Below are 55,595 nucleotides of genomic sequence, written 5' to 3' on the forward strand. Positions count from 1 at the left end.
AAAAGGACTTAGTCCTGTACAATACAGGACTAAATCCTTAACTTAAATTATTTGTCTAACTTTTTGGGGTCAGTACACTCGAGGGATTGTTTTTTTATAATGCAAAGAAGAGAAACTATTTGACAGCCTCCCATAATTGGCGAATGGGCTTTCTTTGAACAGGGTCCACAAAATGAGGAGCAATTTCATTCAAAGATTCTAGGACAAAGGCACGTTCTGCCACATAAGGATGCGGTAAGATCAAGCTCGGACTGTAACAAATGGTGTCCTCCATGTAGAGCAGATCTAGATCAATCACACGTGGCCCCCACTTGACCTCACGAACACGTCCCATTTCCTGCTCAATGGCAAGTAAGGTCTCTAATAAATCCTCTGGGGTCATCCAGGTTTCAACTTCTGCCACCTGATTCAAAAAGGTGTCCTGCTCCACTCCTCCCCAAGGTTCTGTTTCAATCCTTGTGGATGTCTGAAGAAGGCGAATGCCTCGATCCTTGAGTTTTTCTAGCGCCGTCTCTAGTTGCAGTTGTTTATCTCCCATATTGGTGCCAAGCCCAATAAAGGCCCGTTTTTTCTCCCGTTCAATTGTCACAGAACAAGTCTCTAATGGCAAGGGAACAGGAGCCCAGGGCTTTTTCAACTCCAGACGAACTTTTTCTACAAAGGCATAGCTTTCGAAAATCTTTTGCACCAATTGAAAGGCCACCGTTTCAATCAGATCGATTTTTTCTGCCTGCATCCACTCGGTCAATTGTTCCGCTAAGATCCCGTAATGGATCGAAGCTTCCAAATCACCTGTGCGGGCAGCACGGGTCATTTCATAATCCACCCATAGGTCTAGGACAAAGCGTTGTCCCAATTCTTTTTCTGCTGGAAAAACACCATGATAGGCGTATACCTCTAAGTCCTTGATCCGTAATTGATCCACTCTCTTCACCTCTTATAGCCAGCCATTAGTGGCCCATGAGTTTATAGGCTTCATTTTTCAAGTCTTTATCTGTCGCAAGCAATCCACGCGCAGCAGTTGTCACTGTAGCAGTCCCAGGTTTACGGACACCCCGCATGTTCATACACATATGTTCTGCTTCTACCCAGACAAGGGCACCTTGCGCTCCAAGATATTCCATCAAGGCATCTGCGATTTCTACCGTCAATCGTTCCTGAATCTGTGGTTTTTTAGCATAAACTTCGACCGTACGAGCCAGTTTTGAAAGCCCAGCAACACGGCCATTTGGAATGTAGGCAATGTGCACTTTTCCATAAAACGGCAAAAAGTGATGCTCACACATGGAATGGAAGAAAATATCCTTCTCAACCACCATATTGTTATCAATGATTTCAAATGATTTAGACAGGTGCTCTTCTGCCGTCTGTCCTAGTCCTGAAAAGATTTCTTGGTACATCTTTGCAATGCGGGTCGGCGTTTCCTGAAGTCCCTCACGGTTCTCATCTTCACCGACTGCCTCGATGATCATTTTCACTGCTTCTTCAATTTTCTTTGTATCCATATCATCTCCTAGTTGGATTTTTCTGTTTTTAATAAATAAGGTCGTACCTGGCTAAGAAAGTAGAGCGATCCCGTTACAATGAGGAGCTCATCGCCTTTTGCTTGCCAGTTTTGTAGAAACTCTTGCCAGTTGACTTCCTCAAGCTGATGGTTTTTCGCAGCAGCTCTTATCTCTTCTTGAGAATAGGCTCTTGGATCTTCAAAGGTCGTTAGGATCAAGCGACTATTTTCCAGTTCCTGCCACTGAATGAGCATCTCTTCTAAAGCTTTGGTCCGGATGCAGGTAAAAAGAATGGTCTTTTTTTGCCTTGGGAACAGTTCCCGAAGACTTGCGATCAAAGGCGCAACGGCATGGGGATTATGGGCCCCATCTAGCAAGACCATGGGATTTTGCGAGACCACTTCCATCCGGCCAGGCCAGACGACTTGATGCAAGGCTTCATCCACTAACTCTCTTGACAAGAGTTCACGCCCTTCTCTTTCAAAAAGTACATCACAGATACTGATAGCAAGAGCTGCATTTCTGGCCTGGTGATGACCTAAGAGCGCTACTTGATAAGAGGCTTTTTCTCTTTTGGAACTGTGATAAGAAAAGGATTGACCCGATAGACAAGAGGCTTCTAGCTCAACTTGGTAATCCTTATCATAGGCTGTTATCGGTGCCTGCTTCTGAATCGCAATACCTTCAATGACTTGGCTGGCTTCTGCTTCTAATTTCCCTAGAACCAGAGGAATTCCTGGCTTAATGATACCAGCCTTTTCACGGGCGATGGAAGCCAGATCTGGCCCAAGAAGGGCGACATGATCCAAGCCAATCGAAGTGATTGCGGTCAGAACGGGCTGGCAGACATTGGTACTATCTAGTCGTCCCCCCATACCGACTTCCATGATCACATAATCCAGCTCCTCATGAGCAAAATAATCATAGGCAATCGCCGTCATCACTTCAAATTCCGTCAACCCTTGAAAGACGGCCTTTGATTGTTCAGCTTGCAGGAGCTGCTGGTAACTATCCAGGTAGGTTTGCAGGTCTTGATCTGAAATGGCTTCGCCATTAATGGTGATTTGGTCATTGTAATAGATCAGATAAGGAGAGGTAAAGACTCCAACGCGTAAACCTGCCTGCCTCAAGAGTTGGGACAAGGTAGCAATGGTAGATCCTTTGCCATTGGTCCCCGCAACATGAATGACCCGACAGTCTAGGTGAGGATTTCCTCTCAAAGCCAAGAGAGCTTCCATGCGCTCCAAGCCGAAATGTGGATCTTGGGAACGATAGGCTTCTAGCCAACGAAGATCCAACTGATGTTCTTTTGTCTTCATTTACTTGTATTGTTTTAAATTGGTATCTGCTGCCTCTTGGGCTTGGAAAATGGCTTGGCCCAGACTGGCTGCCATCTTGTGAAGAGGAATATCATGCACCCGCACTACTTCGACTCCTTGACTGGCTGCAATACTCGTCAAATGGCTCGAAGCCAGGTCCCGATTCCAAAAACCAGTCTCCGTTGCAGGATCTGTCTCAAATCCAGCTTCCTCAATAATATTGACCACAAAGCGTTTCCGAGAGACTCCAAGAAAGATTGGATAGCCCTTTTGGTGAATCGTCTCTAGCTCTTGCAATAAGAGTAAGTTCTCGCGCTTGGTCAACCCAAATCCGATCCCAGGATCCAACATAATACGATCCATCTGGACACCGGCTGCTTTCGCTTCAGCAAGCGAGCGGTCAAAGAAACTCCACATCAAGTCTTGAATCGGTTCTTGAGCCATCTTTTGAAGTTCTTGCTCTGAAAAGACTGGTTCAAAACCAAAACGTGGAAAGATAGTGGAACTTGGATGATGCGGTCTTGCCATCACTGGATTAAACATGAGAATAGCGCTCGCTTCATGCTCCACAACCACAGCAGCCATCTGAGAATCTCCAAGAAAACCAGTAATATCGTTGACAATATCAGCCCCAGCTTCGAGCGCCGCCGCCGCCACCTGGGACTTCCAGGTATCCACTGAGATCAAGACATCACTTTCTTTCCGAATGGCTTCGATCACTGGAACCACACGGTCAATCTCTTCTTGGATCTCTACATAATGACTACCTGGTCTGGTTGATTCTCCCCCAATATCGAGGATCTGAGCTCCTTCTTGGATCAGTTTTCTCGCCTGCTGCAAGGCTGCATCCACACTCGTATACTTACCGCCATCAGAAAATGAATCCGGAGTGACATTTAAGATCCCACAAAGAAGGGTCCCTTGGCCACTCAGCCATTTTTTATCAATCATTTTCGTTCTCCTTTGATTCCCTTCCTACAGCATGATTGCGAACAAAAGAGGCTAGAACAAGTGTTCTAAACCTCTGAGTCTACTCTCCATACGGATTTCTGACCTTCTGTAGGATGGTTCTGCATCAAAACTCATTGGTACCTACCATTTTATCATAATTTATCATGGAAGAAAACTCTCCATACTGGCAATAAACAAAGGAGTATGACCACCGGATAATAATAAGCCAGCGCGTTCAAGGTCATATGAAGGCAAATACTGTACTCGATCCGCTTGTAGCGATAAGCCACCCAAGTTAAGATCAAGGACATGCCTCCGTAAGCTACCCATTCCCCTAGGGTACTAGGTCCATGCAAGTAAGTAAAAAAGAGAGCACCGGCTAGATAACCGATTGGTTCTGCCCCTCGAAAGATCAAACGAGGGATAATGGCCCGACAGAGCAGCTCTTCTAGAATCGGAGCGACAAGGATCACGACCATACCCATAGCAAGAAAAGGAGCATGAGATTGCAGTTCTTTTAGAGCTGCTTGATTTGCCGTCGTACCACCTGCCTCTTGTTTCAATAAGGGATAGGCGAGCAGGTTATTAGCCATCAATAAGAGAAGAAAAAGAAAATTTCTCCCCAGAGCCGGCCAGGTAATGACCCGAACATCTAAGTTCTCCAGAGGGCTCATCTTGATGACCTTATAAAAAACAAAGAGCACCACCACTGTCACCAAGAGAGTGAGGATAGTGACCCACCTTGCATCCACTCCTTCTTGAAGGGAATAAACCATGGCGATGAGGGGGAATTGTGAGAGAAAGAATAAGGGCACAAAGAGAAGGAGCCAGAGGGCATTCTTACATAATGGGTGCTCTCGAATAAAAGACTGTATGTTTTTCAATGGACAACCTCTTTCTTGTATAAAATAAGAAGACTGGGGCTTTCGCCTCCAGCCTTCTCACTTTATTTCAGTTTACTGATTTTTGAAACGTTCAACGTCACGCGCAATCACCAACTCTTCATCCGTTGGAATCACCAATACCTTCACACGGGAATCATCTGTAGAAATATCTCCGACAACTCCAAAGACGTTCTTTTCAGGGTCGACCTTGCAGCCAAACCAGCTGATTCCATTGATAATAGAAGAACGAACATTTACTGCATTTTCACCGATTCCTGCTGTAAAGATGATGGCATCTGCACCATTCAAGACTGCTAAGTATTGACCGATGTATTTTTGCAAACGATCGATAAAGATATCGTAAGCCAATTTAGCTTTTTCATCTCCATTGTGCATCGCTGTATGGATATCCCGCATGTCACTAGAAGATCCAGAAACACCCAGAAGACCTGATTCACGATTGAGGATACGGCTAATATCTTCAGGCTTATTGAAATCCTCTGTATGCTCCATCAAGTAAGGAATAATCGCTGGATCGAGATCCCCTGTACGGGTTCCCATCATGACTCCACCTAGAGGGGTGAAGCCCATTGAGGTATCCACAGAGATTCCCTTGTCAACCGCTGTAACAGATACACCATTTCCAACGTGGCAGGTGATCAATTTCAATTCTTCTAATGGTTTTCCAAGAAGTTTAGCAGCTTCACCAGCTACATACTGATGACTGGTTCCATGAGCGCCGTACTTACGGACCTTATTTTCTGTGTAATATTTAGTTGGAAGAGGGTAACGATAAGCTTTTTCCGGCATGGTTGTATGGAAAGAAGTATCAAATACCACAACACTGGTAATATTTGGACAAATCTCTCTAAAGGCACGAATTCCGGCTGCATTTGCAGGATTATGAAGAGGTGCTAACAAAGACAATTCTTCTACTTTTCGAAGGACTTCGTCATCTACCAAGGCAGAATCCTTGAAGTATTCTCCACCAGCAACGACACGGTGACCCACACCTGTAATCTCATCGTAGGATTTGATAATATCAAAGCGAATCAAATCATCCAACAAAATTTTTACAGCTTGTGTATGGTCCTGGATATCTAATACTTGTTTTTCAGAGCGTCCATCAAATTTAACGGTTGAAATAGAATCCTTCAAACCGATCCGTTCAATCAACCCTTTTGCAAGAACAGTTTCCTCTGGCATTTGGTACAATTGCCATTTCAAACTAGAGCTTCCTGCATTAATAGAAATTGTTTTCGACATATATTCACCTCATTAAGCGTTTTCACTTCCTCTATTATATCAGATCTTTGATCAAATTTCACTATCCTTTAACCAGTTTTGGAAACTTTCCATAAAGTGAACCACCTGGTCTTGATCCTGGAGATCGGTAAAAGGATAAACAAAGGGCTGAACAGACTCTTCTTCTTGTTTTCGTAGGACGAAAATCGTCTTAGCATAGGCTGGATTTGAAAAAAGAGATTCTGGCAAGGTCAGCATGGCAAGGATTTGGGCCTTGTCTGTTAGCCAAGCTTTCAACAGATCACTCTGAGGGCTCGTCAAGAGGTTATTTGGAGCTAAAAAGATGGCAACTCCTTGAGGTTTCAGATATTTCAGAGCCTGTTCCATCATGAGGTGATGGGCATAGGTATGGCCTTCGGAGCTCGCCACCTGATAGCGCTGTGCAATCGCATCATCTGGATAATAACCAATTGGTAAGTCGCTAACGATCAAGTCACTTTCTTTCAACACTTGCGGACGCACCGCATCGCCTTGTGCAAAGACAACACTGGATTCCATCACATCTGCGATACTAGCAGATAGATCAATCAAGAGATCATCTACCTCCAATCCTAAGTAATCAATCGTGAGACGGCTATTGTTGACAATAGTCTCAGCGAGATTTCCGGTTCCACTCCCCACTTCTAAGACATCCAGTTGGTCGCCTTTGGCCAACTGATCGATCAAAAATGTAATGATAAAACCAATCGCATCTGGTGTGAACTGGTGATTCGCTTGTAAAGGCTCTGTCTGAGTAGCTTTCATAAAAAGGAATTGGTAGGCTCTGCGCCATTCTTCCTTACTTAAACCTAGTTCTTTTAATTTTTTGCTATTGTTTTTAACAATGTCTAAATCCGTCTTGCCATCCAAATACATGGCATTTTGTTCAATCAAGGCGTCATAAAAGTTGGTCGACAATTCATTTTGAATACTTTGAGTGTTTTCTAATAGATAGGTATAAGCTTGTTCAATTTTTTCGAAATTCATGATTTCCTCCGCACCCTATCATACCAAAAATTAGTCTTTTTCGCTATTTTCTGATGGTTCCTTGGTCTCGTTTGGCGTCTCTTCAGAAGGCGTTTCGCTCCCTGCCTTCTCCTTATCTTTCTGTGTCTTCTTCTTTTCTTTTTGGCTCTTCTTGCTTTCTTTTTCTTCCCTTACTGGAAGGACAAACTCATAACTTTCGCCATTCATCTCAGCTTGGGCATGAAGAAAACCGTTGTCTTTCTTTAGCTGAACTGTTCCAGACTTTAAATGAATCTCTGATGTCTTCTCATCACTCTTTCTCTTTTCAAGAGCCAATTGCACCAAAGCATAGGCCCGAAGGCGATCTTGACTCGTCTTTAAGATTCGTCTTTCCGCAACCTGACGGTGCAGGTAAAACTGAAGCAAGAGACTAAAAATCGCTGCCATCAAGAGAGCGTAAAGCAAGACACCAGCCTTAACTTTTTTCATTTTGCATCGCTGGTACCACATGATAGACATACTCCCTTTCTAGACCTTCTTCAAAATTCAAACGCAGATGAAGGAACTCTCCCTCCTGCCAAATTTGGCTAGAGTGAACTCCTGAAATCATAGGCTGATAGCCCCTGCCCTTATCATCTGTTTTTCGGATATCATCTCCTTTAGATTGGCCAATGGCAATTGGTTTTTGATCCTGGATCAAGTAGATATGGTTGTCCGCCACTTTTTCAAAATGACTCCGATCCAATTCCACCTGCAATTGTTGCTGAAAAAGTATCCATTCTTCCTGCTTTTGATGCGCCTGGTAGTCCAATTCAGCATGCAGGAGCTTGGTCAAGCCTTGAAAGACCAACACTCCCCCACTAAGCACCAAGAGAGCGATCAAGGCTTCGAGCAGGGTAAAGGCCTTGACCTTTCCTTTATTCCACATGCAGTACCACCCTTCCTTGATGATAGACCGTGAGTTGATCGGCATCTTTTTCGACTTGAACCTGAATACCATTGGCCTCCAGATGATTTTGCCCTGTCTGAAGTGCCATTTGAGCGACAGATAAGACTTCTACCTCTTTGAAATCCTCTAGTCGCTCCTTGCGCGAACGCCGGATCTCCCCTAACAATAAGGTCGTAATCATGGCAAATAAACCCAAGGCAACTAAGGATTCTATGAGAATACTAGCGGGAACGGATGCTTTTTTTAATTTTCCCATTTCCAAGCGACAGTTGATAGGTCACCACTCCTCTCTGTGTCTGAAAGTGAACATTGGCCAGGGATGAATTGCCACCTGCACGGTCTAAACGAATAGTTTTAGGATCTTGCAAAATAACAGAATCAGGAATCTCCACCGTCTGGTAGGGCGTTTGAATCTTCCTTGCAGTCACTTCAACATCCAATTCCGTTTGCCTTGCCAAGGCTATCTTTTGGCTTTCTTGATAGAGGTGTTCAAACTCTGCAAAAAATACTTTTTCTTCCACCTGCTGAAAGCTCGTCTTGATCGATCCCGATAAGCCCAGATAAATAAAACTAACGATCATCAAGGTCAGAAGGGTCTCCACCAAGGTGAAGGCCTTAATCTGCAACCGCACGAGTTTCTCCACTATTTTTCGCATAATAGGCACGATAAGATTCTGCTTGTTTGTTGGTAATATTTCCATCAGCAATTAGCTTTGATAGAGTGGCTTGATCATTGGTATGATTGAGCTCATACAATTCAGCCTGGCTTTCGACCACCTTCACAACCGCTGCATTTCCTGTCTCTTTCACGGAGTCTTTTTGCTTGGTCAAATTCGGCACAAAGAGCAATAAGAGCACACTGATGATCAATAAGACCACCAACATTTCAATAAGTGTAAAGGCTTTAACCTTGTAGGTTTTTAATGTTTTCATAAATGAACCTCCATATTTTGATAAATCGGCAGCAACATGGCTGCATAGAGTAAGACAATCACAAGAGCCACAAAGACAAACACCAAGGGTTGTATCACATTCATGGCCTTGTGAACCCGACGAAAGAAATCTTCCCATGTTTTTTCAGCGTAGATCTCTAGTTCACTTCCGAGCTTTGATTTGACTTCACCATATTCAATCATAAGGGGCAATTCTTTTTTGAAAAAAGGATACCCCCTGACCGTCTCTGAAAAGGACTGGCCACGATCTAAAGAAAGAGCTAAGTCCCTTCCAATTTCTTGAAAAAGCTGGGATTTTTGCTCCTGCATCATGGAAAAAATCTGAGACAACTCCAATCCTTGCCCAATCAGATTGCCCCATTCTCTGGCATAATAGGCTGTCAAATAAGCTTGAATCATGCCTTTCCCGAAAGGCAGATGAGCCAAGGTTCTAAAAACCTTGATCTTGCCTGACTGGCGGTAATAGAGAAAGCCGAGTAAGAAGAAGGTCACCAGTCCCGCTCCTAAGGCCAAAAAGAGTTGGGGGAAGGAATTGATCAATTGCGTCCCAATATTTTGAGCATCCATTTGAGGAAGCAAGTAATTGCGCAAGCCTAGCATAATCAGAACTAAAAACCCAAGTAAGATGAGAGGATAGGTGCTCACCTCAATCAGCTTTTTCTTGACCTTGCGCATATTTTCTAGGTAAGCACTGATTTTCTCCAAGCTCAATGCAAGATTGCCATGAAGCTCAGCGAGAGACAGCTGTGTCGTGACCGCATCTGAAAAACCGATCCCTGCCATCATCTCTGAAAAACTCCGCCCCCGCGAGAGATCCTCTCGCATCTGGGAAACCAAACGACTCTCCACTAGGTGAGAGCGATCCAGAAAATCGACAATCTCAGACAGGTGAAAACCACTCGAATAAAGATTCAAAAACAATTCGATGATTTGCTTTTGTTTAGCGGTAGATAATTTTTTCGGCTTGGGCCTGAGCCAGCTGGATATATCCCGATTGAGCCAAGAGATCCATTTGTTGGTTCCAGCGGCTGGCTGAGTGCTCTTGGTAGTTTTCCGTCGCAAAATCGACCACACCTCCTCCTGCAATTAATCGTTGGTAGCAAATTCCTTGTAAAACAATCTTGAGCTCTTCCTCACTCACTCCAAGTTCTAAAAGTCGCTCATAAACACCTCGAACGCTTTTCGCATGAATCGTAGAGAAGACGGTGACTCCTGTCAAACTAGCCCGTACGACTGCACGAGCTGTTTCCTTATCTCGGATCTCTCCAATAATGAGAAGGTCCGGCCGATGGCGTAAGGAGAGTTTGATCAGGTTGTCATAGGTCATGCCAATCTGGTCATTCAGCTGAAGCTGAAGCATATTATCCTGCTTGATCTCGACAGGGTCTTCAATAGACATGACTTGCTGGTCCGCAAAGCGCTCTTGCGCTAAAGCATGCATGAGAGTGGTCTTTCCCGAGCCAACGGGACCCGCAAAAAGATAAAGCCCACGACCAGCCAATTTCTTCTTCAAGTCCGGTAATTGATCAAACCAAAACCGTAATTCGCGTTCCTCATCATGCAAGAGCCGAATAACCAAGCTTTCATAACCACGATAATCCCCCACCGTCGACAAGCGAATCGAGACCACTCCATCCTCTAATGGGTAATCACACGACCCTAGCTGGCTGCGCCTTTTTTCTCCCACATTCATCCCTGCCACGAACTTAAAGTGGCTAATCATAGCCGTCATGTCCTCAAAAGGGAAGGACTGCACAAAGCGCCTCTCGTCTCCCACCCTCATAAAAACCTGGTACTCCTCCTTCCGAGGAATGAAGTAAAGATCCTGAGCCTCTTCCTTCTTTCCCATACGGATCAGTTTTTTTGCAATTTCTTGAACCATAGTTCCTCCTCTCACTTATACTATTCGAAAAAGAAGACAAAAAAAGAAGACTTTCTAGATCGCTCTAAAAAATCTTCCGCATTTCTCTTATGACAGGGTCGTCCCCTTTTTTGAATCGAGTGTATATTGACAAGAACGGTGTTTGCGACTGCCTCTTTCCTTTTCGTAGCCTGGGCGGAGCTTGCTTTTAGGGATCTTATGCTCGTCTTCTAGGAGGACAATCGAATGGAAAAACTGCACATCTTCACTGCAGTCCTCACACCACTCTTGCTCCTTGGTATCCCAAAAGATCGTCATGAGGTCACTCCGACTCTTATAACTTGGAAAGTGCTCATTTAACTCCAACCACTTCTGCTTGTAGTATTTCAAAGCCTGGTAATAGTCTTCAAACTTCCGACTACTCACGATATCTTCTTCCCAACCTTCTAAAAACCACCAGGGTTCACAGTCCCCGTACATTTCAATCACTCGATACATAAACTCTTCCATCCTTTGTATCCTCTATTATATAGAAAATCCTTTGAGAATAAAAGTTTTCTGCTCAGAACATGATTTTTCAGGTAGTTTTCAGGTGATTTTCACAATTATTTTTCAAAAATAGACTGCCTAATTGCTATTGGTTCCTTTTTTCGAGAATCAAAAGAAGAGAGTCCCAACAAAATGGACAGACCATCCTGGGGAACTCTCTCTTCTCAAGTATTTAGAACAATTCAAGTGCAATCATGGTTGTCATGGTTGCATCGTAATAGTTGTTCAGAGGTAGATCTTGTGTAAAGATATACTTGTTCTGTTGCACCAACTTCAAATAGCCTTTTTCATGTTCAGAGGCATAGACAATCGGTGCCAAAAAGCTTGCTGCCTGATGATTGTTCAAGGCCTTCCCTTTCAAGTCATAACCTGCATACAGGTTTCGTTGACTCTTGAAAAAGTTAAGCATCTTTTTCACCAATTGTTGACTGGTTTTGTCCTTACTTTGAACAAGGTTGTATGGAAGGCGACAAGCATTATACGAGTAGGCACCATCATACTTGGATTCAATCGTCTTTGGATCCGCTACGCGCGTTCCTTGCTCATCTACCCAGATGAAATCAGGTAGTAAACCTGTTTTTGTTTGGGAGCTGATCGTTTGGAGTTGTTGCAACATCTTTTCTTTGATGTCCAACCACTTTGAATCTTTTGTCACTTCATAAAAGATCTGGAATTGCGCTGGCAGTGTATCAGACGTCCGCATCAAATGATAAAACTCCGAGTCCTGATTGGCCCAATTCCCCACCGTTAACACACCCGTTTCTTCATTGTAGTTGTGTGCGAGAATATCTTCTAAAATCGCTTTGGCTTGAGCCTGGTAGTCTTTGGCTTGCTTTGGCCATTTCTGAGCGGCTTTTAGAAGAGCATAGGCGATGTAGAGATCTCCATCTGTAGCGTTATGATCCTCATCCTTTGCTTTTCCATTGCTGATGGTTTGTTTCCAAGACATCAATTGGGTACCTTCCAAGCGATGATTTAGATAATAGTGATAGAGTCGGTCAAAGTCTGCTTGTTGGGCTTGTCCTTTTTCGGCAGCTGCAACAGTAATGAGCATTCCATAACTTTGTGCCTCGGATAACACTACTGTTTGATTGCTATCATTGGTGGTTCGAACATAGGATTCTTTCCCTTTTGAAACAACAAAATGCTCATTCCACTGATGATAAATTCGATTTCGCATCACCACTTTACTTCTCGTTCTCGCTAAAAACAAGGTCAAACAGAAAATGCAAAGGATGACTAGAAACCATACATATCTCATCTTTTTCGTTTTCATAATTTCTCCTATCCTGCGAATCGTTTTGTTTTAACCCATTTGGTTTCTTTCCGGTGCAATAGTTTATCCATCACAATCGAAGAGATGGCATCAATCGACACAATGATAAACAGTTGAGAATAGGTGAAATAGGCAGCCAAGGCCAACCAAATTTGCTTGGTAGTGGCTTGACCAAATTGTGAGGCAAGAGCCACATTAATCTGAAGCAGATAAAGCCCAATCATCAAGATCCAATTGAAGAGCATCAATTGCGCAATGTAGATATTTTCAGAATCAAAGGCAAATGGAATTTGCACACCTGGCACCACTGTATGGATACACATGGCCAGAATATTGGCAAAAAAGATCAAGTCCGATAAGACGATGGCCGCATTAAACCAGAAGAAGACACAGGAATAGTTGGTCACTTCCAACTTCACGCGCCAATTTCCCTTACCAAATAAATGCTTGAAGTTGGAAAGAACCACTTCATAATTCCCTTTGGCCCAACGTTTCCGTTGCATATAGTAACTCTTCAGAGTCTCTGGCTCTTGTTGGAAAGCTTCTGAATTATAGGCTAGCGCAATCAACTTCCCACTTTGCATAATCTTGAAGGAAATATCCGTATCCTCAGTCAAGGCACCGTTTTTCCATCCTCCAATACTCTTGACAAATTCGGTTTGAATAATGAAGTTAGTTCCTGGAATCCGTCCAATCTTAAAGAGATGCCACATGCCCACATGATGAACCCGTTGGGTGACAACAATCTCTTGGTTGATACAGCGGGTCAAAAAGTTTTGATTGGCATTCCGCGTTTTATTGCGGCCGAAAGAAGCCACATGACGTTCTGGATCTTTGAGGACTTCTTTCACAAGGAAATAAAGGGCGTTCTTTTCAGGCATGGCATCTGCATCATAAACACAGATATAGTCTCCGGTTGCCATCGCCAAAGCGTCATTTAGCACACCGGCTTTCCCACCTGTCCCACTTCGATTGATAATGGTCAAATCACGTCCTGCATACTCTGGCAATGCTTTAACCGTCAAACACTCCTCATAGGTGTGATCGGAACAATTATCCGCAAAGAGCAGTAATTCAACACGATCATGTGGGTAGTTCATATCAAGGATCGCTTTGGCTGTTTGTGCAATGACCACATCCTCATTATGGGCGGGCACAACGATCGTCACTTTTGGATAATAAGGAAGCGGATCCGTATTGACACGAAAATCACTGTGTTTAAACCAAAAATGAACGGCTGAAAAGAGGATTACTAAGCCCCAGGCTAAGGATAACCAAATCGAAATCAAGGCAATAATCATCACAATTTGACTAATCATGGTCCACCGCCTTAAAGTTTTTATTGACACGGCGGTAAATCACCGTATAAGCTACAAATAATACAATAAAGCACAAGGCAAAAAATACACTGATGCCTACAGCTATATTAAAAAATATATTTGTAAGAGACATGTTTTCCTCCTAATATTCCACAATAATATCTGTTTCAAGTTGACGTTTTAAGTAACGAATCATTTCTTTATAGCGATGGTATTTGGTTCGATTGGATTGATCCACTACAAGAAATCCTGACTGAAATTGGATGCCCTGAACCCCATCTTCTCCTTGGAAAACCAGTCCTTCCAACTGTGGTTTTAAGACCGTCATATAATCGCTCTTCAGATCCCGCTCGCTATCAGAAGATAAAATCAAGAAATTACCGTCTGATACATAATACAAGCTTTCATTTGGCTTCAGATGATGCGTTAACAAATAGTTGATTTGGTTCAAGGTCCGATTGTACTCTCTCGGTTGCAATTGGAAGAACAATTCCTCGTGCGACCAGTGAATGAGTAAGGCCTGAATCGTATCATTGGTTTCCCCACCATAAGAAGCAATGCGGTTGCGGTAATCTGCGTAAGCTTCTGGCTCTTGATCCTTCACTTTTGCAATCTCTTTAAAGAGGTGATAGCGAATTCGGGTCAAAATTCCAATCAAGATCGGAAAACTAAAGAGCAAGAGCAAGGCTTGATGAAATGGGATATAGACGACACCTGCCACCAAAAAGACAATCCCAAGGGCAAATGACAACAGGATGGTCCATGTCAACAATAAATCCGATAAAACAATAGCAGAAAATAATCCTAAAACAAAGAACAATCCTTCTTCAATCAGAATCTCTCTTGCAAAAAACAAGCAGTAAAGTAAAAGAAGTACTTCGAAAACAATCAAAATCAGCAACCATCTACTTAACTTTTCCGTTTTTTTCATTTATTCTTTCTCTCCCTCATGAAATTCTTCGGCAGCCTCTCCCTGGCCAAAGTAATGTTTAATGGCTTGTACGATTCGCTCAGAAGCTTTTCCATCCCCATAAGGATTCCGGGCATTTGCCATTTGAAGATACAGGCTTTCGTTGGTTAAGAGCTCTGTCATCGTGGATTTTACGACGGCAGGATCCGTACCAACTAATTTCAAAGTCCCCGCTTTAACCCCTTCTGGGCGTTCCGTTGTATCGCGCAATACCAATACCGGTTTTCCTAATGATGGCGCCTCCTCTTGCACCCCACCTGAATCCGACATGATAAAGTAACTTCTCGAAGCTAAGTTGTGGAAATCCAGCACATCTAGAGGCTCAATGAGGTGGATCCGATCATGTTCTCCTAATAGATCGTTTGCCGCCTCTTGGACCGCTGGACTAAGATGCACTGGGTAAACCACTTCAATAGTCGGTTCTTGATCCACCATTTCTCTCAGAGCCCCAAAGACCGCTCGCATGGGTTGGCCTTGATTTTCTCTTCGATGCATGGTGACCAGGATGACTTTTTTATCTGGATCCAATTGATCTAACACTTCGTGGTGATAGTCCTCTTGAACCGTGAGTTTCAGCGCATCAATGGCAGTATTTCCCGTCACTACAATAGAGGATTCCGGATGATTTTCTTTTAAGAGATTGGCCTTACTTTCGCCTGTCGGCGCAAAATACAGATCCGCTAAATCATCCGTCATTTGACGGTTCATCTCTTCTGGATACGGTGAATATTTATCAAAGGTTCTCAAACCAGCTTCGACGTGACCAATGCGGACTTGATTGTAAAAGGCAACCAGACTCGCCGCAAAGGTGGTTGTCGTATCTCCATGGACGAGCACCATATCCGGCTTTTCTTTTTTGATAACTGGATCTAATTGATTCAGAATTTTAGAGGTAATGTCCAATAAGGTCTGGCTTTTCCCCATAATATCCAAATCGTAATCAGGTACGATGTTAAAGGTTTCTAAGACTTGGTCCAGCATTTGACGGTGCTGGGCAGTGACCACCGTAATGGTCTCAATAACCTCCTTTTGTTTTTGCAACTCCAACACCAAAGGGGCCATTTTAATGGCCTCCGGTCGCGTCCCAAACACAACCATAATTTTCAATTTTCCCATAAACTTCCCCCGTCGACATGCATGTAATTCGACATTTTTTTAATTTGTGTACATCTTTTTTCATTCTACCGCCAATGACTTTAAATGTCAAACCGATTTTGGGTTTTATAAAGAAATTACTAATAGTTAGTCATTTTATTATTTTGGTGTTTAGAATACATATCCATATAATCACTAATTGTAAGTATTTACAGCACGACTTTTACCGGGCTAATATTTTTGGTAAAAAAACAATTCAATAATTATACAATTATTTTTCAAATAATAAATTTTTATTATTTTTGCAAAAAAAAGCCGGAACTTGTAGTTCCGACTTATTTTCTTATTCTTCTACGACTTCAGCTGTTTGAACTTCATCGACTGTTCCATCTGTTAATGGCACTTCTTCGATAATTTCAACTTCATTAACTGCTTGTGGTTCCAAGTTACGGTAACGAGCCATACCTGTACCTGCAGGAATAATCTTACCAATGATAACATTTTCCTTAAGTCCAAGGAGATGGTCTTTCTTACCGCGGATCGCTGCGTCAGTAAGGACACGAGTTGTTTCCTGGAAGGAAGCCGCTGACAAGAAACTGTTGGTTTCAAGAGAGGCTTTGGTAATTCCCATAAGGACTGGACGAGCAGTTGCAGGAACTCCACCAGAGATAAGGACATCCTTATTGGCATCTGTAAAGTCTGTAATGTCCATCAGAGTACCCATGAGAAGGTCTGTATCTCCTGGATCCATGACACGTACTTTACGGATCATTTGACGCACCATTACCTCGATGTGTTTGTCGCCGATTTCTACCCCTTGGCTACGGTATACTTTTTGTACTTCCGCAAGAAGGTATGTTTCAACTGACAAGACATCACGAACGGCAAGGAGACGTTTTGGTTGAATAGATCCTTCTGTCAGAGCATCACCACGAGAGACTTGATCTCCCACTTCGACTTTCATGCGGGCAGTGTAAGGGACAACGTATTCGCCCTCACCAGTTGCTCCGCTAACAAAGACTTTCTTGGTCCGTGTAGAAGCATCTTCTTCGATGGCTGTGACTTCCCCTTTGACCTCAGTGATGACCGCTTCCCCTTTTGGATTGCGGGCTTCAAAGATTTCTTGGACACGAGGAAGACCCTGAGTGATATCGGTATTTGAGGCAACCCCACCCGTGTGGAAGGTACGCATGGTCAACTGTGTACCAGGTTCCCCGATAGATTGGGCAGCGATAGTTCCGACTGCTTCACCCACTTCAACCGCATCACCAGTCGCCAAGTTGATACCATAACAGTGACGGCAGACACCATGGCGGGTGTTACATGTAAAGACAGAGCGGATAGTGACTTCTTCAACACCAGCTTTGACAATTTCACGTGCTAGGTCTTCTGAAATCAAGGTATCTGGACCAACGATGACTTCACCTGTTTCAGGATGTTTAACAGATTTCTTGGTATAACGACCAGTCAAGCGTTCTTCGAGTGGCTCGATCATTTCCTTACCATCAGTAATGGCACGGATCACAAGTCCACGGTCTGTTCCACAGTCATCTTCACGGATAATGACGTCTTGGGCCACGTCAACCAAACGACGAGTCAAGTAACCTGAGTCGGCTGTCTTGAGGGCCGTATCGGTCATCCCTTTACGGGCACCGTGAGTTGAGAAGAACATTTCGAGTACTGACAAACCTTCGCGGAAGTTTGACAGGATTGGCAATTCCATGATCCGTCCGTTTGGAGCGGCCATCAAACCACGCATACCGGCAAGTTGCGAGAAGTTTGAGATGTTACCACGGGCTCCAGAATCCATCATCATAACGATTGGGTTCTTCGGATCTTGGTTATCCACCAAGCGTTTTTCCAATTTCTCACGGGCTGCACGCCATTCAGCTGTAACAGCATTGTAGCGTTCGTCATCTGTGATCAAACCACGACGGAATTGTTTCGTGATCTGTTCCACACGTTTGTGAGATTCTTCAATGATTTCTGCCTTATCTTCAACGACCGGAATATCGGCAATCCCCACTGTCAAACCAGCAAGGGTTGAATGATGGTAACCTAAGTCTTTCAAGCGGTCCAAGAAAGCAGACGTTTCAGTTGTACGGAAACGTTTGAAGATTTCGGCGATGATATTTCCAAGATTTTTCTTCTTGAATGGAACGTTTAATTCCAATTTCTCAATCGCTGATTTGACATCTTGACCAGGCTCCAAGAAGTACTTAGCTGGAACACCTTCTGTCAAGTTGGCATTATTAGGCTCTTGAAGGTATGGAAGCTCTGCAGGCATGATATCGTTAAAGAGAATCTTACCAACAGTTGTCAAGAGAATCTTGTGTTGTTGTGCTTCTGTCCATGGTTTGTTCAAGCTATCCGTCGCAATTCCGACACGTGTATGCAAGTGAACATAGCCATTGCGAAGAGCCATCACGGCTTCATCACGGTCTTTAAAGACCATGCCTTCGCCTTCACGACCAGCTTCTTCCATAGTGAGGTAGTAGTTCCCCAATACCATATCCTGAGATGGCGTAACGACTGGTTTACCATCTTTAGGATTCAAGATATGCTCAGCAGCCAACATCAAGATACGAGCTTCTGCTTGAGCTTCTTCTGAAAGCGGTACGTGGATGGCCATTTGGTCTCCATCGAAGTCGGCATTGTAGGCTTCACAGACAAGGGGGTGCAGGCGAAGGGCTTTCCCGTCAATCAAGACAGGTTCAAAGGCTTGGATCCCCAAACGGTGAAGGGTCGGTGCGCGGTTCAAGAGAACTGGGTGTTCTTTGATGACTTCTTCTAGGATATCCCAGATGCGTTCATCTCCACGTTCGACCAAGCGTTTTGCAGCTTTAACGTTTTGCACGATATCACGCGCAACGATTTCACGCATCACGAATGGTTTGAAGAGCTCGATGGCCATTTCACGTGGCACACCACATTGGTACATCTTAAGAGTTGGACCAACGGCGATAACAGAACGTCCTGAGAAGTCAACCCGTTTACCGAGCAAGTTTTGACGGAAGCGTCCTTGTTTCCCTTTGAGCATGTGACTCAATGATTTTAATGGACGGCTACCTGGTCCTGTGATTGGACGACCACGACGACCGTTATCGATCAAAGCATCAACCGCTTCTTGAAGCATCCGTTTTTCGTTTTGCACGATGATACCAGGGGCATTCAACTCAAGCAAACGTGCTAAACGGTTGTTCCGGTTGATCACACGACGATAGAGGTCGTTCAAGTCAGAGGCAGCAAAACGGCCACCATCCAATTGGACCATCGGACGAAGATCTGGTGGAATAACCGGAAGGATGTTGAGAACCATCCATTCTGGCTTGTTACCAGATTTGTAGAAGGCATCCAAGACATCCAAACGACGAACAGCCTTCACACGTTTTTGACCAGTTGCAGTCTTCAATTCTTCTTTCAAGAGAGCAATTTCAGCTTCCAAATCCACTTGTTTCAAGAGGTCTTGGATCGCTTCTGCACCCATCTTAGCTACAAAGGAACCTGGTCCGTATTCACGCAAGCGTTCACGGTATTCACGTTCTGTCATGATGGATTTGTGCTCAAGTGGTGTATCTTTTGGATCGATCACCACGTAAGCTGCGAAGTAAATGACTTCTTCAAGGGCACGAGGGCTCATATCCAAGGTCAATCCCATACGAGAAGGGATGCCTTTGAAGTACCAGATGTGTGATACAGGAGCTTTCAACTCGATGTGCCCCATGCGTTCACGACGAACTTTCGCACGTGTTACTTCAACCCCACAGCGGTCACAAACGATCCCTTTGTAACGGATCCGTTTGTATTTCCCACACGCACATTCCCAGTCTTTTGTAGGTCCAAAGATGACTTCATCAAAGAGACCTTCACGTTCTGGTTTCAATGTACGGTAGTTGATTGTTTCAGGTTTCTTGACCTCTCCATAAGACCATGAACGGACCTTGCTTGGAGAAGCTAGGGTGATTTGCATACTTTTAAAACGATTTACATCAACCACTATTTCTTACCTTTCCTTGTTTTCATACTTGTTTCATTTGGATACAGCTTAGGTGGGGGAAGAAAGGAAACTTTCTTGCCACCTCCTTGTATCTGTATCTTGTTATCGAATCATCCTGTCAGAAGCATTGGTTTCTCACAAGACAATCATTTTTACTGATTATTTTTCTGATTCTTCAGCATCAAAGGCTGCTTTTGCTTCCTTGGCTGCTTTTTCACGTGCTTTTTCAAGGTCATCCACATGAATCACATCATCGTCTTCCCCTTCATCGAGGTCACGAAGTTCCACTTCTTGATCATCTTCGTCCAAGACACGCATGTCAAGACCAAGAGATTGCAATTCTTTGACAAGAACGCGGAAGGATTCTGGTACACCTGGTTTTGGAATTGGTTTACCTTTGGTAATCGCTTCATAAGCTTTCAAACGTCCGTTGACATCATCTGACTTGTAAGTCAAGATTTCTTGAAGGACATTTGATGCACCATAAGCCTCAAGGGCCCACACTTCCATTTCCCCGAAACGTTGTCCACCAAACTGAGCTTTCCCTCCGAGTGGTTGTTGGGTAACCATTGAGTATGGTCCAACTGAACGGGCATGGAGTTTATCATCAACCATGTGGTGAAGCTTGATCATGTACATGACACCGACAGAGACACGGTTGTCAAATGGCTCACCTGTACGTCCATCGTAAAGGATCGTCTTGGCATCGCTATCCATACCAGCTTCTTTTACAGTATCCCAGAGGTCTTCTGAGCTTGCTCCGTCAAAGACTGGTGTTGCGATGTGGATACCCAAGTTACGAGCGGCCATACCAAGGTGAAGTTCCATAACCTGACCGATATTCATACGTGATGGCACCCCAAGAGGGTTCAACATGATATCAACTGGTGTACCGTCTGGAAGGTAAGGCATGTCTTCAACTGGAACAATACGAGACACAACCCCTTTGTTTCCGTGACGACCGGCCATCTTATCTCCGACGCGGATCTTGCGTTTTTGTGCGATGTAAACACGAACCAACATGTTGACACCCGATTGCAATTCATCTCCGTTTGCACGTGTAAAGATCTTAACATCGCGAACGACTCCATCTCCACCGTGAGGTACACGAAGAGAAGTATCCCGCACTTCACGAGATTTATCTCCAAAGATCGCGTGAAGGAGACGTTCTTCAGCAGAAAGGTCTTTTTCACCCTTCGGTGTTACCTTACCGACAAGGATATCGCCTTCTTTTACTTCCGCACCAATACGGATAATACCTGTTTCATCTAAGTCACGAAGAGCATCTTCCCCAACGTTTGGAATTTCACGGGTAATTTCTTCAGGGCCTAATTTGGTATCGCGTGTTTCTGATTCGAATTCTTCCAAGTGAACAGATGTGTAGACATCTTCTTTCACCAAGCGTTCGCTCATGATAACGGCATCCTCGAAGTTATACCCTTCCCAAGTCATGTAAGCGACGATTGGGTTTTGACCAAGGGCCATTTCCCCTTTTTCCATCGATGGACCGTCAGCGATAAAGTCGCCTTTTTCAACGACATCGCCAACTTTTACAAGGGTACGTTGGTTGTAAGCCGTACCTGAGTTTGAACGACGGAATTTTTGGATATGGTAAACATCAAGAGATCCATCTTCCCGACGAACTTCTACCTTGTCTGCATCTGCATAAGTAACTTTACCATCGTGTTGAGCAATGACTGCAGCTCCTGAGTCATGGGCTGCTTGGTATTCCATACCAGTCCCCACATAAGGGGCTTTTGGATCGATCAATGGCACAGCCTGACGTTGCATGTTGGCACCCATGAGGGCACGGTTGGAGTCATCGTTTTCCAAGAAAGGAATACATGCTGTCGCAACGGCAACTACTTGTTTTGGAGATACGTCCATGTAGTCGACTTGATCAGATGGGAATTCTTGGTTGTTACCACGGTGACGTCCCATAACGATTGGCTCAGCAAAGCCACCTTTTTCGTTCAACTTAGAGTTGGCCTGAGCAACGATGTACTCATCTTCTTCATCGGCTGTCAACCAAACGATTTCGTTGGTGACTACACCTTTTTCACGGTCCACTTTACGGTATGGCGTTTGGATGAAACCATATTTGTTCAAGTGTCCGTAGGATGACAAGTTGTTGATCAAACCGATGTTTGGTCCTTCAGGTGTTTCGATTGGACACATACGACCATAGTGGGTATAGTGCACGTCACGCACTTCATATCCAGCGCGGTCACGTGTCAAACCACCAGGCCCTAAGGCAGACAAACGACGTTTGTGAGACAACTCAGAAAGTGGGTTGTGTTGGTCCATGAACTGTGACAATTGGGAAGATCCAAAGAATTCTTTAATTGCCGCAGTTACTGGACGGATGTTGATGATTTGTTGTGGTGTCAAGACATCGTTATCTTGTACAGACATCCGTTCGCGAACGTTTCGTTCCATCCGTGAAAGTCCAAGACGCACTTGGTTAGCAAGCAATTCACCAACGGCACGAATCCGACGGTTTCCAAGGTGGTCGATATCATCCACGCGGCCAAGACCTTCTGCAAGGTTCAAGAAATAGCTCATTTCTGCCAAGATATCAGCTGGAGTTACGATGCGCACTTTGTCAGATGGGTTGGCATTTCCGATGATGGTAACAACGCGGTCTGGATCTGTTGGAGCAACAACTTTGAATTTTTGCAATTCTACTGGCTCTGTCAAAACAGCAGCATCATTTGGAATGTAGGTGATTTTGTTCAAACCGTTATCCAATTGTTCAGAGATGCTGTCGATGACATCGCGCGTCATAACAGTACCAGCTTCTACAAGGATTTCCCCTGTTTCAGCATCTACCAATGGTTCTGCGATTGTTTGGTTCAACAAGCGGTTCTTGATATTGAGTTTCTTGTTGATCTTGTAGCGACCAACTGGTGCCAAGTCATAACGACGTGGATCAAAGAAACGAGCTAACAACAAGCTACGTGAGCTTTCCGCTGTTTTTGGTTCACCTGGACGAAGACGCTCGTAGATTTCTTTGAGGGCTTCATCTGTCCGTGAATCCATTGGATTTTTGTGGATATCTTTTTCGATGGTATTGCGAACCAATTCGCTGTCCCCAAAGATATCGATGATTTCATCATCTCCAGAGAATCCAAGAGCACGCACAAGCGTTGTAAATGGAATCTTACGTGTGCGGTCGATACGTGTGTAAGCAATGTCTTTTGAGTCGGTTTCAAGCTCTAACCAAGCCCCACGGTTAGGAATAACAGTTGATCCATAACCAACCTTACCATTCTTGTCCACCTTATCATTGAAGTAGACACCTGGTGAGCGGACCAACTGAGATACGATAATCCGTTCTCCACCATTGATGATGAAAGTTCCCATTTCAGTCATGATTGGGAAATCACCAAAGAAAACTTCTTGGGTCTTGATTTCACCTGTTTCTTTGTTGACCAAACGGAAGGTCACAAAGATTGGTGCTGAGTAGCTGGCATCGTGGATGCGCGCTTCTTCAAGCGAATACTTAGGTTCGCGGATTTCATAACCCACAAATTCCAATTCCATTGTATCCGTGAAGTTTGAGATGGGAAGCACATCTTCAAATACTTCCTTCAAGCCATGATCCAAGAAATCTTTGAATGAGTCTGTCTGGATTTCAATCAAGTTTGGTAAATCAAGAACCTCTTTGATTCTTGAAAAACTACGACGGGTCCGATGTTTCCCGTATTGAACGTCATGTCCTGCCAAAGTTTTTAGCTCCTTTTTCCATACTAGGATAGCTTGGTAAAATGACTTTCACCACCTATCCGGTTTTAACTACAATTGTGTGATTTGCATCACGTGAAGAGCTATCTCTTCACCTCATTCGTCGCTTTTTGTAATTTTTAGAAAAATTAAATTTGTGTAACAAACTAGGATTTTTCTGAAAAATAGGCACAAAAAGAGCAGCTAAATCGACTTATTCAAGTAAGATTTAACTGCTGTAAGCTCTTATTTGGACAATATTTCAAATAAAGCACACGACAAATTAGTTATCACTATTATACCGTTTTTTGCTCCAAAAATCAAGGCTTTCTCCAGGTTTTCTACTGGATCAGACTAGTGTCGATTGCCACGATTTGAGCTGTTTCGATTTGAACTATTGCTGGATGAACTATTGGTTGTCGAATTGTTCTTATTATTCGACTGATTTCCACTGGAATTACCGAGAATGGCTGCCCAAGCACTTTGATAATCGCTATCCGATCCCCCGATGGCAAAGCGGTATTGAGTGGTTGGCGCTCCGTTTTTGGCCCAAAGGCTCGTCACCATTTGACCGCTCACATCGATATCCCGACCATTGACATTGACGCGGCCCGGTCTTTCACCAGTCGATTTGAGCACTTCAGAGCGGATCACACTCTTATCGAGAGTGAATTTATCCTGAATCCCAAAGAGACTTGGATCTGCTTGGTAGATTGCATTCGCCAACTGCGCCATGTATTGGGCATTGTTGTTGTATCCAGTCAAGGTCTGCATGGAAGCATTGTTGTCATGACCGATCCAACCTCCTAAAGAAACATTAGGGGTGGACAGCATCAACCACATATCTCCATTTGAGTTAGTGGTACCGGTTTTTCCAATCCAGTCTGCACCTGCCAGCGTTGGGTTGACTTGGCTAATCCGTGACTTAAAGGTCGTTGTTGCACCAGACGTAATAACCCCGCGCAAGAGATCCTGCATAATCGTTGCCGTTGCTGGAGAGTAAACACGAACAGGATCTGCCTCGTGCTTGTATACCACATCTCCATCTCGATCAATGATTTGCTCTACCATGTAGCGTTTGAGGTAGTTCCCATTGTTAGCAATGGTTTGGAAACCATTGGTATGTTGGGCAACAGTGACCTCAATTCCTCCCCCCATCGGCAGACTCTCAATGCCATATTCAGGGATATCATAGCCCATTTTCTTCATGTAGGATGGGACATCCACACCTTTTTCACGAAGAGTCCGGTAAGTCCAGTAAGCTGGAATATTCCATGAGGTATTGAGGGCCTCACGGAGATCCATCATGGCTGTCCCTCGGCTATCCACGTGCATGATCGGCTCCCCACTTGAGAAATTAGTCGGGTAGTTAGAAAGGATGCTATTGCTTCCCATCAAGCCTTGGTCGATGGCAATCCCATAGGCCAACAGTGGTTTGATTGTAGACCCTGGGGAACGCTCTGTATCAAAGGCATGGTTGTTTTGGTTGCCGTCAAAATTCCGTCCACCGATAAATCCTAAAACGGCACCCGTTCGGTTGTCCATAAGGACATTCCCAACTTCTACAAGACCCGTCCCATCATCCAAGACGCTTCCAAAATTCGCTACCGCGGCCTGCATCGCATTGTGAACCGGTTTGTTGATCGTGGTTTGGATGGTGTAGCCACCTTCGCGCAATTCGCTCTCAGCTAATTCTTGGTAAGCCTTGACGGTTTCATTATTTTTCAAGTCTTGCTTGGTGACATTGTCTCGCTTGATCAAGTAATCATACATGGCTTCTTTGGCTTCTGCCATGGCTTGGAAGTAGAGGTAGTCATGCGGTGTTTTCTCGATGCCATCTGGAGCGATGAAGTCTTTGGTCAAGTCGTACTGAGCATAGGTCTCGTAGTCTTTTTTCGACAAGGTTCCCGTCCGGTACATATTGAACAAAACGTCTTTGGCACGCGCCAGACCTAACTCGAGGTTCTCCTTGCTCTTTAGGCTACCGTCTGCAGCATAAGGAGAGTAGACAATCGGACTTTGTGGCAAGCCAGCGATAAAGGCCGCTTGTGGAACAGACAAGTCTTTTGCAGAGACGCCAAAGATCCCTTGAGCTGCAGCTTCCACACCTGCAATATTTTGTCCTCGATTATTTCGTCCAAAAGGCGAAACATTTAAGTAGGTGGTTAGGATTTCATTTTTATCCATTCCCCGCTCTAAAGCTAGGGCATCAACAATCTCTGTCGCCTTACGAGTAAAGGTTGGAGCGTCTCCCACGACTTGCTGTTTGATCAACTGCTGGGTCAGAGTTGATCCCCCACTAGAGGAACCCACACCGGCTACGGATCCAAGTGTTGCCCGAAGAACGGCTTTAGGTACAACCCCCTTGTGGCTTTCAAAATTCTCATCCTCAGTAGCGATCACAGCCTTCTTGACATTATCTGAAATGGCGTCTCCTGCGACTGGCGTGCGGATCAAATCACTGTCCACTTCTGCAATCAAGCTCTTATCGGAATAAGTCAGTTTTGAAACACTGCTGACGTTGCGGACCTGCTGGACCAATTCTTCTGTCTTTGGAACCTTGACATTGCTAAAGAGGCTCGCCGCATAACCAATCCCGATCCCTGCACCAAATAAAAAGAGGCACACGAACAGGGCGATCATGACATCCCACAAGAGTTTGAGGGTCCTCAAAAATGTCGCAAAAATATCGCCGACAGACCAGCTACTTTCCTCATTTTTTTCCTTATTCGGAGTTTCTGTATACATCTTTGCAAAGAATTTTTGGACTTTCTTCCAAAACTCTTGCAGCTTCTCTTTTAATTGATTCACTGATTCTTTCTCCTTGTTCCCTATATTATAGCAGATTAGGCCCTTTGTTTTCAATCACAAGAGCGTAGAAATCGTCACTCATTCTTCCTGGGTAAGGACAAGAAAATGATGGAAACCATTGCCATTTCCGTGGTTTATGGTAGAATAGAGAAATGAATAAACTTATAAAGGAGAAAAGACACATGCACATTTTTGATGAGCTAAAAGAGCGTGGTTTGGTATTTCAAACGACGGATGAAGAAGCCTTACGCAAAGCACTGGAAGAAGGTCAGGTTTCTTATTATACTGGTTATGATCCAACTGCTGACAGCCTTCACCTTGGTCACTTGGTTGCCATCTTGACGAGCCGTCGCCTTCAACTAGCAGGCCACAAACCTTATGCGCTCGTTGGCGGTGCGACTGGTCTCATTGGTGATCCGTCCTTCAAAGATGCTGAACGTAGTCTCCAAACAAAAGAAACTGTACAAGAATGGGTTCGCTCCATTCAAGGGCAATTGTCTCGTTTCCTCGATTTTGAAAATGGTGACAATAAAGCCGAAATGGTCAACAACTACGATTGGTTTGGAAGCATTAGCTTTATTGACTTCCTTCGTGATGTCGGAAAATACTTTACGGTCAATGCTATGATGAGTAAAGAATCTGTTAAAAAACGGATTGAAACAGGGATTTCTTACACAGAGTTTGCCTACCAAATCATGCAAGGCTATGACTTCTACGTCCTCAACCAAGAACACAATGTAACCCTTCAAATCGGTGGATCTGACCAATGGGGAAACATGACAGCCGGTACTGAGTTGATGCGTCGTAAAGCAGATAAAACTGGTCATGTTATGACTGTGCCTTTGATCACAGATGCAACTGGTAAGAAATTCGGTAAATCAGAAGGTAATGCGGTCTGGCTCAATGCAGACAAAACATCTCCATACGAAATGTATCAATTCTGGATGAATGTGATGGATGCGGATGCTGTGCGTTTCTTGAAGATCTTCACTTTCTTGTCACTTGATGAGATTGAAGAGATCCGCAAACAGTTTGAGGCCGCTCCTCATGAACGCTTGGCTCAAAAGATCTTGGCGCGTGAAGTGGTTACCCTCGTCCACGGCGAAGAAGCCTACAAGGAAGCCCTCAACATCACCGAACAACTCTTTGCAGGAAACATCAAAAACCTTTCTGTAAAAGAACTCAAACAAGGCCTTCGTGGTGTGCCAAACTACCAGGTCCAAGCAGAAGACAACCTCAACATTGTTGAACTCTTGGTCACAGCTGGTGTGGTAAATTCTAAACGCCAAGCCCGCGAAGATGTTCAAAACGGAGCTATCTACGTCAACGGCGAACGCATTCAAGACCTTGACTATGTCTTGAGCGATAGCGATAAATTAGAAAATGAATTGACCGTTATCCGCCGCGGTAAGAAAAAATACTTTGTTTTGACTTATTAAGAAAGTAAAACCACGAAGTTAATACGAAACTTCGTGGTTTTCTTATACACTTTTTTCTGGGACTATTTCCCTTTTCTGCGATACAACAATGCTTGGTTGATTCGTTGAGTTTTTTTATGGAGTTGCCAAATCTGGTAAAGCCAGATCAGGCCGTAAATGGCTAGAAAGATCAACCAAGGAATCGGGCTCCGTAAGGCTGCCCCCCAGCCAAAAAATAAGTAGGTCAATGCTAAGATGGTAGCTGTCACAACTAAATGCAGGACCACACGCAAACTATAGGTCAAAAACTCTTCTTCCTCAAGAATGAACGTCAAAACTCCCATTGTTCCACTCATTAAAAAGATCGCTAGGATGTTGCGTACATTCACAGCGGGATAGACGATGTTGGGATAGATATGGGATAATAACACCAAACACAAATAAAAGAAGGATCCTGTCCTCATACCAGATACAAAATAAGCTATAACTCGTTTCATCACTTTCTCCTATACCCCTAAATAATCCATCAAGGATTTGACATATTTCCGACTGACACTTGATTTCACTCCGCGTGTCAGTTTAGCCATCATATTGCCTGAAAAACTATCCGATAGCGATTCTAAATGGTCGATATTCATCACCGCGTGGCGTGATATCTGTAAAAAATTACGACGATTAATCCGATGTTGAAAATTTGTCAAAGTATCTCTGACGGTGAACGTTTTGTCTGTCGTATAAATGGTTAGCTGATTCTTATCAATCTCGGCTAGAATAATGTCATCAATTTTCACCATAATCAAATGATCATCTGTTTTGATAGGAATCACTACTTGATTCACTGTCGAAAATTGTTCGAGATAGTCCATCACCTCTCGTGCTTGATCAGATAATTGCTTGGCTTGAATGACCACACAGGGGTTGCTTTCTGCGATATCCTGTTTTTCCTCAAAACGAATCTTCATTCCTACTCCAATTCTCACTTACTTTCTTTTACTCGATCTTTTTGCCAAGGAAATCCAAATCCCCAAAGCTAGAAGAATACCTCCTAACACTATAAGGTATGTTTGTTCCTTTGTCAATAAAGCTTGCCATTTGAGCTGAACGCCCATTTTTTCTTGAAAATCTCGAAGAAGATCATCTCGCCCCTTAAAGGTTTCGCTCACTGCTTCTTTCATGAGTACTTGTCGATAAAGTGCAGCAATATAAGTTGCTGGAGTACATTTCATTAGTAGTTGTGCAAAATCAGGTAGAACACCTAAAGGTACATAAGTCCCTACCAAAAAACCGGAAGCTGTACCCACTATGGTCGCAAACTTTCCAAGACTGTCTACGGATTGGAAAAAATAAACAAAAATGGCATTCACTAAACTAGAAAGCAGGCTACTAAACAGCATGATGAGGAGTACTTCAGGTAATAAAGATAGTGCTGGAGCTTCTCTAAAATAGCCACACATCAGCACATACATAAGGACTTGCATGAAAAAAGAGATGATGATTGCGCTCGTTAGATACGAAAATGGTAACCGCCACTTTCCTTGATCCGATAAATAAAGATCCTGATCTACTTGATGTTCACGGTCCTTTACTAACTGAGTCAGGGCAGCCAGACTTGTCGTAATCCCTGTCACAGCCAGCGTCCCACTCATTAACCAATTATTTAACACAGGACCACTATTTGGGAGCTGAGCCCAAGCATCTGTCAGATTTTTTTGAAGAAAAATAATATAGAGAACAAAGGAAATCAAGGCTCCCAACAGGGAGAAGAAAACTCCTGAACGATTCCTAAAATACAATAAAAAATTTCGCTTTAGTACGGCTAGCATTAGCGGACCTCCCTTCCTGTAAGTGCAATAAAGGCATCATCCATGGTCCCTGGACGAAACTCAAAATGGGCTAGATTATCTCTAACTTGCGCCAGATAATCAATGGCTTCCCTTTCACTCTTGGGTTGAAAAATATACTCCAATTGACTTTGTTGCTCTACTGACATTCCCGAAGATTTGAGACTTTCTATCTGCTGCATCTCCTTGAAACGAATCTTCAAGATATTTTTTGCATACTGGCTCTTAATATCTAGTGCCGATCCTTGAGCAATCACTTCCCCATGGTCTACAATATAAATTTGATCAGCTTCATCTGCTTCGTCAAGATAATGCGTGGTCAATACAACGGTCATTCCCTCTTCTCTCTGCAATTGATAGAGCAAATCCCAAATGGACTTCCGGGTTTGAATGTCTAAACCTGTCGTTGGCTCATCTAAGAACAAAAGGTCTGGACTGTGTAGTAGAGCACGCGCAATGTCAACCCGACGCTTTTGACCACCTGAAAGCGTCCCGTATTTCTGCTTTTGGAAAGCTGATAGGCCTAGCTGATCAATAAGATCAGACACACGATCAGGTTTTAAGCCTTTATACTGTTTCGCACGAATGGTCAGATTTTCCCTAACCGTTAGCATCTCATCTAAGACACTAGTCTGGAAGACCACACCAATTTTCGTACCTGGTTCATAGATGATTTCACCTTGCGTTGGTTGTTTCAAACCAATCAACATGGAAATCGTTGTTGATTTCCCCGCCCCATTTGGTCCTAGAATCGCATTAAAGGTTCCCTTTTCAAACTGTAAATGAATATTGTTTACGGCTAAATGATTTCCATATCGTTTACTGATGTTTTTAGCTTGTAATATCATGTTCTCTCTCCTTTTGATAGAACCAGTCTAGCAAAAAAGCCGTTTAAAAAACGGCTTTTGGGGATAAGTGGTTAAAATGAAGAGATGAGTGGCGAGATAGAAGAGATTAAAATGAGGGAAAAATTCATTGCAACCATTCTTTTCCCCATTGATTCAAGTCCTTTAAAATCGGCATCAGTGATTTGCCTTTTTCTGTCAGCTCATATTCTGTATGGAGTGGCATCGTTTCAAAATCATATTTCTCAACCAATTGGTTCTCTATTAAAACGTCTAAGCCACGTGTCAAACTGATAGTTGTTATCCCTTCAACTTCTCTTCTCAATTGATTGAAACGAACTCTCTTATGCTTGTTTATAACCCATAATATATTCATCCTCCATTTCCCACCAACCACATCTAAGACTCGAGACATACTACAGTTCCAATTTTTATTTGTTAACATTTTTTCTCCTTACAAAAATGTGCCTACTATTCAGGTAGTTTGTAAAGTATTATAATCTATTTATCATTTATTTTAAAGGAGTCACTTATGTTTATTGTAAACCTTACCTATATCAAGCCCCTTGATGAAGTTGAAAAACACTTAGAAAAACACATAGATTTTTTAAATCAGTATTATACAAAAGGTCTTTTTATCGCATCTGGAAGAAAAAATCCAAGAACTGGCGGTATCATTCTCATGAGAGCAAAAAATAAAGATGTTGTCCAAGAAATCATTGCACACGATCCATTCTATCAAAATGAGATTGCTCAATATGAGATCATTGAATTTGAAGCAAGTAAGTATTGTCTAGAATTGAAAACCCTCCTCAGCGATCCATTGGACGAAAATGAGGAAATTAAATAAAGAGACTCAAGGTCCATTCAATACCGCGTAGAACCGTTAAAAAAGTGTGACTTAGTCCCATTACAGCATCGGTTGCTATCTAGAGGCTCTTTTGTTACACTACTAATATGAATACACCGATCAAACCAAAATTACAACGATTTCAAACAGCCACTGCCTTTGCCTGTCCCATCTGTCAATTGGACCTAGAACTTGTGGGGACCAGTTTTAAATGTCCCAAGGGCCATTCTTTTGATTTGGCGAAATTTGGCTATGTCAACCTGGCTCCCCAGATCAAGCAATCAAAGGACTATGACAAAGAAAATTTTCAGAATCGCCAGCTGATCTTAGAAGCAGGGTTTTATGAGCCGATTCTAACAGCGATCGGACAAAAAATTCCGACCAGTGATGCCAGAATTCTAGATATCGGTTGCGGAGAAGGTTATTACTCCCGAAAGCTACAAGAAGCCTATCCCAAGGCTACTTTCTATGCATTTGATCTTTCAAAGGAATCCGTACAACTAGCTGCCAAGAGTGATGCTAGCTGGAAGGTCAATTGGTTTGTAGGAGATTTGGCTCATTTACCCATTCAATCTAAGAGTATGGAGGTCATTTTGGACATCTTCTCCCCGGCTAATTACGCTGAATTTGAACGTGTCTTAAAGACAGAAGGGGTGATCATTAAGGTCGTCCCAACCTCTTCTCATCTAAAAGAAATTCGTCAGTTGGCCCAAGATCAATTGACCAAGCAATCTTACTCCAACCAGGAAATTTTGGAGCATTTTGAAGACCACTGCCAGATCCTCTCATCCGAAACGGTCAGCCTCACCAAGAGTTTAACTCCTGAAGAACGCCAGGCGCTCCTCGCCATGACCCCTCTTCTATTTCACGTAGACCAAGAAAAAATCGACTGGACCCAACTCACAGAAATCACCATTGAGGCCCAAATATTGGTTGGGAAAATCAAGATACAAAGAACGTAAAATGAAAAGTAAAAAGGCTGAGACAAATCGTCTCAGCCTTTTACTCATCTTCTGCATGCTCTGTCATGACTTGTAAAGCACTTTTTAAATTCTTTTTGCTATTTGTGCGATTTTTTCGAGTTCTTCTTTCCGTTGACGATCACTCATATATTCCACTCGTGTAACTTGTGTCACTTTAACCGGTTTAATACCACAGGGTTTCAAGATTTGGGATTTTAGAACCTTTGCGTAGTCTTGAGAAAAAGGAAGAAAAATTTTTGGCGTATTATGCGTCGTAATGATCCACGCTTTTCCATCTAGTTGCCCCACCGGACCTCGAGGTCCATTCTGATAAGCAAAACCTGCAACAAAAACACGATCAATAAAACCTTTTAAAATAGCTGGCATTCCACTCCACCAAGTAGGGAAAATAAAAATCAACTGATCCGCCCAACTCAATAAATCTCTATACGGTTTCATGTCTTCATTATGCTGTAAATCTCTCCTTTTATGCCTTTCATCAAAACGTAAAACCGGATCAAAGTTTTCTTTATATAAGTCTACTATTTTAACTCTATGATATGGTGCTAAATGTTTTTGCACAGTTTGTAGGATTGATGCATTATAACTTGTTTCATTCGGATGTGAATAGATTATTAAAACATTCATCAGCTGTCTCCTTTTATATAAATATCAAGCATCGTTCTGACGGTCTTTTGAACATCATTTTCTTTAAAGCTTTCTCCAACAGGACTCCTTACCAATAGAGCCAAACCAGCAATAAAACTCCAAAAATGGATCAAAATTTCTGCGTCACCACTAGAAAGATTTTCCTCATCTTTAAGTCTTAACGCTACCGACTTAAAATGTTCAAATCCTGGTAAAGAGGAGTTGACTGAAATAGTTTCCTGGGATAACTCCATATAGTTATATGGAAATTTGATAAATAATGCTTCAAATAGATAGGTTTCCTCTTGGGCAAACCTTACAAAGTTACAGCCCATCAGAGTTAGTTGAGTTCTTGCATCTATGGAAGTATCAATTCCAAGTATCATATTTTTCAAAAAGAACATTGATAAGTGTTCCATAACAACTTGAATATATCTATCTTTACTTCCAAAATGCTTATAGGGAGCTCCATGAGTCACCCCACATTTTTGAGCTATTGTACGCATAGACATCCGGTCAATCCCGTTAGTTCTGATTTCTTCAATGCCGACCGAAATTAACTTTTCTTTCAGTTCTTCCGTATTCCGTTTCATTTGACCACCTTTCCTTATCAAAGTATACGTCGTCTACTTTTTATAAAGTATACACTGTCTACTTATATTTGTCAAATAAAAAAATACTCAAAAGTTAGCTTCATAGTCTCTGACCTTCTGTTATGTACTCACCTAAGGAAAGTTTCTAAGAAGACGTTGTCTTCAATCAAAAGGCTGAGACAAATCGTCTCAGCCTTTTACTCATCTTCTGCTTGCTCTGTCATAACTTGTAAGCGATAGGTTTTAGGCGATTTTCCACAGAGTTTACGGAAAACCTTGTAGAAATAGCCTACATTACTGTAACCGACTTTATAGCAGATATCTTCAATGCTGTCATTGGTCGATAAGAGGAGCTGCTGGGCAGCCTTAATCCGCTGTTTGTTGAGGAGTTCTGCGAACGTTGCATTGGTTTCTCGTTTAATCAATTGGCCTAAATAGACTGGATTGATAAAGAGAGCCTGACTGATGTCCTTGAGTGACAGCTCTTTTTGGTAATCACGGCTAATCACTTGGAGGACACTCGCTACATTTTCATTCATCCGATAGTGGGATAAGAAACGGGACAACTCTTCCTGGATGAAGCTAATCATCTCGCTAAAGGTAGCAGCTTCTTGGACTTTCTTGACCACATCGGCCAAATCATCTCCTTGCAGGTATTCAAACAAATGAAAGACATCCATCAAAAATTGGATAAAGAGTTGCTTGGTCAGCGAAACCTTAGGTGTCTTCTCAAGGATCATTTTTTCCAACCAGTCCAGTTCTTCTAAGATCTGTTGGATATTTCCTTGCATGATCACCCGGTAGGCCGGCTCGTAGTAATGGAAGACCTCTTCATCTTGATTGAGAGGGGTCGCCCCATAAAAGAGGCTCCGCTCTACTAGGTCCTTAAATTGACGAAAGTGCTCCTTATAAGGAGGCTCAAAGACCTTCTCAATCATGGCTTCTTCTTCTTGATCTGAGATAAAGAGTTGAAGATTTTGCCCGAGAACTTGGTAAGACGAGCTGATAAAGCCTTTTTTCTCCTTAGCAACCCCAATCCACAGTGAGTTTCGTCCTGCGATATACTGACAAAACTCTTCCTCTGAGATATCATCGTGAATCAAGCGGTTGGCCAACTCTTGGCTTGGTTGCTGGATTTGGTGCTGGATTTTTTCTAGGATATTGCCCATCTCCACCTTATTGACCGGTTTGAGCAGGTAGTCTGCCACGCGCAAATTGAGGGCTGTCTTGACATATTCAAAATCCTGATAGCCTGACATAATGATAAAAGCAGCATCTGGAATCAAATCCTTCATCTCTGCAATCATCTGAAGTCCGGTCTTTCCAGGCATATTGACATCCGTGATCACCACATCCACTGGATGTTCTCGCACATAATCAAGGGCCTGGTCGGCATCTTCTGCAGTTGCGACCACTTCCATATTCCAGTGGTCAAAGGGGATTAATTTTTTTAACCCTTCTGTAATCATATACTCATCGTCTACTAATAAGACTTTGTACATTCTGTCTCCTTTATTCATCTTGAATGGTTATCGTATAGGTCACTCCATGGTGAGGTTGGGAGAAGACTTGGATATGGTAGCGATCTCCAAAATAGAGTAGCATGCGTTCATGGACATTGACAATTCCGATGGACTGCCGGCCACTCTTTTCTTCGATTTCTGAGCGAGGATTACGATTGGCTAGTATCTCTTGAATTTTTTCTAGCTGTTCTTCTTCCATCCCGCGCCCATTATCAGTAACTAGGATCATGACTTGCCCTTCTCCTTGCAAGACTTTGACACTAATCACATTGTCCTTGCGTTTGTGATCCACTCCATGTGCAAAATAGTTCTCGACCAAAGGCTGGATGGTGAATTTGGGAATCTTCATCTTTTCCAAACCTGGATCGATCTTAAAGCCATAGGCAATCGATTTTGGATAACGCACCATGCAGAGGTAGCTGTATTTGCGACAAAATTCGAGCTCATTTTCAACTGTCGTCACTCGCTCATCTGAGATATTATTGCGCAAGAGACTACTAAACTCATAAATAATATCACCCAATTCATCCTGCTCTTGCATGACGGCGTACATCCGGATAAATTCCAGCGTATTGTACATGAAATGGGGATTAATCTGGGCTTGTAGTGCCCGCATATTGGCATCTTTTTGGCTGAGCTGCAGCTGGTAGATATCTCGAATATTCTTATCCATATTGTCTAACATGGTATTAATCATATTACCAATAACCAGCAGTTCTTGGTCCTTGGTTGAGGTATCAATCCGTCGTTCGCTATCGCCTTGACTGATCTGCTCCATGGTATCAACCAAATCGAGGACTTGACGCCTGTAATTTTTGAAAATTTGCCGCATTAATAAGTAAAGGATCAAGAAAATCAAGAAAGCAATGGAGAGAAAAGTGGTCAGGTTGGCTAGACCCTTTTTGACCAGATAACTTTCAGAAACAGCTACATCCACCTTGTAGCCATAGATCGTGCTGCGAGTTTGCCATTTAACATCTTTTGATTGCCCCTTATCCCCTTCATGGTACATCTCTTTTCCAAAAGGGGTGAAGATCCGCACAGCGACCGGAAGATCGCCTCTGGCATTATCAATCGCTGCCGTCAAAATTTCCTGGTCCAGCGTCATATAAGCGATCCCAACTCCAGCACCCGTAGTCGGATCTGTCAAAGGAACCGGAATGGCTGTCGCAGGAGCCTTGTAATGGTCCGCTGAGACTTGCTTGCCTCCCTGTGATTGCCGGGTAGAGATAAATACCGTCTTGTAATCAGACAAGGTGACATCGATACCCTCGATGTTTTTATTGCTCAAATAGAGACTGTCAATATTCTTATGTAGGGACAATTGGATATAAGAAGGGAACTGGGCATTCAATCGCCAAGTCTCATACTCCGATGGTGACAAGGTAAAATAGCGATAAACCCCTTCTAATTTTGCAGGGTTTTCAACGAGACTACGCCCTTCTTGTGTGACCCGCTGATAAGAGGTCTCAAGATCCGTCACGACTTCAGTCAAGACCCGTTGGGCGATCCGATCGGCTTCAGCTTGCTGGTTTTTCCAAGAGATCCCCGCTACGACGAGACCCATAATGGTCAAAATGACCACCATGACATAGGCGTAGAATTTTAAAAGCGTACTTAACCAGATTTTTTTCATCGTTAGGATACCAATTTTTCGTGGATGTTTTGATAAACAGGGTCAAAGATATCATTGACAAAGAAATGCCAGACGCCGATCAAGACAAAAAAGAGAAGGGCTGGCATGTAGTAGCTAATGACGCCAAGTAGCGCGGTTCCAAGGATGAGCTTCAGAACCGGACGAATGTCCAGCAACATTCCGATCAAACTGAGCTTGATACTGTTGGCATAAGAGAGAGCAAAATGCACTTGCAATTTCAAATAAACGGCATAAGCTAGAGGCGCAACCAAGAGGAAAACCAAATTAAACAAGAGAACCAAAATTTGGAAGAAATTCAAGTGAGGAATCTGGACCATGAGGTACATGCCATAGAGGAGGATTCCTTCAATGGCAAAGAAGGTGTAAAAGACTTGATTAGCCGGAACCAGATTTTCTTTGAAGAGTTCCCAAGCGCGTGACCAATGGTAGTCTTTGTAGTTCATGCCATTTTCCGCATAGAGGCTCATGATAGTGGCACTGGCTGGTCCTACTCCTAGAAGAATGCCCCCACAGATCGTCAAGACCCAAAAAATCCCTGTTACCAGCATGGCAACATAGACTCTCGTAAAAATGAACTCGATGATTTTTCCCATCATTCAGCCTCTTTCCCAATTAGTTATTCTATTATATCATAAAAATAAAACGCTTTCCTCATATTTGCATTAGTGAATTGAAATATTGATTTTCATTTCCAGGATTCATTTTCATAAAAACTTAAAAAGGCCTTGGAGACAGCCCCAAAGCCTTTTCACACGACCTGTTTCTTATTTTTTAGAAGCAAGGAATTCGTCGTATTGTTTTTGCATTTCGTCAAGCACTTTTTGGTAAGCACCTTCTGATTTCAATTTTTCAAGCATCTTAGGAACTTCTACTTCAGGATCCACAGTACCAGTATTGATCGCACCTGCGAATTGGTTCAAAGTATTTGTAAGAGCAGTGATTTCTGATTTCACTTTATCTGTGTTAAAGATGAAACCAAGTGCTGGAGATTCTTTTGCAGTTTCCAAGTCTTTCTTAGATTGTGCAATTTGTTCATCTGTTACGTTTTCGTTGATGTAAAGAATCCAGTTGTTACCAGTGTTCCATCCAGACATGTGAGTGTTTCCGTTGTAGCCATCCAAGACTTTGACACGGTTTTCTTTGCCGGCAACTTTTTCCCAGTTCTTGCCTTCTGGTCCATAAACAAGACCGTTCAAGAGTTCTGGATCAGTGTTCAAGAGGTTCAACACTTCCATTGCTTTTTCTTTGTTCTTAGAGTTGTTTGAGATAACAAAGTTAGCTACTTGAGTAGTATTGTTCTTCTTGTACAGTTCAGTAAATGGTTTGATGTCGATCTTACGGTTTGCTACACGAGAAAGCAAGCTGTTACCGTAGTCAGCTGGTCCTACTGTTTCTTCACGAACCAACCAAGTATCTTGAGAAAGGTCATAACCAGTATCGCTTGTTGCTACGTCTTTTGGAATGTATCCTGCTTCGTAGTATTTGTGAAGAGTCTTCAAGTTTTCTACATAACGAGGGATTGTGTAACGGTCAACGATCTTCGTAGTGTCACCTTTCAAGTCAACAACGAATGGAAGTCCATCAACAGCCACATAGTCGAAGTCATCTGAAGGTCCACCGTAGCTCTTGTTCATGGCAAATGGAACAACGTTTGGATCTTTTTCTTTGATGGCTTTCAAGACTGGTTCAAGAGAAGCATAGTCTTTCACGTTTGAGACATCGATACCATATTTTTCAACAAGTGGTCCGTTGAAGGCAAAGTTTTGAGAAGATGCAACGTTAGCTGCTACTGGAACAGCATAGATCTTGCCGTTTACAGTGTTCCCTTTGATGTAAGCTGGGTCAAGTGCTTTGTAAAGGTCTTTCCCTTCTTTCTTGTACAATTCTGTCAAGTCAGCATAAGCACCTTTTTGAGCGTTGATAACATAGTTATTAGCAAAGGCAATATCATAGTTTTCACCAGATGAGATGATAACGTTCATTTTTTGTGCGTAGTCACCCCAACCAAGATATTGAATATCCAATTTTGCGCCAACTTTCTTTTCAATGATCTTGTTGGCATTTTTAAGAAGAACATCCAAGTTATCAGGTTTATCCCCGATTTGGTACATCTTGATGATTGGTTTACCATCTTCAGTTGTTGCAGATTTCTTGTTGTTACCTGTAAGGTTTCCACAAGCAGCAAGAGTAGCTCCAAGAGCAATGACACTAGCAGATGCTAACGCGTATTTTTTCCAATTTTTCATAAGAAAAATCTCCTTTATGTTATTTTCTTTTTAGACTAAGTTATGAGTTGAAAATCTTGCTGATTTTCAATGAACGATGTTATTCTTTCACACCACCGATGGTCAAGCCTTTTACAAAGTAGCGTTGGAAGAATGGATAGAGAATGGCGATTGGCACTGTTGCCACAACCACCATGGCCATACGTCCTGTTTCCCGTGGGATGGATTGTACAGCTCCTGCCAATTGGCCGGATACCCCGACATTTTTAGCGATGTAATCCATATTGTTTTGGATTTGCATCAAGAGGTATTGCAATGGGTAAAGGTTGTCACTCTTAATATAGAGAAGGGCGTTGAACCAGTCGTTCCAGAATCCTAAAGCGGTGAAGAGACTAATAGTCGCAATCCCTGGTAGAGAGAGTGGCAAGCAAATTTGGAAGAAAATCCGTGTTTCACTTGCCCCATCGATCCGAGCGGATTCAAGAATGGCTTCTGGAATGGTCCGTTTAAAGAAGGTCCGCATCAAGATGATGTTGAATGGGCTAAGCAACATTGGGATAATCAAAGCCCCGATGGTATCACCCAATTGCAAGAGTTGAGTGGTGACAATATAGCCCGGTACCAACCCTGCACTAAAGAGCATACTAAGGAGTGAAAATACGGTAAAGAACTTGCGGTATTTAAAGGTACTCCGTGAGATCGCATAAGCATAGGTTGTTGTGATAAAGACATTACATGCTGTCCCCACAATGGTCACAAACAAGGTAATGAAGAGGGCTTGCAAGATTTTGTCTTTGAACTGTACCAAGAAAAGGTAACCATCAAATCCAAATTTTGCCGGCCAGAATTGGAATCCATGGACTGCCAAACTTTGTTCGTCTGTCAAAGAGATCATGACAACGAAGATGAAGGGAAGTACACAGGTCAATCCGACTAAGGTCAACAACAAGGTAAAGAAGAAGTTGCTCTTCTTACTGAAAGAATGGATCCCGACATTATCAATTTTTTCTTTTTGAATGGTTGATTTTTTCATACGATCCTCCTTTCTAGAAGAGAGCGGCATTCTTATCAATGCGACGGGCAATGATATTTGAGATTAAAACAAGAACCAAACCGACTACCGATTGGTAAAGACCGGCTGCTGCTGTCATCCCGATATCCCCTGACTTGGTCAAACCGTTGTAGACATAAACATCAATAACGTTGGTCACACTATAGAGCGCTCCAGCATTATGCGGGATTTGGTAGAAAAGACCGAAATCTGCGCGGAAGATATTTCCGACTGCAAGAATAGTCAAAACCGTAATCAAGGAAGACAACTGAGGAATGGTGATGTTGCGAATGCGTTGCCACTTAGACGCACCATCCACAGTCGCTGCTTCATAGTAAGTTGGGTCAATTCCCATGATGGTTGCATAGTACATGACACTACTATAACCAAAGCCTTTCCAGATTCCTAAGAAGAGGAGAAGCGCTGGCCAGATCCACAATTCCGAGTAGAAATTGATGGCTTTCATACCAAATGAAGTTAAGATGTGGTTGACCAATCCTTTGTCCACGTTAAGGAAGGCATCGGTGAAGAAGCTGATGATAACCCATGATAGGAAGTATGGGAAGAGCATGGAGGTTTGAAGCACCTTGACCACTCTTTTTGATCTCAACTCACTAAAGATGATGGCGATCCCAACGGAAACAATCAATCCTAAGAAGATGAATCCTAAGTTGTACAATACCGTGTTTCTTGTAATAATGTAGGCATCTTTGGAACTAAAGAGGAACTTGAAGTTGTCAAAGCCAACCCACTTACTCTTCATGACACTGTCAATGAAGCCCTCTCCCGTAATATGATAGTCCTTAAATGCTACGATATTCCCAAAAACCGGAATATAGAAGAATAAGATTAACCACGCTGCACCAGGTAAGACCATTAAAAGAAAAATGAAATTTTCTCTCAGAGTCCTTACAAACTTTTTCATTTAACTCCCCCCTTTGAGCCTTGAGCGTGTTTATTTGCTTTGGTAGCGTTTACATCACCTATTATAAGATAGCCCATTTACATTTTCAAACTCCTAATTATAGAAAAAATTCTACAAATTTATGACATAGCTTTAAAAAAGAGTAGAAAAGGGTGGTCGTAAAGACAGCTCCTCTTCTACTCCTAGCCACTGTGGATGAGACTTCTGTCATCCAACTTGGCATTTTTTACGTTGTATAAATGGTCGAAGCCGTCGCAATAGTATGCCACTGGTTAGCCGTTGTGGCTGCGAAGTCCTGATCCCCGTAGAAATCGTTGAATGGCAAGATCTCTACTTCTAGTTCATCGATACGAGAGATTTCGCCTGCTAGGTAGTTTTCAATCCGACTTTCAGCTCGCTTGATCCGTTGCAAGAGTCCACCCATCCGGATGTCTACGGTATCCAAGCCAAAGACCTTGTTTTCTTTCAGCCATTGGTGGCTAAAGAGGTCATGGAAGGTTTCAATCTGGCTTCTGAGTTTTGGCAATTCTTCTCTAGCAATTTGTTGCAAGCTTTTTTTATCACCTGCTTGATAAGCTTCCCGAATGCGTCGGCCTACATCCACTTTACTACTTAAAATGGCATTCAACTGTGCCTGGGTTTCAAAGAGATAGGCGTAAACACCCGCTTTTTCTTTGATGTCAGAAAGAATCTCAGCTGCCTTGGCAAAGTGGGGCTTGTCCTGTTCAGGTGTCATGTGCTTGTCCAGAATTGGGCAAAGAACATCCTGATAAAATACGTAGCGGTTAGGATTAATCCCGCTGAGATTATCTGGTAGATCAGGCAAGAGGTTGGCCAGATCCAGCTGCATGAAGTCCTCAACGGATAGGCCTGTATTGGTCTTGAAGTGGGCAGATAGACGCTCTAAATCATTGCGGTAGCTGAGTTCCGCCCAGATTTGTAAGCTCGGTAGGATCGAGAACTGGGCTGTTTCCCCACCATTGTCCCCCCAGCCCGTCACAATGACTTCCTTGATCTGGTTGGCACGGCAAGCTTTATTGGCTTCAAGAGCGATGAGACGACTGAAATGGTTGTGGGGTGTGAAGCCAATCCACTTCCAAGCCCCACCAGCAAAGGCGATATCTTGGCTAATCTTGTGGTGATTACGGAAGTTACGATTGTATTTTTCCTCGCTATCCTGATAATAATCCCAGTAAACCAAGGTCACACGGTCTTTGAGACGGTCTAGATAAACTCGTGTTTCTTCTGGAATGTCCACCTCACGATCGTACTGGCCATCTGCTGACATAAGCTTGAAGAACATATCGCTCCACATCTGGCAGTGGAAACCATACTTATCTGCAATATCCAGCACGCGCTCCAAGTGTTGGCACATAAGGAGACTCCGGTCCACAATACCGTTCAAGATAAGATAACGACCCAAACCAACCAGGTGGGCTTCGTCCATCCCGATATTGACCTTGCGCGTTTGTAGTTTAGATAGCGTCGCAAACATGCCATCAATCAGGTCATAAACTTTTTCTTCACCGATAAGGAGAATGTCCTCTACATCGCGGAGTTCCTGCACTTCTTTGACACCCCATTTGACAAAGGCTGACAAGTGGGCCAAGGTCTGAATGCATGGGACAAAGGTCATGTCAAACTGCTGGGCGTAGGCTTCAATTTCTTGTAACTCTTCAGCAGCATAAGCTCCACGGAAATAACCAAAGTAAGGATGACCTTCAACCTGATAGGTGTCCTCCATATAAAGCTCAAAGGTTGAGTAGCCCATGAGAGCTAGAACTTCAATCATCTGTTTGGCTGATGCGACATTAAGCACGGCATTGCGCGAACAGTCCGCCATATAGGCTAAATCTTCATAAGCCGCATGCTCCTCAATCTCGACCTTATCCCCTTCTGCCAAAGCTGTTGCTAGCACAGACAAGGCACGGTAGAGTTGATGAGGTTTGCGGTAGGTCAGTTGATAATGCCCATTCTCACCCTTGATAGAGATAGAAGCTTGGTCAGACTGAGCGACCGCCACCTCTACATCTGGTAGGGAGATGTGATTGTTTAATACTTCGATAGCTTGGGTTTGTTTGGGACTAAGTCCTGTAAAACTTACCATTGGTTTTCCTCCTGTAACCAGTTGACAAGGGCACCGTAGAGATTGGCATCTGCCTGATAGGTGCAAGCTTGAATCACTGGAGCAATTGTATATTCTTCATATCTGTCCACAAAAGTATCTACTGCTTTTTGAACCCCTCTGATAAAATCTGGATTCTGACTAATAGAGCCACCCAGGCTAATGACATCTGGGTCGATGAGATACTGGATATTGAGCAGTCCTTGGGCTAGGTTGCGATTCATGCGCTCAATAGCTTCTTGGCAAAGGGCATTGCCTGCTGCCGCCTCTTGGTACACCTTACGGCCATCCCAGTCAGACTGACCAGATTTTTCAATGACATAGCGCACCATATTTCCTGTTGATGCTAGTTGTGACCAGTTATTGAGCTTTTCTGCAGGTTCGATGGTTGTCATGTAGCCAAACTCACCGCCCAAGCCATGACGACCACGGTGAAGCTTGCCATTGATGATCATGGCGCCACCGATCCCTGTACCAATCACGACACAGGCTGCATTTTCAATCTCAGGATGCGCCAGCAATTCACTCAGTCCAACACAGTTGGCATCATTTTCTAGATGGACAGGTAGCTTGTGATGAGAAAGGGCCTCATACCATGAAAAACCATGGATGTAAGGAATGGCACTGATCCCTTCAATTACCCCTGTTTCTTGGTTAACAGCCCCTGGCACACTCATAGCAATCCCACGGTAGTCACGTTCTGACAATCGCTGGTCCAACCAAGCCAACAAATCTTCTAGAGTTTTTGGCGTTGGGGTGCTGGCCTTATCTAAAATCTTTCCATCCGGAGTGAGACTAGCAAACTTAATCCCAGTCCCTCCGATATCAATCGTTGCAATGGTCATTGCTTTTACCTGTAAAAAGGAGCGAGTCAGCAGTTGGTTCTTACTTTTTCGCTCCTCCTTTCCTTTTATTGTTTCTTCAGCTGCAACCAGCTAGACTTCTTCTTTTTTAATCCATTCTGTCCGGATTTCTTGCGGTGCCAATAAACCTGTATGGACCGGATACGGTTGTTCAAGAAGATCGACAACCGTTTGTTGTCCTTCTGACACGCGCACATTTTCTTGGCTCATATTGTAATAGCGAAGGATGTAACCTTCTTCATTTTCTGCTACCTTAAAGGCTGTTGGACAAACCTGAGGATGTGTCAAGGCTGTATGCTTGAGTAAGCTACCAGATGCTGCTACACTTCCTTCTTGTTTTTCAACTTGAAGGCTGGTCATCGGTGTCTGCAAAGCTTTAGCTCGGCGATAAGCAGAGAAGCGTCCCTGAGCTTGATGGCATTCTACTGCATATTCAACCTCAAAGTCCCGTAAGCATTGTGCTTCTGGTGTTGGGAAATAGCCCCAGTCACCAAGTTCACCGGAAGCACGGAGAAGTGTTACAGCTATCGTATCGTCTCCAAGGATTTCGTATTCATGCAATCCTTTATTGGCCACTGTTACCCCTTTGACGTCATCATACAAGCTGACGAAAGCTTGCTGGTGTTGAGGATTTTCAGGATTTTCCCAAGAAGCAGCCGGTTTATTTGGCCGTGTGACCACCTCATAAATGCTTTCCGAGTCATTGCTTGGACGAGTGTTATGAGTTTTGACCAAGAGACGAATGCGGTGATCCTTAGCAGTATTGGTAAAGCGTGTCTTGAAGCGAATTTGCGGGTCATCCACAAAGATGGTCATCTCCGTTTCAAGAGGGATGGTTGTCATCTCTTCTGAGCGACTTGCCTTGCGGTTCATAAACTCGATAATGCCTCTTTGCTCCGCATCCAATTGTTCATCCGCGCTAACCGGGATCGTCAAGTCATGCTTGAGCAAGATTTTGGCATAGCGAGCATTGTTTTCCAAGACCTCATAAGCTGTTAACTCCGCATAGATCGGCTCTGTTCCTTTTGGTTGGAAGTAGATATATTCATTACCGATATCACCACGATCTTCAAAACGAAGGAAATCCTCATAAGCCTCATTGGTCGTTTTATCATAGAGGGTCAAGCCATCATCGATACTAAGGGTTACAAATGGCGTATCAATCACCCCATTTTGGAAAAGACCATCATGATGAGGTGCTTTGCCTTCCAAGAGCTGGAAGGTGGTCCAAGAAAGAGGCGCTAGGTGAACCGGAACCGTCACGCGCACTTGACGCGCGATATAAGGTTGACGGAATTTATCCTTAGGCAGGGTATAGCCAAAGCTTGCTCCCAAGTCCTCAATCTCTGCTTCTACAAGATGCCCATCTAAATCTTCTACGTGGTAGTCTGGCAAGGTCAAAGCGGCCATTTTCTTGAAGCCCTCTGTCGGATGCAATTCCTTAAATGGACAAACCGCTACATCGACAATCGTGCTGACGGTGTCCACCTTATTGTGCAAGCCAGTGTTGATGACCGTAAAGAGGTGCTCACTCTGGGCTTTTTGAGTTGCTAGTTTACCCTTCCATTCGTTGAGAAGGTTGGTCTTGACAAAGTTTCCAACTTGGTTGACCTTGGCAAAACGAACTTCCATTTCACGGTGAACATCATCTATGCTACATCCACAAATACTATCGTGTGGCGCATTTTGTAAGAGTGTCTTCCAGGCATAGGTCAATTGATCCTTGTGGTTGTGCCCACCAGTAATGATGGTCAAAGGTTCCACCACTTGCTCGAGTAAGTTGCTGTTTTCTTGGAAGGCTTGCTTGAGATAAATCCGAGAAGAAGACGTATTTGCCAGTGTGTACCAACCATCGGTTTCCTGACTGGTCAATTCCCCCGTAACCGTTGATAATTGTTCAGGAAGTGCACTTTCCACTGCTTGCACGTAGTCATCAAAGGAACTGTGAATAAAGGTCACGTCAGGGAAAAGCTCATTGGCCACACGAATGGCTTCACTCAAATTTCGTTGAACCGGTTGGTGGTCACAACCATTCATCATCAACCATTGGTTGGTCGATGCATAGTCACGAACATCTGCCAATTTTTGTTTCCAGAAAGCCAAAGCTTCATCTTTATCCACTGGAATTTCATTCCCATTACTGTACCAGTTGGCAAAGAGAATGCCCAGTACACGGCTACCATCTGCACCTTGCCAGTACATTTCAGAAAATTGAGAAGTAAAATGCTCATCTCCAAGAACTTGGTTGTCAAATCCGATTGGTTTGACCCCACGCCCAAAGGCTGCTACGTGAATCCCTGATTTTTGAAGGAGTTGAGGAGCTTGTCCCATATTTCCAAAGGTATCTGGGAAGTAGCCAATCTGCGTAGATTTGCCCCATTTAGCGCATTCAGCCTGTCCGATCAAGGTATTGCGGACATTGGCTTCGCTGGAGATCAAGTAATCATCCTGCAAGATGTAGAAGGGACCAATCTTGAGCTTGCCCTCGTCGATATAGCGCTGCACCTTGTCACGGTTTTCAGGGCGAATTTCTAAATAGTCGTCAAGGACAATGGTTTGTCCATCCAAGTGGAAACTTTTGAATTCAGGGTCATTTTCAAAAAGATCAAAGAGATTGTCAAAGAGTTCCACCAATTGCATGCGGTGACTTTCAAAAGGTAAATACCACTCACGATCCCAGTGGCTGTGAGAGATGATATGTACAACAACATTTTCCATGAGTAAAACCTCATTCTAACTTAAATTTAAAAATATATTTTTGATTCTTTCCCAGAATCTGTTAAGCGACAGCTCATTAGCGAATATCCAAGTAATCCAAGACCAATTCACAGAACATCATGTTGGCCCAAGAGAACCATTCACGCGAGTATTTGGTTGGATCATCTACATGGAAACTTTCGTGCATGACGCCCGTGCCTCCATCGCAGGCAACCAACTGGTCCAGCAAATGTTTTTTCTCAGCTTTATCATTTGTTGTCAATCCTTGAATGGATAAAGCAATCGGCCAGATATAGCGATAAAAGGTATGAGAACTTCCGAGCCCACTAGCATACTTCCCTTCATAGAAGTAAGGATTTTCAGGGCTCAAAATCGTCCGACGAGTAGCTTGGTAGACCTCATCGTCAATGGCGCAATATCCCAGATAAGGAGCTGCCAACAAGCTTGGCACGTTTGGATCATCCATGATACTAGCATTTCCCAAACCGTCTACTTCAAAAGCATAGATCTTCTCGCCCTTGCTGTTAGTCGTGTAGGCGTAGTTTTCTATCCCTTCTTGAATCTCCGCTTGCAGGCGTTTGGCATCTGCAATGATGCTCTCGCTATCGGCTAGATTCAATGTTGCGAAGATTTCTTGCACATAACCCAAGACAACCACTGCAAACATATTGGACGGAATCAAGTAACTATACTGACAGCAGTCATCACTTGGACGAAAGGCTGACCAGGTCATCCCTGTCACAGCAAAGTCAGGACCAAATCCGTCATTTACCAGCGTGTCTTCCTTACGATCTGTATCCCGAACAAAGCGATAAGGGGAATTTTTGTGGTCTTGTTCCACTGTCCAGAGATGAAGAATTTCCTTAGTCGCTGTGATAAATGTTTCATCAAATTGGCTAGTCTCACCAGTTTCTTTCCACAGAAGATAAGCCAACTGCAAGGGGTAGCACAGCGAATCTACTTCATACTTGCGTTCCCAAATCCAGCCATTCAAATCGGTGTGATCAGTCTCGTGATGGCCTTTCCAGTTCTCCTCAATATTGAAAGAGTTGGCATAGGGATCCTTGAGGATCAAGGTCATCTGGCGTTTGACCAAACCAGCAATGGTCTGACGCAATTGGGGATCTCGTTTAGCCACATGAAGATAAGGCCTCAATTGAGCCGTTGAGTCACGCAACCACATAGCTGGGATGTCCCCTGTTAACACAAAGGTTGAGCCATCTTCTAAAATTTCAACTGTATTGTCCAAAGTGTCTGTATAACAACGTTCAAAGACATCCACCCACTCAGGGTACTCCTTAGCTCGCTCAGCCACTTGATCCAACCATTCTCGCACAATTTCTTTTGAATAGGTCATTTATTTTCCTCACACGTATCGATTCTTTCCTATTCAGTATAAAAGATTTCAAAAGGGAAATACATACGCAAACTATAGCCCTTTTTCTACTAAATTTTCCATTTGATAAAAACGCTATCATATTTGACAACACTTTGATACAATGAAGAAAATACCAGCGCGTGTTCCAAGAAAAACACAGATCATTTAAGGTTGATGAAGAAAAAGGAGACAAGATGCGCACACATTGCCAAACCATCGATACCCGCTGGGGAAGCGATAATCATCCCCACTATTCGCACGGGAACACCCTCCCTTATACCGGAGTCCCTTTTGGGATGAACTACTTTCTTCCTCAGACGACACACGAACAAGGAGCTTGGTTTTTCAACCCCAATCTCCCTATTTTTCAGGGATTTCGTCTCACCCACCAGCCTAGTCCTTGGATAGGAGACTACGCTTGGTGCCTCATCACGCCCATCACAGGAGAAATTGCAAGTTCCGACCTCTTCCGTCGCCAAAGCAGTTATTCGATGAAAGAAGCTCTTTTCCAGCCCCACTACCTTCGGATTTTTTCGGAACGTTATCAGATTCACAGTGAGCTGGTTCCAAGCCGCTACGGGGCTGTCATGCGCTTTCGAGCACCAGAAAAGCTGACTCTCTGCTTTCATGCAACAAAGGAACTAGAGGACTTGACTCTGACAGACCAAACCTGCCACTTCCACATTCTGGATCAGGCCCATACCGCAGATACTTCCTACTCTTTCTATCTCCAGTGGCAATTTAGCCAGCCGATTGAGAGCGTCACTCACATCGATCAAGATCTTTTTCTGACCTTTGCTAGCAAGGAAGTGACCGTCCAATTAGGAACTTCTTATCTGTCCCAAGACATGGCTCACAGCCATCTTCCCAACCTTTCCTTAGAAAAAGCTAAAAAAGAAGCAGCCGATCAATGGAATCAGCTACTAAAACGAATTGAAGTGAAAGATAACGGAGGATGTGATCAAGCCTTTTTCGATCATTGCCTTTACCGACTCCTCCTTTTCCCTCAAACCTTTTACGAAACAGATACCAAGGGAAATGACTGGCACCTGGATGTCACCCATCAGGAAATCAAACCAGGAAAAGCATATACGAATATCGGATTTTGGGACCTCTTTCGGACCTCTTTTCCACTCTTTAGCCTTGTCTACCCCGATTATTACCGTCACTTCCTCGAAGGATTTTTAAATACTTACCAGGATACTGGTTTTCTACCAAAATGGTTGGCCCCAGATGAACGAGGAATGATGCCAGGTACCCTCATCGATGGAGTCTTTGCGGATGCTGTCACAAAAGGGATCGCACCAGACCTACATGAAAACATGCTGACAGCCATGCTCCAGACGGCCCAAAAAACAGATCCCACTCAACATTTTGGTCGCCATGGCAATGAAAGCTACAAGGCCCTTGGCTACCTACCCGATGATTTTCACGAAAGTGTGAGCTATAGCCTCGATTATGCCTATAGTGACTTTTGCATTGCTACCGTTGCCAAGCAATTGGGGCATACAAAAACAGCCGCTCGGTATGCTGCTTCTAGCTTCTCCTACCGAACATTGTATGATACCCAAACAGGCTTCATGAGGGCGCGATCCACCAATGGAAACTTTAAAGAACCCTTCTCTCCTACCAGCTGGGGAGGAGATTATGCAGAATGTTCTGCAACCCAGGCTACTTTTGGAGCCTTACACGACCTCTCCGGCCTGATAGAGCTAATGGGCGGTAAAAAAGCCTTTACCCAACGACTGCTGGATCTAGCCAATCAAAAACCTCAATTTGATGTAAGAGGATATGGCTATGAAATCCATGAAATGAGTGAAATGGCCCAAGCCCCATTTGGGCAGATCGCCATCTCCAATCAACCCAGCTTTCACATTCCCTACCTCTTCCGTCACAGCCTTCATCCCGAATACACCAATCTCCTGATCCACCAGATCCGTTCTCAAGCTTTTCATCAAGATTTCCAAGCCTATCCAGGTGATGAGGACAATGGTAGCCTATCTGCTTGGTACATCTGGTCAGCCCTTGGACTCTACCCAACCTGCCCAGGAAAACCAATCTATGATCTGGGCCTCCCTCTCTTTAAAGAAGTTCTTCTCCATCTTCCAAATCATGAGCTCAAAATTTGCGCCAACTCACACACTGCAGGCGCCTATTTCATCCAAAAAGCCCTATTAGATGGCAAAGAGAAACAAGAGATTTCCCATCAAGATCTCCTTGAAGCCCAATTGCTCCAGTTTGAGCTTTCTTGGCTCCCCCCACATGCATAAGAAAAAGAGAGTGGGACAGAAATCGGTAATTCATTAGAATTCGATTTCGTCGTCCCACCTCCGCACAGTTGAGTAGGGCTGTAAAAGCTGATGAAATCAGCGTAGTAGAGCCCACTCAACCACTGCGTCTTGCTTGACAATCCAAAAACAATTGAGAGGCTAGGACTTTTGTCCCAGCCTCTTTTTTCTGTTATTCATCTCCTACATGATAGTAGATCGAGCCTTGTTCCCCAAAACTAGCGATACCAACACCAGACCACAAGCGGTTTTTAGAGGCATCTGATGTATCCTTAAAGACCACTTGTCCTTGATCATCGACCTGATCACCAATGGTCACTCCCGCAGGAATATACTCCAACAAGAAGCCTCCATCACGACCACCATAAATGCCTTCTGATGCTGTTCCATAATCCGTCAAAGAAGCTCCATAGCCCTCTAACTCTTGTGAGACCAACCCTTTGTCGTTAAAGACCAGCTTGTTTCCCTTATCATCTTGCCAAATCCCAGCAATACTGCTGTAATCTCCATTAGCAATCGCCTCAAGATCCATTTTCTTCACTTCTTTTTTCTCTTCTTTTTTTTCTTTCTCCTTCACTTCTGAACTAGAAGCTGTCGTCTTTTTCACCTCAGAAGAAGCACTCGTTTGACTAGAAGAAGAATCTGATTTCTTACTCGCGCTCTGTTGCGAACAAGCTAGCAACAGGACTACACTGAGAAGACTCACAAGAATTGCACCAACTTTTTTCATTTAAAATTCCCCATACATTTTTTTAGTTTAAAGCCCTTTCATTGTAACGTATTTTCAAGTATTTGACAAGCTTCACTCCTCATTTTTAATCAAAAAGAGACCGGGATAATCAGTCCTAGTCTCTCTTTTGATACAGCTCTTAATGAGCCAGCATTTCCTGTGCCACTTCTAAACCAGATAAGTTGGAAGGATAATACGTTGGCCAATTTTCTAACTCATCATAAAGCGCCTCTTGACTCTTTCCTCCATGGAAAATGTGGAAGTGAGCTGCCTTTACCGGAGTAATTTCATGGTCACTAAATTGAACATATTTGAAGTCTCCCGCATCGCTCTCTTTCGCTTCAAAAAGATAACGAACACCACGATTCCCCTTCTTATAAGTCAAAATGTGCTTACCTACGTATTTATAGGTGTATTTCTTAGAAGATCCTTTTTGATAAAACTCCATTGAATCCTTATCAATCTTAATCCGATCAATATCTGTTTGGTAACCCTTGGTATAATATTCCTTATACTCAGCAGCCGTCATAGTTGGATTTAATTTTGCCTTATAATCAAATACCTGATCCAAAGTTCCATCTTGCAAGTATGGATAAACTGATTTCCAATCACCTGCATAATTTGCTAAGCTACGATCCTTCACTTGACTATCCTCGAAATAGCCCTTTTGAACCGTCTTAGAATCTTCCTCATGTTCCGGTTGAATATCCTTACCAGCTTGTGACGTTGTTTTCTCTAGCGCCTTCAGATTCTCCTTCATGACAGACACGTAGTCTTCGCCATCTTTCATTTCTTGATCCGTCAAGCTTTCCAAAGGATTTAAGACAGCCAACTCAACACCAGCTTCAGAAGACAAGGTTTTCGCCAAGGACTTAGAAGCATTTTCCTCAAAGTAAATGACCTTGATCTCATTTTTCTTGATATACTCTGTCAATTCACGCAATCGTGCAGCAGAAGGCTCACTATCAGGTGAAATCCCTGAAATGGCCACCTGGTTTAAGCCATAATCCAAGGCCAAGTAGCGGAAAGCCGCGTGTTGGGTCACGAAATTCTTTTGTTTCGCATCTTTCAAGCCATCCTGATAAGCTTGATCCAAGGCCTGTAATTTCTTCAGATAGGCTTGGGCATTTTTCTCAAACGTTTTTTTCTTATCTGGATAAGCTGCCACCAACTGATCACGAATCGACTCTACCATCTTCATGGCACGATGGGGAGAGAGCCAAAGGTGAGGATCATATTCATGATGGTGTTCTTCGCCCCCTTCGTGTTCATGTTCCTCTTCCAATCCAGGAAGCAAGACCATGCCCTTGGTGGCATCGATCACTTTGGTTTTCTTATCCTTCATTGATTTCAAAAGATTTGGAACCCAGGTTTCCATGTTTTCATTTTCATAGACGAAAACATCCGAATCTTGAATCATAGCCCGCCCCTTAGCAGACAATTCATATTCATGAGGCTCTGATCCCGCTCCAATGAGCAGGTCTACCGTTCCTTCATCTCCGACAATATTTTTTGTAAAATCATAAACAGGATAGAAAGTGGTCATCACTTTTAATTTCCCATTTTGACTCTGACTTTTGCCACAAGCTGTCAAAACAAGTGTTAAAGCCACTAACAATAACCAACCAAATTTTTTAAAGTTCATATCTACTTCCTCAAACGTGATCCAAGATTCACAAGCAAGAACAGTCCCACAAATAAAAGCGTGATGCTGGCACTCGCTGGTGTATCTGCAATATAAGACAAAATCAACCCACTAAACATCCCGATAAAGCCAATGATGACTGCAATCAGCATGACCCCACGGAAGTTCTTCCCTAATTTCAGCGCAATACTCGCCGGTAAAACCATGATGGTTGAAACCAATAACGATCCTGCTGCAGGAATCATCAAGGCGATAGCAACCCCCGTTACCACATTAAATAAGATGGACATGGTCCGGACCGGAAGCCCATCCACAAAGGCCGTATCTTCATCAAAGGTCAAAATATACATAGGCCGCAAGAATAAGGCCGTCAGCACTAATACAACGAAAGCAATCACAAACAAGGCAATCACCTGTTCATCCGTAATGGTTAGGGTAGAACCGAACAAGTATTGATCCAAACTCATCGAGCTCTTCCCACCACCACGCATCAGTACCAAAGCTAGGGCAAGACCAGTGGACATTAAAATTGCCGTCCCAATCTCCATAAAGTCCTTAAATAAGGTCCGCAAATACTCAAGGAAAACCGCAGCAATAATGACAATGATCATAGTCGAGAGCGTCGGAGAGATCCCAAGAAAAAGTCCAAAAGCGACACCCGCAAGAGAGACGTGACTCAGCGTATCACTCATCAGACTCTGCCGTCTTAAAATCAAGAAAATCCCTAATACAGGAGAAAAAAGACTCATGGCAACCATAGCCAACAAGGCCCGCTGCATAAAATCATACTGGAATAAATCAAGCATGGTCACCCTCCCCTTCAGTATCATGGACATTAAAACATCTCCAAGGAGAGCTTTGGTCACGAACCAAATGAATATTCCGATCCGCAAATTGGCTAACCTCTTCAGGATCATGCGTAATCATCAAAACAGATTTTTGATGGTGATGCGCACTGTGATGCATCAACTCATAAAAATCACTCTTTGTCGTCGCATCCATCCCTGTCGTAGGTTCATCTAAAACAAAGATATCCGGATCTGAAGCAAACATCCGAGCGATGACAGCCCGCTGTTTCTGACCACCAGACAAAGAACCAATCGCCCGATCCTTGAACTCCAGCATCCCAACAGATTCTAAACTCTTCAGAATATGTTTTTCGTCGTGCTCATTCAACTTTCGAAACCAGCCTTTACGAGGATACCGACCTGACTTCACAAATTCATAGACCGTACTTGGAAACCCTGCATTAAAACTAGCAATTTGTTGCGGCAAATAAGCAATCCTTAACTTCTTTCCCTTAACATTCGTCTTTGAAATCTCAACAGTCCCAACCTTGGGCTGTAAGATGCCAAGGCTAGCCTTAATCAAGGTTGACTTAGCAGCCCCATTCTCCCCAGTCAAGGTAACAAACTCCCCACTATCTAAGTAGTAATTGATCCCTTCCAGAACCGGTTCTCGATCATAATAGAACGATAAATTTGAAACCGAAATATACCTCAAACTATAACTCCTCTTCCAATAAATCTAAAAACCGCGAAATGACCCCTTGCTCATTCTTAGTAAACTTCGACAAAACATCCTCATAAGTGTGAAGGGTATGCTGATGGTGGTGCTGATGCTCTAAGGCAATTGGCTTACCAATCTCAGTTAAGCGATAATAGAGAACCCGTGCATCATTTTCATCGCGATAAGTCTCCAGCATCCCCTGACTTAATAAGGGCTTCACAGCCTTCGTGATCGCTGCCTGACTAACATTCAATTTCTTTGCTAAGACAGAATTGGTTAGAGCTTCATCAGCAACCAGCATCAAAATATGTTCCTGAGTGTTGGTTAATGAAACACCACTTGTACAAGACCCAACTAAAATCTCATGTTGATTCTCAGATAATAATAAAATAGAATTTAAAAATCGATCGATTTTATTTGCAACTTCAGACAAAATTAACTCCTTCTAATTCACTAAAAGAAACTTTACCGGTTAATTATATCATAAAAAAGAAAAAAATAAAACAAAAAAAGGAGTAAAACTCCTTTATAATCTATACCGGCGGCCGGGGTCGAACCGGCACGTCCTTGCGGACACTGGATTTTGAGTCCAGCGCGTCTGCCAATTCCGCCACGCCGGCATAAATTTAACTGGGGTAGCTGGATTCGAACCAACGCATGAGGGAGTCAAAGTCCCTTGCCTTACCGCTTGGCTATACCCCAATAATAATAAATAGGCGAGTGATGGGGATCGAACCCACGCATGCCAGAGCCACAATCTGGTGTGTTAACCACTTCACCACACCCGCCATAATTATTAACACGGGCAGTAGGAATTGAACCCACACTGAAGGTTTTGGAGACCTTAGTTCTACCTTTAAACTATGCCCGTAAAGGATGGAAGGGGAGGGATTCGAACCCCCGAACCCGAAGGAGCGGATTTACAGTCCGCCGCGTTTAGCCTCTTCGCTACCCTTCCTGATTATTGAATTGATGGCGCGAGACGGAATCGAACCGCCGACACATGGAGCTTCAATCCATTGCTCTACCAACTGAGCTACCGAGCCAAATTGCGGGAGCAGGATTTGAACCTACGACCTTCGGGTTATGAGCCCGACGAGCTACCGAGCTGCTCCATCCCGCGTTAATATTAAGGAGGATGTGGGATTCGAACCCACGCACGCTTTTACACGCCTGACGGTTTTCAAGACCGTTCCCTTCAGCCGGACTTGGGTAATCCTCCAAATATATAGTCCGTACGGGATTCGAACCCGTGTTACCGCCGTGAAAAGGCGGTGTCTTAACCCCTTGACCAACGGACCATACTATTAATGGGCACGAGTGGACTCGAACCACCGACCTCACGCTTATCAGGCGTGCGCTCTAACCACCTGAGCTACGCGCCCA

The 55,595-nt window shown here is 43.5% G+C and carries 49 protein-coding genes and 10 tRNA genes; 4 read left to right on the top strand and 55 right to left on the bottom strand.

The features are described from left to right. Positions 1-115: 115 nt before the first annotated feature. The 23 genes from folK to pbp1b all read right to left on the bottom strand — a co-directional run bounded on the left by folK (position 116) and on the right by pbp1b (position 26,415). A complete protein-coding gene (folK, locus tag GMC92_RS09455) occupies positions 116-925 on the bottom strand; it encodes a 2-amino-4-hydroxy-6-hydroxymethyldihydropteridine diphosphokinase (RefSeq protein WP_031572637.1) in 810 nt (269 codons plus the stop codon). A gap of 25 nt (positions 926-950) precedes the next feature. After that, the gene (gene folE, locus GMC92_RS09460; protein WP_049483599.1) at positions 951-1,505 is read right to left on the bottom strand and encodes a GTP cyclohydrolase I FolE; all 555 of its coding nucleotides are present in this window, start codon (positions 1,503-1,505) and stop codon (positions 951-953) included. 8 nt (positions 1,506-1,513) lie between these two features. Further along, positions 1,514-2,824 (bottom strand): bifunctional folylpolyglutamate synthase/dihydrofolate synthase, encoded by a 1,311-nt coding sequence (locus GMC92_RS09465; RefSeq protein ID WP_155200255.1) that lies wholly within the window; start codon positions 2,822-2,824, stop codon positions 1,514-1,516. After that, positions 2,825-3,775 carry a dihydropteroate synthase gene (gene folP, locus GMC92_RS09470; protein ID WP_155200256.1) on the bottom strand — a complete coding sequence of 317 codons (951 nt, stop codon included), beginning with the start codon at positions 3,773-3,775 and terminating at the stop codon, positions 2,825-2,827. A 152-nt stretch (positions 3,776-3,927) separates the two neighbouring features. Then, a complete protein-coding gene (locus GMC92_RS09475; RefSeq protein ID WP_155200257.1) occupies positions 3,928-4,659 on the bottom strand; it encodes a CPBP family intramembrane glutamic endopeptidase in 732 nt (243 codons plus the stop codon). A gap of 72 nt (positions 4,660-4,731) precedes the next feature. Continuing rightward, entirely contained in the window at positions 4,732-5,925 is a 1,194-nt protein-coding gene (locus GMC92_RS09480; protein WP_023919646.1) for an acetate kinase, read from the bottom strand. Between the two features lie 51 nt (positions 5,926-5,976). After that, positions 5,977-6,930 carry a class I SAM-dependent methyltransferase gene (locus GMC92_RS09485; protein ID WP_129824449.1) on the bottom strand — a complete coding sequence of 318 codons (954 nt, stop codon included), beginning with the start codon at positions 6,928-6,930 and terminating at the stop codon, positions 5,977-5,979. 30 nt (positions 6,931-6,960) lie between these two features. Next, a complete protein-coding gene (gene comGG, locus GMC92_RS09490; RefSeq protein WP_229042376.1) occupies positions 6,961-7,398 on the bottom strand; it encodes a competence type IV pilus minor pilin ComGG in 438 nt (145 codons plus the stop codon). Continuing rightward, positions 7,385-7,837: a competence type IV pilus minor pilin ComGF gene (gene comGF / locus GMC92_RS09495; RefSeq protein ID WP_155200258.1), complete on the bottom strand. Its 453-nt coding sequence runs from the start codon at positions 7,835-7,837 to the stop codon at positions 7,385-7,387. The genes comGG and comGF overlap by 14 nt, the downstream gene beginning before the upstream one ends. After that, positions 7,827-8,114, bottom strand: a complete 288-nt coding sequence (gene comGE / locus GMC92_RS09500; RefSeq protein WP_155200259.1) for a competence type IV pilus minor pilin ComGE — start codon at positions 8,112-8,114, stop codon at positions 7,827-7,829. Before comGE ends, comGF begins: the two co-directional genes overlap by 11 nt. Next, positions 8,080-8,484 carry a competence type IV pilus minor pilin ComGD gene (gene comGD, locus GMC92_RS09505; protein ID WP_003004513.1) on the bottom strand — a complete coding sequence of 135 codons (405 nt, stop codon included), beginning with the start codon at positions 8,482-8,484 and terminating at the stop codon, positions 8,080-8,082. The genes comGE and comGD overlap by 35 nt, the downstream gene beginning before the upstream one ends. Further along, complete coding sequence (gene comGC / locus GMC92_RS09510) at positions 8,474-8,791, bottom strand: competence type IV pilus major pilin ComGC (protein ID WP_049489153.1); 318 nt, start codon at positions 8,789-8,791, stop codon at positions 8,474-8,476. The genes comGD and comGC overlap by 11 nt, the downstream gene beginning before the upstream one ends. Further along, positions 8,788-9,819 (bottom strand): competence type IV pilus assembly protein ComGB, encoded by a 1,032-nt coding sequence (gene comGB, locus GMC92_RS09515; protein ID WP_338324060.1) that lies wholly within the window; start codon positions 9,817-9,819, stop codon positions 8,788-8,790. Before comGB ends, comGC begins: the two co-directional genes overlap by 4 nt. Beyond that, positions 9,752-10,693: a competence type IV pilus ATPase ComGA gene (gene comGA / locus GMC92_RS09520; protein WP_031572599.1), complete on the bottom strand. Its 942-nt coding sequence runs from the start codon at positions 10,691-10,693 to the stop codon at positions 9,752-9,754. The genes comGB and comGA overlap by 68 nt, the downstream gene beginning before the upstream one ends. An 87-nt stretch (positions 10,694-10,780) precedes the next feature. Next, complete coding sequence (locus GMC92_RS09525; RefSeq protein WP_031572596.1) at positions 10,781-11,170, bottom strand: DUF1033 family protein; 390 nt, start codon at positions 11,168-11,170, stop codon at positions 10,781-10,783. Between the two features lie 223 nt (positions 11,171-11,393). Continuing rightward, a complete protein-coding gene (locus GMC92_RS09530) occupies positions 11,394-12,497 on the bottom strand; it encodes a family 8 glycosyl hydrolase (protein WP_155200261.1) in 1,104 nt (367 codons plus the stop codon). A gap of 8 nt (positions 12,498-12,505) precedes the next feature. Further along, entirely contained in the window at positions 12,506-13,816 is a 1,311-nt protein-coding gene (locus GMC92_RS09535) for a glycosyltransferase family 2 protein (protein WP_155200262.1), read from the bottom strand. Beyond that, a complete protein-coding gene (locus GMC92_RS10760) occupies positions 13,809-13,949 on the bottom strand; it encodes a hypothetical protein (protein ID WP_003004308.1) in 141 nt (46 codons plus the stop codon). The genes GMC92_RS09535 and GMC92_RS10760 overlap by 8 nt, the downstream gene beginning before the upstream one ends. Positions 13,950-13,958: 9 nt before the next feature. Continuing rightward, positions 13,959-14,747 (bottom strand): MMPL family transporter, encoded by a 789-nt coding sequence (locus GMC92_RS09540; RefSeq protein ID WP_155200263.1) that lies wholly within the window; start codon positions 14,745-14,747, stop codon positions 13,959-13,961. Then, the gene (gene wecB, locus GMC92_RS09545) at positions 14,748-15,902 is read right to left on the bottom strand and encodes a non-hydrolyzing UDP-N-acetylglucosamine 2-epimerase (protein WP_155168049.1); all 1,155 of its coding nucleotides are present in this window, start codon (positions 15,900-15,902) and stop codon (positions 14,748-14,750) included. A gap of 322 nt (positions 15,903-16,224) precedes the next feature. Further along, on the bottom strand, positions 16,225-19,878 hold the full coding sequence (gene rpoC / locus GMC92_RS09550) for a DNA-directed RNA polymerase subunit beta' (protein WP_338324058.1): 3,654 nt from the start codon (positions 19,876-19,878) through the stop codon (positions 16,225-16,227). A gap of 159 nt (positions 19,879-20,037) precedes the next feature. After that, entirely contained in the window at positions 20,038-23,607 is a 3,570-nt protein-coding gene (gene rpoB, locus GMC92_RS09555; protein ID WP_155200264.1) for a DNA-directed RNA polymerase subunit beta, read from the bottom strand. Positions 23,608-23,958: 351 nt separating this feature from the next. Then, positions 23,959-26,415 (bottom strand): penicillin-binding protein PBP1B, encoded by a 2,457-nt coding sequence (gene pbp1b, locus GMC92_RS09560; protein ID WP_338324059.1) that lies wholly within the window; start codon positions 26,413-26,415, stop codon positions 23,959-23,961. 182 nt (positions 26,416-26,597) lie between these two features. Here pbp1b and tyrS point away from each other — a divergent pair, with 182 nt between their 5' ends. Continuing rightward, a complete protein-coding gene (tyrS, locus tag GMC92_RS09565; protein WP_003004779.1) occupies positions 26,598-27,854 on the top strand; it encodes a tyrosine--tRNA ligase in 1,257 nt (418 codons plus the stop codon). Between the two features lie 62 nt (positions 27,855-27,916). Here the strand turns inward: tyrS and GMC92_RS09570 are convergent, their stop codons facing one another. The 5 genes from GMC92_RS09570 to GMC92_RS09590 form a co-directional block, all read right to left on the bottom strand. After that, the gene (locus tag GMC92_RS09570; protein WP_049472884.1) at positions 27,917-28,330 is read right to left on the bottom strand and encodes a DUF3021 domain-containing protein; all 414 of its coding nucleotides are present in this window, start codon (positions 28,328-28,330) and stop codon (positions 27,917-27,919) included. 9 nt (positions 28,331-28,339) lie between these two features. Then, positions 28,340-28,795, bottom strand: a complete 456-nt coding sequence (locus tag GMC92_RS09575) for a LytTR family DNA-binding domain-containing protein (RefSeq protein WP_049523750.1) — start codon at positions 28,793-28,795, stop codon at positions 28,340-28,342. 18 nt (positions 28,796-28,813) lie between these two features. After that, complete coding sequence (locus GMC92_RS09580) at positions 28,814-29,656, bottom strand: ABC transporter permease (RefSeq protein ID WP_150905138.1); 843 nt, start codon at positions 29,654-29,656, stop codon at positions 28,814-28,816. Continuing rightward, a complete protein-coding gene (locus GMC92_RS09585; protein WP_155200266.1) occupies positions 29,656-30,522 on the bottom strand; it encodes an ABC transporter ATP-binding protein in 867 nt (288 codons plus the stop codon). Before GMC92_RS09585 ends, GMC92_RS09580 begins: the two co-directional genes overlap by 1 nt. Before the next feature lie 124 nt (positions 30,523-30,646). Further along, positions 30,647-30,964 carry a winged helix-turn-helix transcriptional regulator gene (locus GMC92_RS09590; RefSeq protein ID WP_150905136.1) on the bottom strand — a complete coding sequence of 106 codons (318 nt, stop codon included), beginning with the start codon at positions 30,962-30,964 and terminating at the stop codon, positions 30,647-30,649. Positions 30,965-31,051: 87 nt separating this feature from the next. Between GMC92_RS09590 and GMC92_RS09595 the strand changes: the two genes are divergently transcribed. Both GMC92_RS09595 and GMC92_RS09600 read left to right on the top strand, forming a co-directional pair. Further along, positions 31,052-31,369, top strand: coding sequence for a YciI family protein (locus tag GMC92_RS09595; RefSeq protein WP_155200267.1), 318 nt, complete (start codon positions 31,052-31,054; stop codon positions 31,367-31,369). Positions 31,370-31,476: 107 nt separating this feature from the next. Continuing rightward, complete coding sequence (locus GMC92_RS09600) at positions 31,477-32,331, top strand: putative RNA methyltransferase (protein WP_155199245.1); 855 nt, start codon at positions 31,477-31,479, stop codon at positions 32,329-32,331. Positions 32,332-32,415: 84 nt separating this feature from the next. On the opposite strand, the gene GMC92_RS09605 is transcribed toward GMC92_RS09600, so the two are convergent. From GMC92_RS09605 to GMC92_RS09660, 12 genes are all read right to left on the bottom strand, one after another. Next, positions 32,416-32,979, bottom strand: a complete 564-nt coding sequence (locus GMC92_RS09605) for an NAD(P)H-dependent oxidoreductase (RefSeq protein ID WP_155168041.1) — start codon at positions 32,977-32,979, stop codon at positions 32,416-32,418. Continuing rightward, complete coding sequence (locus tag GMC92_RS09610) at positions 32,979-33,572, bottom strand: TetR/AcrR family transcriptional regulator (RefSeq protein WP_049503230.1); 594 nt, start codon at positions 33,570-33,572, stop codon at positions 32,979-32,981. Before GMC92_RS09610 ends, GMC92_RS09605 begins: the two co-directional genes overlap by 1 nt. Before the next feature lie 197 nt (positions 33,573-33,769). Next, positions 33,770-35,074 carry a response regulator transcription factor gene (locus GMC92_RS09615; protein ID WP_155200268.1) on the bottom strand — a complete coding sequence of 435 codons (1,305 nt, stop codon included), beginning with the start codon at positions 35,072-35,074 and terminating at the stop codon, positions 33,770-33,772. Positions 35,075-35,084: 10 nt separating this feature from the next. Further along, positions 35,085-36,731 carry a sensor histidine kinase gene (locus GMC92_RS09620; protein WP_155200269.1) on the bottom strand — a complete coding sequence of 549 codons (1,647 nt, stop codon included), beginning with the start codon at positions 36,729-36,731 and terminating at the stop codon, positions 35,085-35,087. Between the two features lie 2 nt (positions 36,732-36,733). Continuing rightward, positions 36,734-37,345, bottom strand: a complete 612-nt coding sequence (locus GMC92_RS09625; protein ID WP_049472892.1) for a YesL family protein — start codon at positions 37,343-37,345, stop codon at positions 36,734-36,736. A 171-nt stretch (positions 37,346-37,516) separates the two neighbouring features. After that, positions 37,517-38,998, bottom strand: a complete 1,482-nt coding sequence (locus GMC92_RS09630; RefSeq protein WP_155200270.1) for an ABC transporter substrate-binding protein — start codon at positions 38,996-38,998, stop codon at positions 37,517-37,519. Positions 38,999-39,077: 79 nt separating this feature from the next. Next, the gene (locus GMC92_RS09635; RefSeq protein ID WP_070587891.1) at positions 39,078-40,010 is read right to left on the bottom strand and encodes a carbohydrate ABC transporter permease; all 933 of its coding nucleotides are present in this window, start codon (positions 40,008-40,010) and stop codon (positions 39,078-39,080) included. Between the two features lie 13 nt (positions 40,011-40,023). Beyond that, complete coding sequence (locus tag GMC92_RS09640) at positions 40,024-40,953, bottom strand: ABC transporter permease (protein ID WP_003009701.1); 930 nt, start codon at positions 40,951-40,953, stop codon at positions 40,024-40,026. 226 nt (positions 40,954-41,179) lie between these two features. Next, on the bottom strand, positions 41,180-43,060 hold the full coding sequence (locus GMC92_RS09645; RefSeq protein WP_155200271.1) for a beta-N-acetylhexosaminidase: 1,881 nt from the start codon (positions 43,058-43,060) through the stop codon (positions 41,180-41,182). Then, positions 43,054-43,923 (bottom strand): ROK family protein, encoded by an 870-nt coding sequence (locus GMC92_RS09650; protein WP_023919683.1) that lies wholly within the window; start codon positions 43,921-43,923, stop codon positions 43,054-43,056. Before GMC92_RS09650 ends, GMC92_RS09645 begins: the two co-directional genes overlap by 7 nt. Before the next feature lie 90 nt (positions 43,924-44,013). Next, on the bottom strand, positions 44,014-46,659 hold the full coding sequence (locus GMC92_RS09655; RefSeq protein WP_155200272.1) for an alpha-mannosidase: 2,646 nt from the start codon (positions 46,657-46,659) through the stop codon (positions 44,014-44,016). A 76-nt stretch (positions 46,660-46,735) separates the two neighbouring features. Then, complete coding sequence (locus GMC92_RS09660) at positions 46,736-48,016, bottom strand: glycoside hydrolase family 125 protein (RefSeq protein WP_155200273.1); 1,281 nt, start codon at positions 48,014-48,016, stop codon at positions 46,736-46,738. A gap of 215 nt (positions 48,017-48,231) precedes the next feature. Between GMC92_RS09660 and GMC92_RS09665 the strand changes: the two genes are divergently transcribed. Then, positions 48,232-50,307, top strand: a complete 2,076-nt coding sequence (locus GMC92_RS09665; RefSeq protein ID WP_155200274.1) for a GH92 family glycosyl hydrolase — start codon at positions 48,232-48,234, stop codon at positions 50,305-50,307. 190 nt (positions 50,308-50,497) lie between these two features. On the opposite strand, the gene GMC92_RS09675 is transcribed toward GMC92_RS09665, so the two are convergent. The 15 genes from GMC92_RS09675 to GMC92_RS09745 all read right to left on the bottom strand — a co-directional run bounded on the left by GMC92_RS09675 (position 50,498) and on the right by GMC92_RS09745 (position 55,594). After that, a complete protein-coding gene (locus tag GMC92_RS09675) occupies positions 50,498-51,055 on the bottom strand; it encodes a DUF6287 domain-containing protein (protein ID WP_155200275.1) in 558 nt (185 codons plus the stop codon). Between the two features lie 139 nt (positions 51,056-51,194). Next, complete coding sequence (locus GMC92_RS09680; protein WP_155200276.1) at positions 51,195-52,700, bottom strand: zinc ABC transporter substrate-binding protein AdcA; 1,506 nt, start codon at positions 52,698-52,700, stop codon at positions 51,195-51,197. A 2-nt stretch (positions 52,701-52,702) separates the two neighbouring features. Next, a complete protein-coding gene (locus GMC92_RS09685; protein ID WP_049483547.1) occupies positions 52,703-53,506 on the bottom strand; it encodes a metal ABC transporter permease in 804 nt (267 codons plus the stop codon). After that, entirely contained in the window at positions 53,499-54,203 is a 705-nt protein-coding gene (locus GMC92_RS09690) for a metal ABC transporter ATP-binding protein (protein ID WP_070674580.1), read from the bottom strand. Before GMC92_RS09690 ends, GMC92_RS09685 begins: the two co-directional genes overlap by 8 nt. A gap of 1 nt (position 54,204) precedes the next feature. After that, the gene (locus GMC92_RS09695) at positions 54,205-54,642 is read right to left on the bottom strand and encodes a zinc-dependent MarR family transcriptional regulator (RefSeq protein ID WP_003004547.1); all 438 of its coding nucleotides are present in this window, start codon (positions 54,640-54,642) and stop codon (positions 54,205-54,207) included. 103 nt (positions 54,643-54,745) lie between these two features. After that, a tRNA-Leu gene (locus tag GMC92_RS09700) sits at positions 54,746-54,829 on the bottom strand. Between the two features lie 10 nt (positions 54,830-54,839). Continuing rightward, positions 54,840-54,911, bottom strand: a tRNA-Gln gene (locus GMC92_RS09705). 13 nt (positions 54,912-54,924) lie between these two features. Then, positions 54,925-54,997: transfer RNA gene (locus GMC92_RS09710), tRNA-His, on the bottom strand. 12 nt (positions 54,998-55,009) lie between these two features. Then, a tRNA-Trp gene (locus GMC92_RS09715) sits at positions 55,010-55,080 on the bottom strand. 6 nt (positions 55,081-55,086) lie between these two features. Then, positions 55,087-55,167 (bottom strand) — tRNA-Tyr (locus tag GMC92_RS09720). Positions 55,168-55,182: 15 nt separating this feature from the next. Continuing rightward, a tRNA-Phe gene (locus tag GMC92_RS09725) sits at positions 55,183-55,255 on the bottom strand. Between the two features lie 3 nt (positions 55,256-55,258). Next, positions 55,259-55,332 (bottom strand) — tRNA-Met (locus GMC92_RS09730). 9 nt (positions 55,333-55,341) lie between these two features. Further along, positions 55,342-55,431 (bottom strand) — tRNA-Ser (locus GMC92_RS09735). A 7-nt stretch (positions 55,432-55,438) separates the two neighbouring features. Further along, positions 55,439-55,510: transfer RNA gene (locus tag GMC92_RS09740), tRNA-Glu, on the bottom strand. Positions 55,511-55,520: 10 nt separating this feature from the next. Further along, positions 55,521-55,594: transfer RNA gene (locus GMC92_RS09745), tRNA-Ile, on the bottom strand. Position 55,595 lies beyond the last annotated feature (1 nt).

Origin of the sequence: Streptococcus parasanguinis (assembly GCF_009717775.1) — a bacterium.
Taxonomy (GTDB): Bacteria; Bacillota; Bacilli; order Lactobacillales; family Streptococcaceae; genus Streptococcus; species Streptococcus parasanguinis_AG.

Bases quoted from the DNA above. Each gene is read 5' to 3' on its own strand.
- comGE (WP_155200259.1), bottom strand. From the start codon at position 8,114: ATGGGAAAATTAAAAAAAGCATCCGTTCCCGCTAGTATTCTCATAGAA.
- GMC92_RS09580 (WP_150905138.1), bottom strand. From the start codon at position 29,656: ATGCTAGCCGTACTAAAGCGAAATTTTTTATTGTATTTTAGGAATCGT.
- comGC (WP_049489153.1), bottom strand. From the start codon at position 8,791: ATGAAAACATTAAAAACCTACAAGGTTAAAGCCTTTACACTTATTGAA.
- GMC92_RS09525 (WP_031572596.1), bottom strand. From the start codon at position 11,170: ATGTATCGAGTGATTGAAATGTACGGGGACTGTGAACCCTGGTGGTTT.
- GMC92_RS09575 (WP_049523750.1), bottom strand. From the start codon at position 28,795: ATGAAGATTCGTTTTGAGGAAAAACAGGATATCGCAGAAAGCAACCCC.
- GMC92_RS09625 (WP_049472892.1), bottom strand. From the start codon at position 37,345: ATGGGAAAAATCATCGAGTTCATTTTTACGAGAGTCTATGTTGCCATG.
- GMC92_RS09530 (WP_155200261.1), bottom strand. From the start codon at position 12,497: ATGAAAACGAAAAAGATGAGATATGTATGGTTTCTAGTCATCCTTTGC.
- GMC92_RS09665 (WP_155200274.1), top strand. From the start codon at position 48,232: ATGCGCACACATTGCCAAACCATCGATACCCGCTGGGGAAGCGATAAT.
- folE (WP_049483599.1), bottom strand. From the start codon at position 1,505: ATGGATACAAAGAAAATTGAAGAAGCAGTGAAAATGATCATCGAGGCA.
- comGF (WP_155200258.1), bottom strand. From the start codon at position 7,837: ATGTGGAATAAAGGAAAGGTCAAGGCCTTTACCCTGCTCGAAGCCTTG.
- GMC92_RS09650 (WP_023919683.1), bottom strand. From the start codon at position 43,923: ATGACCATTGCAACGATTGATATCGGAGGGACTGGGATTAAGTTTGCT.
- GMC92_RS09465 (WP_155200255.1), bottom strand. From the start codon at position 2,824: ATGAAGACAAAAGAACATCAGTTGGATCTTCGTTGGCTAGAAGCCTAT.
- GMC92_RS09595 (WP_155200267.1), top strand. From the start codon at position 31,052: ATGTTTATTGTAAACCTTACCTATATCAAGCCCCTTGATGAAGTTGAA.
- wecB (WP_155168049.1), bottom strand. From the start codon at position 15,902: ATGGGAAAATTGAAAATTATGGTTGTGTTTGGGACGCGACCGGAGGCC.
- GMC92_RS09585 (WP_155200266.1), bottom strand. From the start codon at position 30,522: ATGATATTACAAGCTAAAAACATCAGTAAACGATATGGAAATCATTTA.
- GMC92_RS09685 (WP_049483547.1), bottom strand. From the start codon at position 53,506: ATGCTTGATTTATTCCAGTATGATTTTATGCAGCGGGCCTTGTTGGCT.
- GMC92_RS09480 (WP_023919646.1), bottom strand. From the start codon at position 5,925: ATGTCGAAAACAATTTCTATTAATGCAGGAAGCTCTAGTTTGAAATGG.
- GMC92_RS09655 (WP_155200272.1), bottom strand. From the start codon at position 46,659: ATGGAAAATGTTGTTGTACATATCATCTCTCACAGCCACTGGGATCGT.
- GMC92_RS09485 (WP_129824449.1), bottom strand. From the start codon at position 6,930: ATGAATTTCGAAAAAATTGAACAAGCTTATACCTATCTATTAGAAAAC.
- folP (WP_155200256.1), bottom strand. From the start codon at position 3,775: ATGATTGATAAAAAATGGCTGAGTGGCCAAGGGACCCTTCTTTGTGGG.
- GMC92_RS09620 (WP_155200269.1), bottom strand. From the start codon at position 36,731: ATGAAAAAAATCTGGTTAAGTACGCTTTTAAAATTCTACGCCTATGTC.
- GMC92_RS09570 (WP_049472884.1), bottom strand. From the start codon at position 28,330: ATGAAACGAGTTATAGCTTATTTTGTATCTGGTATGAGGACAGGATCC.
- comGG (WP_229042376.1), bottom strand. From the start codon at position 7,398: ATGAAAAAAGTTAAGGCTGGTGTCTTGCTTTACGCTCTCTTGATGGCA.
- GMC92_RS10760 (WP_003004308.1), bottom strand. From the start codon at position 13,949: ATGTCTCTTACAAATATATTTTTTAATATAGCTGTAGGCATCAGTGTA.
- GMC92_RS09675 (WP_155200275.1), bottom strand. From the start codon at position 51,055: ATGAAAAAAGTTGGTGCAATTCTTGTGAGTCTTCTCAGTGTAGTCCTG.
- GMC92_RS09660 (WP_155200273.1), bottom strand. From the start codon at position 48,016: ATGACCTATTCAAAAGAAATTGTGCGAGAATGGTTGGATCAAGTGGCT.
- GMC92_RS09680 (WP_155200276.1), bottom strand. From the start codon at position 52,700: ATGAACTTTAAAAAATTTGGTTGGTTATTGTTAGTGGCTTTAACACTT.
- GMC92_RS09630 (WP_155200270.1), bottom strand. From the start codon at position 38,998: ATGAAAAATTGGAAAAAATACGCGTTAGCATCTGCTAGTGTCATTGCT.
- GMC92_RS09645 (WP_155200271.1), bottom strand. From the start codon at position 43,060: ATGGTAAGTTTTACAGGACTTAGTCCCAAACAAACCCAAGCTATCGAA.
- tyrS (WP_003004779.1), top strand. From the start codon at position 26,598: ATGCACATTTTTGATGAGCTAAAAGAGCGTGGTTTGGTATTTCAAACG.
- GMC92_RS09590 (WP_150905136.1), bottom strand. From the start codon at position 30,964: ATGTTAACAAATAAAAATTGGAACTGTAGTATGTCTCGAGTCTTAGAT.
- GMC92_RS09610 (WP_049503230.1), bottom strand. From the start codon at position 33,572: ATGAAACGGAATACGGAAGAACTGAAAGAAAAGTTAATTTCGGTCGGC.
- comGA (WP_031572599.1), bottom strand. From the start codon at position 10,693: ATGGTTCAAGAAATTGCAAAAAAACTGATCCGTATGGGAAAGAAGGAA.
- GMC92_RS09605 (WP_155168041.1), bottom strand. From the start codon at position 32,979: ATGAATGTTTTAATAATCTATTCACATCCGAATGAAACAAGTTATAAT.
- GMC92_RS09635 (WP_070587891.1), bottom strand. From the start codon at position 40,010: ATGAAAAAATCAACCATTCAAAAAGAAAAAATTGATAATGTCGGGATC.
- GMC92_RS09600 (WP_155199245.1), top strand. From the start codon at position 31,477: ATGAATACACCGATCAAACCAAAATTACAACGATTTCAAACAGCCACT.
- GMC92_RS09535 (WP_155200262.1), bottom strand. From the start codon at position 13,816: ATGATTAGTCAAATTGTGATGATTATTGCCTTGATTTCGATTTGGTTA.
- GMC92_RS09615 (WP_155200268.1), bottom strand. From the start codon at position 35,074: ATGTACAAAGTCTTATTAGTAGACGATGAGTATATGATTACAGAAGGG.
- GMC92_RS09640 (WP_003009701.1), bottom strand. From the start codon at position 40,953: ATGAAAAAGTTTGTAAGGACTCTGAGAGAAAATTTCATTTTTCTTTTA.
- GMC92_RS09540 (WP_155200263.1), bottom strand. From the start codon at position 14,747: ATGAAAAAAACGGAAAAGTTAAGTAGATGGTTGCTGATTTTGATTGTT.